Annotated in this window: 39 protein-coding genes and 1 tRNA gene; 13 read left to right on the top strand and 27 right to left on the bottom strand. The window is 37.7% G+C overall.

Going from position 1 to position 43,696, the window contains the following annotated elements:
* Positions 1–236: 236 nt before the first annotated feature.
* The 13 genes from AAKU52_RS13225 to AAKU52_RS13285 all read right to left on the bottom strand — a co-directional run bounded on the left by AAKU52_RS13225 (position 237) and on the right by AAKU52_RS13285 (position 11,791).
* Complete coding sequence (locus AAKU52_RS13225) at positions 237–686, bottom strand: GNAT family N-acetyltransferase (RefSeq protein WP_354334245.1); 450 nt, start codon at positions 684–686, stop codon at positions 237–239.
* A gap of 22 nt (positions 687–708) precedes the next feature.
* Positions 709–996: an antibiotic biosynthesis monooxygenase family protein gene (locus AAKU52_RS13230; protein ID WP_354334247.1), complete on the bottom strand. Its 288-nt coding sequence runs from the start codon at positions 994–996 to the stop codon at positions 709–711.
* A 418-nt stretch (positions 997–1,414) separates the two neighbouring features.
* Entirely contained in the window at positions 1,415–2,866 is a 1,452-nt protein-coding gene (locus AAKU52_RS13235; protein WP_354334250.1) for a trypsin-like peptidase domain-containing protein, read from the bottom strand.
* Between the two features lie 45 nt (positions 2,867–2,911).
* Positions 2,912–3,667: a PRC-barrel domain-containing protein gene (locus AAKU52_RS13240; protein ID WP_354334252.1), complete on the bottom strand. Its 756-nt coding sequence runs from the start codon at positions 3,665–3,667 to the stop codon at positions 2,912–2,914.
* A gap of 1,122 nt (positions 3,668–4,789) precedes the next feature.
* On the bottom strand, positions 4,790–5,119 hold the full coding sequence (locus tag AAKU52_RS13245; RefSeq protein WP_354334254.1) for an iron-sulfur cluster assembly protein: 330 nt from the start codon (positions 5,117–5,119) through the stop codon (positions 4,790–4,792).
* Positions 5,120–5,123: 4 nt separating this feature from the next.
* Positions 5,124–5,570 carry a SufE family protein gene (locus tag AAKU52_RS13250; RefSeq protein WP_354334256.1) on the bottom strand — a complete coding sequence of 149 codons (447 nt, stop codon included), beginning with the start codon at positions 5,568–5,570 and terminating at the stop codon, positions 5,124–5,126.
* Positions 5,567–6,808: an aminotransferase class V-fold PLP-dependent enzyme gene (locus tag AAKU52_RS13255; protein ID WP_354334258.1), complete on the bottom strand. Its 1,242-nt coding sequence runs from the start codon at positions 6,806–6,808 to the stop codon at positions 5,567–5,569. Before AAKU52_RS13255 ends, AAKU52_RS13250 begins: the two co-directional genes overlap by 4 nt.
* Positions 6,809–6,813: 5 nt before the next feature.
* A complete protein-coding gene (sufD, locus tag AAKU52_RS13260) occupies positions 6,814–8,115 on the bottom strand; it encodes a Fe-S cluster assembly protein SufD (protein WP_354334260.1) in 1,302 nt (433 codons plus the stop codon).
* Between the two features lie 113 nt (positions 8,116–8,228).
* The gene (sufC, locus tag AAKU52_RS13265; RefSeq protein WP_354334262.1) at positions 8,229–8,981 is read right to left on the bottom strand and encodes a Fe-S cluster assembly ATPase SufC; all 753 of its coding nucleotides are present in this window, start codon (positions 8,979–8,981) and stop codon (positions 8,229–8,231) included.
* A gap of 31 nt (positions 8,982–9,012) precedes the next feature.
* Positions 9,013–10,461 (bottom strand): Fe-S cluster assembly protein SufB, encoded by a 1,449-nt coding sequence (gene sufB / locus AAKU52_RS13270; RefSeq protein ID WP_354334264.1) that lies wholly within the window; start codon positions 10,459–10,461, stop codon positions 9,013–9,015.
* A 45-nt stretch (positions 10,462–10,506) separates the two neighbouring features.
* Positions 10,507–10,866, bottom strand: a complete 360-nt coding sequence (locus AAKU52_RS13275) for a 4Fe-4S dicluster domain-containing protein (RefSeq protein WP_354334266.1) — start codon at positions 10,864–10,866, stop codon at positions 10,507–10,509.
* A 90-nt stretch (positions 10,867–10,956) separates the two neighbouring features.
* Positions 10,957–11,283: a HesB/IscA family protein gene (locus tag AAKU52_RS13280; RefSeq protein ID WP_354334268.1), complete on the bottom strand. Its 327-nt coding sequence runs from the start codon at positions 11,281–11,283 to the stop codon at positions 10,957–10,959.
* A 25-nt stretch (positions 11,284–11,308) separates the two neighbouring features.
* Positions 11,309–11,791 carry an RrF2 family transcriptional regulator gene (locus tag AAKU52_RS13285; protein WP_354334270.1) on the bottom strand — a complete coding sequence of 161 codons (483 nt, stop codon included), beginning with the start codon at positions 11,789–11,791 and terminating at the stop codon, positions 11,309–11,311.
* Between the two features lie 332 nt (positions 11,792–12,123).
* On the opposite strand from AAKU52_RS13285, the gene AAKU52_RS13290 reads away from it, so the two are divergent.
* Together AAKU52_RS13290 and AAKU52_RS13295 are read left to right on the top strand one after the other, a co-directional pair.
* Entirely contained in the window at positions 12,124–12,363 is a 240-nt protein-coding gene (locus tag AAKU52_RS13290) for a hypothetical protein (RefSeq protein ID WP_354334272.1), read from the top strand.
* Positions 12,364–12,513: 150 nt separating this feature from the next.
* On the top strand, positions 12,514–12,696 hold the full coding sequence (locus tag AAKU52_RS13295) for an IS3 family transposase (protein ID WP_354334275.1): 183 nt from the start codon (positions 12,514–12,516) through the stop codon (positions 12,694–12,696).
* A gap of 140 nt (positions 12,697–12,836) precedes the next feature.
* Here AAKU52_RS13295 and AAKU52_RS13300 read toward each other — a convergent pair whose 3' ends face one another.
* Both AAKU52_RS13300 and AAKU52_RS13305 read right to left on the bottom strand, forming a co-directional pair.
* Positions 12,837–13,259, bottom strand: coding sequence for a DoxX family protein (locus AAKU52_RS13300; protein ID WP_354334277.1), 423 nt, complete (start codon positions 13,257–13,259; stop codon positions 12,837–12,839).
* Complete coding sequence (locus AAKU52_RS13305; protein WP_354334279.1) at positions 13,181–13,525, bottom strand: DoxX family protein; 345 nt, start codon at positions 13,523–13,525, stop codon at positions 13,181–13,183. Before AAKU52_RS13305 ends, AAKU52_RS13300 begins: the two co-directional genes overlap by 79 nt.
* Before the next feature lie 813 nt (positions 13,526–14,338).
* On the opposite strand from AAKU52_RS13305, the gene AAKU52_RS13310 reads away from it, so the two are divergent.
* Positions 14,339–15,259, top strand: coding sequence for a sugar phosphate isomerase/epimerase family protein (locus AAKU52_RS13310; protein ID WP_354334281.1), 921 nt, complete (start codon positions 14,339–14,341; stop codon positions 15,257–15,259).
* 5 nt (positions 15,260–15,264) lie between these two features.
* On the opposite strand, the gene AAKU52_RS13315 is transcribed toward AAKU52_RS13310, so the two are convergent.
* The 9 genes from AAKU52_RS13315 to AAKU52_RS13355 form a co-directional block, all read right to left on the bottom strand.
* Positions 15,265–17,577, bottom strand: a complete 2,313-nt coding sequence (locus tag AAKU52_RS13315) for a DUF7133 domain-containing protein (RefSeq protein WP_354334283.1) — start codon at positions 17,575–17,577, stop codon at positions 15,265–15,267.
* A 521-nt stretch (positions 17,578–18,098) separates the two neighbouring features.
* On the bottom strand, positions 18,099–19,553 hold the full coding sequence (gnd, locus tag AAKU52_RS13320; protein ID WP_354334286.1) for a decarboxylating NADP(+)-dependent phosphogluconate dehydrogenase: 1,455 nt from the start codon (positions 19,551–19,553) through the stop codon (positions 18,099–18,101).
* Positions 19,554–19,716: 163 nt separating this feature from the next.
* Complete coding sequence (locus AAKU52_RS13325) at positions 19,717–20,274, bottom strand: DUF3347 domain-containing protein (RefSeq protein WP_354334288.1); 558 nt, start codon at positions 20,272–20,274, stop codon at positions 19,717–19,719.
* Positions 20,275–20,305: 31 nt separating this feature from the next.
* Positions 20,306–21,514: an efflux RND transporter periplasmic adaptor subunit gene (locus AAKU52_RS13330; protein WP_354334290.1), complete on the bottom strand. Its 1,209-nt coding sequence runs from the start codon at positions 21,512–21,514 to the stop codon at positions 20,306–20,308.
* Positions 21,515–21,527: 13 nt separating this feature from the next.
* Complete coding sequence (locus AAKU52_RS13335; protein WP_354334293.1) at positions 21,528–22,736, bottom strand: efflux RND transporter periplasmic adaptor subunit; 1,209 nt, start codon at positions 22,734–22,736, stop codon at positions 21,528–21,530.
* Positions 22,714–23,943, bottom strand: a complete 1,230-nt coding sequence (locus tag AAKU52_RS13340) for a TolC family protein (RefSeq protein WP_354334295.1) — start codon at positions 23,941–23,943, stop codon at positions 22,714–22,716. Before AAKU52_RS13340 ends, AAKU52_RS13335 begins: the two co-directional genes overlap by 23 nt.
* 4 nt (positions 23,944–23,947) lie before the next feature.
* The gene (locus tag AAKU52_RS13345) at positions 23,948–25,885 is read right to left on the bottom strand and encodes an efflux RND transporter permease subunit (protein WP_354334297.1); all 1,938 of its coding nucleotides are present in this window, start codon (positions 25,883–25,885) and stop codon (positions 23,948–23,950) included.
* The gene (locus AAKU52_RS13350) at positions 25,882–27,180 is read right to left on the bottom strand and encodes an efflux RND transporter permease subunit (RefSeq protein WP_354334300.1); all 1,299 of its coding nucleotides are present in this window, start codon (positions 27,178–27,180) and stop codon (positions 25,882–25,884) included. Before AAKU52_RS13350 ends, AAKU52_RS13345 begins: the two co-directional genes overlap by 4 nt.
* A gap of 123 nt (positions 27,181–27,303) precedes the next feature.
* Positions 27,304–27,702 carry an HYC_CC_PP family protein gene (locus AAKU52_RS13355; protein ID WP_354334302.1) on the bottom strand — a complete coding sequence of 133 codons (399 nt, stop codon included), beginning with the start codon at positions 27,700–27,702 and terminating at the stop codon, positions 27,304–27,306.
* 217 nt (positions 27,703–27,919) lie between these two features.
* On the opposite strand from AAKU52_RS13355, the gene AAKU52_RS13360 reads away from it, so the two are divergent.
* Both AAKU52_RS13360 and AAKU52_RS13365 read left to right on the top strand, forming a co-directional pair.
* Positions 27,920–28,990, top strand: coding sequence for a class I fructose-bisphosphate aldolase (locus AAKU52_RS13360; RefSeq protein ID WP_354334304.1), 1,071 nt, complete (start codon positions 27,920–27,922; stop codon positions 28,988–28,990).
* Positions 28,991–29,425: 435 nt separating this feature from the next.
* Complete coding sequence (locus AAKU52_RS13365; RefSeq protein WP_354334306.1) at positions 29,426–29,992, top strand: DUF1543 domain-containing protein; 567 nt, start codon at positions 29,426–29,428, stop codon at positions 29,990–29,992.
* Between the two features lie 213 nt (positions 29,993–30,205).
* Here AAKU52_RS13365 and AAKU52_RS13370 read toward each other — a convergent pair whose 3' ends face one another.
* Positions 30,206–31,153, bottom strand: coding sequence for a fasciclin domain-containing protein (locus tag AAKU52_RS13370; protein ID WP_354334308.1), 948 nt, complete (start codon positions 31,151–31,153; stop codon positions 30,206–30,208).
* A gap of 194 nt (positions 31,154–31,347) precedes the next feature.
* Here AAKU52_RS13370 and AAKU52_RS13375 point away from each other — a divergent pair, with 194 nt between their 5' ends.
* The 4 genes from AAKU52_RS13375 to AAKU52_RS13390 all read left to right on the top strand — a co-directional run bounded on the left by AAKU52_RS13375 (position 31,348) and on the right by AAKU52_RS13390 (position 37,624).
* Positions 31,348–31,962, top strand: a complete 615-nt coding sequence (locus AAKU52_RS13375) for a MarR family winged helix-turn-helix transcriptional regulator (RefSeq protein WP_354334310.1) — start codon at positions 31,348–31,350, stop codon at positions 31,960–31,962.
* A gap of 533 nt (positions 31,963–32,495) precedes the next feature.
* Positions 32,496–32,585, top strand: a complete 90-nt coding sequence (locus AAKU52_RS13380) for a hypothetical protein (RefSeq protein ID WP_354334312.1) — start codon at positions 32,496–32,498, stop codon at positions 32,583–32,585.
* 351 nt (positions 32,586–32,936) lie between these two features.
* On the top strand, positions 32,937–35,966 hold the full coding sequence (locus AAKU52_RS13385) for a SusC/RagA family TonB-linked outer membrane protein (protein WP_354334314.1): 3,030 nt from the start codon (positions 32,937–32,939) through the stop codon (positions 35,964–35,966).
* 11 nt (positions 35,967–35,977) lie between these two features.
* A complete protein-coding gene (locus AAKU52_RS13390) occupies positions 35,978–37,624 on the top strand; it encodes a RagB/SusD family nutrient uptake outer membrane protein (RefSeq protein ID WP_354334316.1) in 1,647 nt (548 codons plus the stop codon).
* A gap of 413 nt (positions 37,625–38,037) precedes the next feature.
* Here AAKU52_RS13390 and AAKU52_RS13395 read toward each other — a convergent pair whose 3' ends face one another.
* Positions 38,038–38,397, bottom strand: a complete 360-nt coding sequence (locus AAKU52_RS13395) for a nuclear transport factor 2 family protein (RefSeq protein ID WP_354334318.1) — start codon at positions 38,395–38,397, stop codon at positions 38,038–38,040.
* A gap of 563 nt (positions 38,398–38,960) precedes the next feature.
* Between AAKU52_RS13395 and AAKU52_RS13400 the strand changes: the two genes are divergently transcribed.
* From AAKU52_RS13400 to AAKU52_RS13415, 4 genes are all read left to right on the top strand, one after another.
* A complete protein-coding gene (locus tag AAKU52_RS13400) occupies positions 38,961–40,532 on the top strand; it encodes a BCCT family transporter (RefSeq protein WP_354334321.1) in 1,572 nt (523 codons plus the stop codon).
* Between the two features lie 27 nt (positions 40,533–40,559).
* Entirely contained in the window at positions 40,560–41,441 is an 882-nt protein-coding gene (locus AAKU52_RS13405; protein ID WP_354334322.1) for a universal stress protein, read from the top strand.
* Positions 41,442–41,616: 175 nt separating this feature from the next.
* A complete protein-coding gene (locus tag AAKU52_RS13410) occupies positions 41,617–42,813 on the top strand; it encodes a multidrug effflux MFS transporter (RefSeq protein WP_354334324.1) in 1,197 nt (398 codons plus the stop codon).
* Positions 42,814–42,991: 178 nt separating this feature from the next.
* Positions 42,992–43,067, top strand: a tRNA-Lys gene (locus AAKU52_RS13415).
* Between the two features lie 145 nt (positions 43,068–43,212).
* Here AAKU52_RS13415 and AAKU52_RS13420 read toward each other — a convergent pair.
* A partial coding sequence (locus AAKU52_RS13420; protein WP_354334326.1) for a transposase occupies positions 43,213–43,696 on the bottom strand: 484 nt, incomplete at its 5' end.

A 43,696-nucleotide genomic window follows, 5' to 3' on the forward strand; every position in this document is an offset into this window, starting at 1 on the left:
GCCTTCTGGTGGGACTAAGTCTGGATGTCACCGGGGCTGAACTTGCCGCACGCCGTCAGGTCGTTGATATTCCTGTGATCAAACCCAGTTATACCAAACAACCAAAGTACAATGACAGGAAATCAAGGTAAACTCTTCGTAAATGCTATGAGCTAAGGGGTTTCGCAAGCCGCTCCAGAGCATGGGAGATCATAAGATGTGTTCGATCGATTTAGAAACTTTTCGAATAGCCTCCGCTATGCCTCAAATGTAATTTTAACCGCAGAAAGGATATCGCTTTCAATTCTCTCCTTAGTTATAATAAAGCCGTTTTTTTGATAGAATTGCTTTGGCGTACAATAGGTTGAGCCGTCTTGTTTTAGGTCATTATTATGATCGATAACCCAACCGCATAAATTGCTGAAATTTTGCTTTAAACTTTCTATTAGCATTTTTCCATATCCCTTGTTTTGATTTGCTGTAGATATAATGATAGAAAACCAAATCTCGTCATTTCTCAAGTAGGCAACAGCCCAGCCGATTACTTCTTCTGATTCATTAAGCAAAACATGATGCTGATACTCTTTTATACCGTTTAACAGCAATCCAAATCTATTTTTTAATTTGATTGGATATACCTCGTTCCACAATACATCAATTTCTTTCGTCTGATGTTCTGTTAAATTTTTCAATATTTCGATTCTCATAGTCATTACTATACAACTTCCATTACAGATTATTGTAATGTTCCACAACGGGAGATGGATCATAAAAATGATGTAGCAGCGCTTTCCAATCCTGATATTCTGGCGACCCCCTAAAACCAACAGTATGGTCTTGTAATGTTACCCATTTTACCAATAAAAGGTATCGATGATCATTCTCTATGCATTTCTGCAATTCATGACTAATGTATCCCTTCATGTTAGCTATAATAATTTTTGCACGCTTGAAAGCATTTTCGAACTCTAATTGGTTTCCTTCTATTATATCCAATACTGATATTTCTAAAATCATGTGATGAAAGTAACGAAAAAAATAAAATAACAATAGTTATTATTTTTTCGCTTGTTCTTCTCCTATTCATATATAAAGAAAATTTTTCAATAATTTCCGTTATTTCAAATAATCCCACTTTATCAAACTCTGCATTGATTGAATCAATATTTTAAAAAAACATTTTAATACCCCCAAACATTTCCAAACGATCCTTACCACATAATTTTCTGTCCGTTCAAATGTAGCAACTCCATCTCCTATGCCAAATCGCCAATCATTCATCAAGTCAAATGGTTTTTATTTTAAGTATAATGTGTTTAAGAAGTCTATGATTGTTTTTATTTGTCTATTACATTCCTTAAGGTCAATAGAGACAGATGCAACTATGGTGCTTAGTCTGTTAAGTTCAATTATAATAAAAAAATATAAGCCTGTTTTATGTTCCGAGTGAGAGGTTAAATACCACTTTTGAGCCGTCTGGAGCAATAGCAAGTATTTGAATAATACCACTTTGAGCACCCAGCATAGCAATATCAATATCTTCCGGGTTATTAATTGGCTTGCCGTTTATAAATGCGATAATAGTGCCTGGGAGAATGCCGACCTGGCCAAAAAAACCATCTTTGCGTACTTTGGTTACTAAAACACCGGCATTTATATTAAAGTGTTGTTTAATATCAGCAGTAAGTGGGGCGAAAGTTGCTCCAAGCCTATTGTATATTTCCTTAAGTACTCCATTACTTTTAGCTTTAGTTTTTGTTACATCTTCACTGTGGAGTGTAGCAGTCACTTTAACGGTTTTACCTTTACGCAGAAAACTTAGTTCGATAACGTCATTGGGTTTGTGTCTTGCTATCCTTTCAGAAAACTCGGTTGACGAGTTGATTACAATGCCATCTATACTTTGAATAATGTCTCCTTCTTTAAGGCCGGCCGCAGCAGCGGCACTTTCATTTTGCACACCAGTTATGTAAACGCCTTTTACCAAAGCAGGATTGAGACCTTGTTGTTTTAAGTACTCGCCTTCTGCGGAGGGAGATGGAAAGGAAACGCCTAACACACCTCTCTTAACCATCCCAAATGCTTTTAAATCATCCAAAATCTTTTTTGCAAGGTTTGCAGGTATGGCAAAAGAATAACCTGCATAACTGCCGGTTTGCGAAGCTATAGCGGAGTTAATACCTATCAATTCTCCGCTAGTATTAACAAGTGCCCCTCCGCTATTGCCCGGGTTAATGGCAGCATCGGTTTGAATAAAAGATTCAACAGCCATATTACTTTCAGGCGCCATATTATTTTGCGTGGTATTACCGTTTGGACGGTTTATAATTCCAATGCTTCTAGCTTTTGCGCTTACAATGCCTGCAGTTACAGTTGTGTTAAGTGAAAGGGGAAAGCCTACAGCTAATACCCATTCGCCTATCTCCACCTTATCAGAGTTTCCGAATGTAACAACAGGAAGATTCTTTGCCTCTATTTTTATGAGTGCCAAGTCAGTATTGGGATCACGGCCAACCAACTTTGCAGAAAAGGCTCGTTTATCAGGAAGTATTACGTCAATAGCGGATGAATTTTCAACCACATGATTATTTGTGGCTATAAATCCATCAGAACTTATAATTACTCCTGATCCTGATGCCCCATACTCTGACGAGCCATTGAAATGAATTTTAATATGCACTACTGCCGGCATTGTAATCTTTGCCGCCGTTACAAAATTTACATCCCTAGTTGAAGTTTTTGTGTCAACAACATTTTTTGTTGGTGCTGCTAAACTGTCTTCCGTACTGCCACTATTATTTTCCCTTTGCTTTTCATTACAACTAATGGCTGCAACTTGCATTATTATAAACAAAACCGAAAGTAGGGTGGTATGCGACTTATTCATATTAGAAGATTTTTATTAAATTAAAAAAGCACTCAATATTACGAACTACACGTTCGCATAATAGTTTTTAAGAACTGACTCGTACTCGGAATTTAGCTCTTTTGAACCATCATATTCCGGACTGTTTTTAACCTGCTCAACCGAGGCATTTATAGTGACTTCTGAAGTTTCCCAATTTATATCCTTAATCAAATCAGGCGATATAATTACTTTCTTGCCGGGAAACCAATTGCCTGTATCAATTATCATATAATGTATTGTCCAGTTGCTGTCATCAATTATAAAATCTTCCACATCACCAATTGTATCATCTGATGCATCAATAGTATAATCCTGCACTATTTTAACGCTTCGTAAGTGAGGGTCGCCGTGTGCTTTAACATCATCTAGACTTTTTTTTACTGCTTCCTCCATAGGCATGGATGACATGGGCATTATCATTCCAGTAGTGCCCATACCACCTGCCCAAATGCCACCACTCCAGTAATTTGTCCAATAATAATGTGCACGCAGTTCCATTTCATGTTGCCGCGATACTGGTTGTTCTGTATCTACAACAGGGCTTTTTTCAACTTGTTCTTTTGTGAGGTTAACAGGGAATGTTTCATTTGTCCAATCACACTGTAAAAGCGCTTCTGGTGAAATAAGTACCTTACGGTTTAAAAGCCAATTGCCTGTTTCCACAACAATATAGCGTATGGTCCACGTTACGTCGTCAAAATAAAAATCTTTTACTTTTCCTATCTCGCCATCGGTGGCGCCCATTGTAAAACCCATCAGATTTTTGATAATTCGCTTCATATTTTTATTTTTTTTGTGGTAGATAATGTAGTCCAGTTAAATTCTTTGTGATTATAAGACTGGATGTTTAACCCCACCCCCTTCTTCATCAAAATGATTATCCTATAAATGTCTAGCAGATATTTGGTTAATCACTTTTGGTAACGGGGCGGCATTAGTAAACCCAGAGGCGCCACATGTGGGCACTAAACATCTAAATAACATTTATGAAGAAAATAAGTTTTTATTTTTCATGATTTGAATATTTTGTGTTACTATTTTTGAACTCACTATGCGTTTATAAAGATAGTTTGGGTGACGCCTATGTTTCTTGCACAATCCGTGAAATAAGTTGCATAAATCATACTTTGAAGAGTTAGGCTTAGCAAATTGATTACTTGAATTATCACGTTCTTGATTGCCCTGGATAACCGTTGAAATCATTTTGAAAATTGGGCTTAAAGGGATATTAAACACGGCAATAGATGAGAATTCATTCATTTAACTTCGACTTCTATTCATTATGATCAATGGTACTTCAGAAGCATTGTCAATGATTTGCACACAATTATGCGTATATTCAACTTATAAATGATAAGCTGTAACCTCCCCAGTATTTCCGACCATTCTAAAGTTGGTCTTAAATATCTAGTGAGCCCTTTCAAGAAAATTAGCCGGTTTGACTTGTTTCATTTAAAGAAAAGAATCTCAGATAGATTATCATTAATCTTTGATTAACCGGCAGGGCTGCGGTAGAGAGGGAACCGAAGAATGCCTGAAAAACTTTAAAGGATATTTTCAGGCTGATGGGTAAAAGGTCTATAAAACTTTGAAAAACGTAGCGACCTCACCGATATGGGATGTACGGAGCATGCACATAAATTCTCTGAGGCAAAAGACAATGATGCCCCACGGGCTGAGTATGTATTGGCTGAACCGCAGAAGGTATATGGTATAGAGTGCAGGTAATTCTACGGAATTGTTGGCACACAGAAAAGAACAGGACGAACCAATCCTGGTAAAGCTAAAAGAATGGATGCTGGAAAATTTTACAATACAGGGTAGACTTGATGGTAAGACTCTTCAAAGTTGATGGTGATGATGCCACTTAATGCTACTTTATTTATTATTTCGTTTTCCATTTTACATAAACCCCAACTCCAGTTGTGCCACTTCGCTCATCATCTCTCTTCCCCAAGATGGTTCAAAAGTCATTATTATTTTTGCGGATTTAATTCCTTCAATTTCACGCAATTTTTGTTCTGTTTCAGGTGGCAATGTTTCTGCTACCGGACAAGATGGTGAAGTTAAAGTCATTTGCATCTCGAGGTTGTTCTCTTTATCAATAATGATTTCGTAAATCAAGCCCAACTCCCAAATGTCAACAGGTATTTCCGGATCATAGCATGTTTTAAGTGTATCAATAACCCTTTGTGTAAGCTCGGTATTTTGTGAGATTATTATTGCTGCCATTTTTTTAATTTAATTTGTAATTAGTCTTTATGGAAATATTTTTATAGGCGATAGCATCCAATTTCATTTGTTTTATCATACTTAATAAACCATTGCTACGGGTAGGCGAAAGGTGTTCTATTAATCCTATTTTATTTATAAATTCAAATTGTGCATTTATAATTTCATCTGCTGTATGGCCTGATATAACTCTTATCATTAATGCTACAATCCCTTTCGTAATAATTGCATCGCTATCGGCTGTAAAAACAATTTTCTCGTCTTTCAATTCTGAATGCAACCATACTTTGCTCTGACAGCCCTTTATCAATCTGTCATCAGTTTTGTATTGCTTGTCAATCAATGGCAAATGCTTCCCCAAATCAATCAGATGCTCGTACTTGCCTTCCCAGTCGTCACCGAATAACTCAAACTCTTCTACTATTTCATTTTCTATTTCTGCTATTCTCATTTCAACATTTTAATTGCTTTCTGTATTCCATTCACTAGCACATCAATTTCTTCCTTGGTATTGTAAAAGACCAAGGAAGCACGTATGGTGCCTGGTATACCAAAATGTTCCATTAGCGGTTGTGTACAATGGTGTCCTGTGCGTACAGCAATGCCCTGTTTATCTAATATAGTTCCAATATCCAAGGGATGAACTTCTTCAATTACAAATGAAATAACACTTGCTTTTTCTTTTGCAGTGCCTATAATTCTCAATCCTTCAATAGCTGAAAGTTTTGCGGTGGCGTATTCCAACAGTTCACATTCATAAGCTCCAATGTTTTCTAAGCCAATTTCATTTACATAATCAATTGCTGCTGCTAATCCAATACCACCTTCAATATTAGGAGTTCCTGCTTCAAATTTTAAAGGCAGATCAGCATACTCAGTTTTTCCAAACGTAACCGTTTTTATGGTACCGCCACCCACTTTGTATGGAGGCATTTCGTTCAACCACTTTTCTTTCCCATAAAGTATTCCTACACCTGTTGGCCCAAATAATTTATGACCGCTAAAGCAATAAAAATCTGCATCTAAGGCTTGTAGATCTACTTTTGTATGAGGCACTGCCTGAGCGCCATCAATTAATACCGGAATATTTTTTTCGTGTGCAAGCGCAATAATTTCCTTTACAGGATTAATGGTTCCCAGTGTATTTGAAATATGTGTAACAGCTACAATTTTTGTTCTGTCGCACAGTAGCTTTTTGTATTCATCAATAAGTAATTCACCCTTTTCATTTATCGGAATTACTTTTAATACAGCGCCTTTTTCCTCACAAAGTATCTGCCAGGGTAGTATATTGCTATGATGCTCCATCTCGCTAATAATAATTTCATCACCTGCTTTTATATATTTTTTTCCAAACGAATTTGCTACCAGGTTTATACTTTCAGTTGTGCCACTGGTGAAAATAATTTCTTGCGACAAGGCAGCATTTAAATGTTTTTGAACAGTAGTGCGGGCATTCTCATAAGCAACTGTTATCTCTATACTTAATTGATGTACACCCCTGTGTATATTGGCATTTTGTGTTTGATAATAATTACTAATGGCATCAATTACCTGTTTAGGCTTTTGTGCCGTTGCCCCATTATCCAAATATACCAGGGGTTTGCCATGTACCTTTTTGGAAAGGATAGGAAAATCCTGGCGGAGATTTTGAATATTGAGAGCACTGTTTTTTGTGATTGTTTCCATTTTAATTATTCAAATGTTTTAAAAATTTTTCCTTCAATGTATTCACGCAAAGGCTCAATTTTTACAGTATCTACAACTTCGGAAGCAAATGCATGCATCAATAATTTTTTAGCACTTTCTGTACTCAAACCCCTGGCACGCAGGTAAAATATTTTGTCTTTATCCAACTTCCCTGTTGATGTACCGTGGGAACATTTTACATCATCCGCATAAATTTCTAATTGCGGTTTTGTATTGATTGTTCCGGTTTCGCTAAGTAAAATATTTTTATTTGATTGAAACGCATTTGTCTTTTGAGCATCTTTTCTTACAAAGATTTTTCCATTGAAAGTAGCTATTGACTTCCCATCAATAATACCTTTGTATAGCTCGTTACTATTGCAATTTGGCTTGCGGTGATCTACCACAGTATGGTTGTCTACAACTTGATTTCCAGCAGTTAAATACAATCCATTCAAATGCGATTCAATGTGTTCATCATCCAACACTAAAGTTAAATTATTACGAACTAACGAACCACTTAGCATAAATGTATGGGTAGAAAATACGCTTTGTTTCTTTTGAATTATTTGTGTGGTATTCACTAAATAACCCAAGTCGTTTTCATCTTGAATTTTATAATGATCAACAATAGCGCTTTTATTGATTACAATTTCTGTTAAGGCATTACTGAATGTTCTTGCGGTAGAATCAAGTGTTTCAAACGATTCAATAATTTTTGCTTGCGCATTTTCATCAATCACTATTAAATTGCGTGGATTAATAAATGTGTTTTCGAATGCCGTTGAAATGTGTATGATGTGTATGGGTTTTTCAATTATCGCATTTTTTGTAATATGAATAAACACGCCATCTTTCGCCATTGCAGTGTTTAATGCAATAAACGCGTCGGCATATACATCAGCGTTTTTTGCATAATATTTTTCAAAAACAGTCAAATTTTCTTTTGCTGCAACTGCTAAACTGCATATCGTTAAACCTTTTGGAAGGTTCTGCAAGTTTGATGATCCGTCAATAAAAACACCGTTCTCAATAATTGCAACATAAGCACCTTTTAAAAATTTAAGATGTTCAATTTGCTCATCACTGCAGTTTTTATTTGCAGAGAAATAAAATTCTTCTTTCAGCATCAAATCTACATGAGTATATTTATATTCTTCGTGCTTTCGTGTTGGAATACCTTGTTTGCAAAAGCTTTCCATAGCCTGATCACGAAGCTGTGCATTGCCGAATAAGATTTTCTTTGACGCCTCAAATTCAGAAATCAATTTGTCTTTTATCCTACTTGTTCTAATAGCTGTTTCCATTTTTTTTCTTTCGTCATTGAGAGGGAGGTTTTACAACCGAAACAATCTCATTCCCCCACAAACCTGGGATTGCCTCAAACACTGCGTTTCGTTCGCAATGGCGTTATAATAAATTAAGCTTCTACTTCTTCTTTAATAAAATCATATCCTTTTTCTTCCAATTCTAAAGCCAATTCTTTTGATCCTGATTTTACAATTTTCCCATTGTATAATACGTGAACAAAATCAGGTATAATATAATCCAATAAGCGTTGATAGTGTGTGATAATAATGGTTGCGTTATCTTTCGATTTCAATTTATTTACTCCGTTGGCAACAATGCGCAATGCATCAATATCAAGCCCACTATCGGTTTCATCAAGTATGGCAAGTTTCGGATCAAGCATTGCCATCTGAAATATCTCATTACGTTTTTTTTCACCACCGCTAAAACCTTCATTCACCGAGCGATTGGCAAGTTTACCATCCAACTCAACTAACTTTTGTTTTTCTTTCAGCATCATTAAAAAATCTTTTGCTTCCATTGGTTCCAAACCTTTGTAAGCACGAATTTCATTAACAGCGGTTTTCAAAAAATTAACATTGCTTACTCCCGGAATTTCAATCGGATACTGAAATGCAAGAAACACACCTTCTCTTGCTCTATTTTCAGGTGAAAGTTCTAATAAATCTATACCATTATAGGTTACTTTACCTTCTGTAACTTCATATTCCGAACGCCCTGCAAGCACCGCAGCTAACGTGCTTTTCCCGGAACCATTAGGTCCCATAATAGCGTGTACTTCTCCAACTTTTATTTCTAAATTAATTCCTTTAAGAATTTCTTTGCCGTCAATTGACGCATGTAGATTTTTTATTGATAACATTTTTTGAATTATAAATTATAATTATTTATTTTTATCCAACTGATCCTTCCAACGAAACTGCTAACAATTTTTGTGCTTCTACAGCGAACTCCATTGGCAATTGATTTAATACATCTTTGCAATAGCCGTTTACAATTAAACCAATTGCTTTTTCATTATCAATACCACGTTGTTTGCAATAAAATAATTGGTCTTCCCCAATTTTTGAAGTTGTTGCTTCATGCTCTACAATAGCTGATTGATCTTTGATTTCGATGTATGGAAATGTATGTGCCCCACATTTATCACTCATCAATAAACTATCGCATTGCGAAAAATTACGTGCGTTGGTAGCTCCTTTTGAAATACGCACCAAACCTCTGTAACTATTGTTGCTAAATCCTGCCGAAATACCTTTTGATATAATCGTACTTTTAGTATTTTTTCCGATGTGGATCATTTTTGTTCCTGTATCGGCTTGCTGATAGTTATTTGTAAGCGCTACGGAATAAAATTCACCAACCGAATTATCGCCTTTTAAAATTACCGATGGATATTTCCAGGTTATTGCAGAACCTGTTTCTACCTGTGTCCAGGAGATTTTAGAATTTTCTTCCAAACAGATACCTCGTTTGGTAACAAAATTAAAAATGCCGCCTTTACCATCTTTATCGCCTGGATACCAATTTTGCACCGTGCTGTATTTTATTTCCGCATTTTTGTGCGCAACAAGTTCCACAACTGCTGCGTGCAATTGATTTTCATCACGCATTGGAGCAGTGCAGCCTTCGAGATAACTCACATACGCACCTTCATCGGCAATAATTAAGGTGCGTTCAAACTGACCTGTACCAGCAGAATTTATTCTGAAATACGTTGAAAGCTCCATCGGACAACGAACGCCTTTTGGTATATAACAAAACGAGCCATCTGTAAAAACAGCGGAGTTCAGTGCAGCATAGAAATTATCGGTATATGGAACTACTGAACTCATATATTTTTTTACAAGTTCAGGATGCTCTTGAATAGCTTCACCAAACGAGCAGAAAATGATCCCTTTTTCAGCTAAGGTTTCTTTAAAAGTTGTTTTTACCGAAACGCTGTCCATAATAATATCCACAGCTATTCTACTTTCCACTCCTGTAAGTCGTTCTTGTTCTAAAATTGAAAGGCCGAGCTTTTGAAATGTTTCCAATAATTCAGGATCCACTTCATCTAAACTATTCAATGCGACTTTTGGCTTTGGAGCCGAGTAATAAATAATATCCTGAAAGTTTGGTTTTTGGTAAGAAACGTGAGCCCAGTTCGGTTCGTCCATTGTCAACCAATAACGCAGTGCTTTTAACCGGTATGCTAACATCCATTCGGGTTCGTTTTTCTTTGCAGAAATAAAACGAATGATATCTTCATTCAAACCTTTAGGTGCGTTGTCGGCTTCAATATTGGTAACAAAACCGTATTTGTATTCTGTGCTGATTTTTTCTTCTAAAATCTCGTTCATGCTATTTAAGTGTTACTATTATTAAATTGATAAACTCTTCATTGGTCAATCCTGAATTATTAAATGCAACGTGTCTTTTTTTGTTATTAAATCTTCATCGCTTTCACGCCAGTTTTCATCATCCACACAACAGTCTACAGGGCAAACAGCAGCACATTGCGGCTCATCATGGAAACCAACACACTCTGTACATTTATCTGATACTATATAATAAACTTCGTCTGATATAGCTGAGTGTGGTGCATCTGCATCAGCAGTCAATCCGCTTTTCGAGGTAAACATTCCTTTTATAGATGTTCCCTCAGAAAAACGCCATTCAACTCCTGCATCGTAGATGGCATTATTAGGGCATTCCGGTTCGCAAGCTCCACAATTAATGCACTCTTCTGTAATTTTGATAGCCATTTTTTACTATTGTTATATTTTTGGAAAGTTCAAATTTTAAAGTTTTTATAAAACAAGCAAACTCTTTTAACCTTCGAACTTTGAACTATTTTACACGCCAAATGACTCTCCACAACCACAAGTTCTACTTGCGTTCGGATTGACAAATACAAAGCCTTTTCCATTTATACCTCCAGAATAATCCAGCTCTGTACCCATTAAATACAAAAAGCTTTTTTTGTCAACGGCAATCTTTATTCCTTTGTCTTCAAAAACCTGATCGTTTTCTGTAATAACATTATCTAATGCAAGTTTATAGGTAAGACCTGAACAACCACCGCCATCAACACCTACGCGAATAAATGTTCCTTCAGGGCTATTTTCGTTTTTTATTAAACTTAACGCATGTTGTTTTGCATTTTCTGAAACTGTTATCATATTGTTAGGTATTTAGTTATAATAATTAGTTTTTATTCACCATGTTCATTGGTGTTTTCTCAAATAAACTTTGGAAAGTACATGTGGCTTCCTTTTCACTATTTGATAAATCTGCCAGTGTTATCTTATCCAGTAGCTTGTCAATAGTAGATTGCACCATTGTCCAAAGTGAACGAATAGAACAATCAACAGAATTAGTGCACAGTTTTATTACTCCCACATGAGTGGTACAAAATTCTTCGTCAAACAAACGTCCGCCTAAAGCTTTCAAAACATCATTCACCGTTATATCGGTAGCAGGTCTGGCAAGTATATATCCCCCAACATGTCCTTTGGTACTATTAATTAAGCCCTCCATACGAAGTGTTCGTGTTAATTTGGCAACATGAGGCTGTGATAGGCCTTCCGCATCACTAAGCTGAGGAATGCTTAAGCCAGTCTTATCCTTACACTTTGCAATTCGCACCAATATTCTTAAACCATACTCATCCTGTGCTGTTATTTTCATGATTCTTTAATCAATTTTATAGCGATTAAGATAAAACTTCGAAACAAATGTACACATTAGTTTTAAATTATACTAAAAAGTATATAATAATTTATACTAAAAAGTATATAATAAATTATACTAAAAAGCTGTACACTCCAAATTGGTTTTTCGTCACTTTTGGTGAATTGGGCTGATTTTGCTAGCACCATTTTCCTCAATAACTGAAAACCTGCCCTGCCATACATTTTTCTTTTGATATTTTTTATTCGGTTCACCTGCCCTTCAACCTGTACTTCCGATTGAACCCCATCTGCTTTATAGTAATATCACGCTTTTATGTTGCCAGGTTAATGGAAAAATTGAATCTGCTTAGTGAAATCCGCAAGAAGTTTAAGGTAAGAACAGACTCAAATCATACTTATGAAGTAGCTAAAAATCTCCTCCAAAGAGATTTTTCAGCGGATAATCTATCACAAAAATGGGTCAGCGATATTACCTACATAAATACTGACTCAGGCTGGTTATACTTTACCTTTGTTATAGATCTTGCTGATAGAAAAGTCATAGCTGGTCCTTCAGTAATAAAATGAAAGTACAAAAAACGACCATATAGGCTTTAAAAATGGCTATTGGAAACAGGGAAGTAAAACAGGGCTTGCTTTTTCATTCGGATAGGGGCTCACAGTATGTATGCAATGAGTTAAAATCATTGCTAAAGAAAAGTTAATATGATACAAAGTATGAGTCGCAAAGGTAATTGCTGGGATAGTGCAGTGGCAGAAAGTTTCTTCAAGACGCTAAATTGTGCATTGATTTACCACAGAAAATTTGCCAACAGAGAAATTGCTAAACTAGAAATTTTTATTTATATCGAAGGATTTTACAACGCGAAAAGAATACATACTAATATAATAGAAATTTGAATTCGACGGTTTTCAGGATTACCAAATATCAGCAGTTAAATCAGTTATAGATATATTTGAAGATCAACCATTAGTTCAGGGACAATTTGAAAGTTCTCTCGAAATGCAAGGGACGTCTTTAAGGTACGCGCAAAAATATCTTAAAGAGATAGCGCAACAAAAAAAATATAGAAGTTTAGAAGCGTAAAAATAAAAGATGGCAATGATTGTAAAAGTCCATCTTTCATTTTAACCCGTACTCCGAATCCTATTAGCATCAATAAAGCAAGACCCCCTGAAGCGATAATAAGAATCAGCGGCCAAATCAATCCTACAAAAAGTCCCGCCCCGCCCAGCAATTGCAAACCACCTATCAGTTTCCTGAATTTACTTAGATCGTAACGATGGAACTCTTCCTCCATACCAGAGTTTGTAAAAAAAGTAATTCCATAATAAAGAAATGAAATAGCGGAAACTATAATTAATATAATTAGCAGCATTAATGTTAAATCAATCCGGAATGAACTCCAGCTACAAATAAAGACAGAAAAAGTAATAGGGCTGACGGAACAAACTTTGGCCATGGATGTTTCACTTTAAAATGTGCAGCCTGTGCACACCCCATGAGTCCAGTCATCATTAGAGCGGGAACCAATATCAAAGCGGGGTACCATATACCGGCAATCAAAAGCGTTGATAAAGCTATTTTGAGCGCACCAACAAAATTTCGCAAAAGGTCTGGAATTTCGTATTCTTTAAACTCTTTTACAATATTATCATAACGGAAGATCCATACATACGAGACAGATAACGCGATAATGATCTGGGCGCATTTTGAAAACGTGTTCATAAGTAATTGTTTAAAATGTGAATGACAATTTACATCGGGGTTTTATGCTTAGGATCCTGTTGTTTTCTTTGCGCAAAAAATAGCCCCCAAGCAAAACCAATATACAATATAATTATGATTATCGTAAGTATAATTAGATCTAAATTTTCCATGTCAGCTTTTCTTTTTTAGATTAAAGTAGATCAGCAAACCAACCATTGTAGGCGGCCAAAGACCAATAAATATCGCACGGTCATGATCTTTTAAAACAAGATAGTAATACTCCGAGATGAATATGATAATTATGGTCATAGTCAGTATCGCGAATTCGATTTTAGAAATTTTATTCATAGGGTTTTTATGATTAGAATATGATAAAAGCTTATTGATATTTAAGAATAGAGGAACCTGCTGACTAAACACGGAAACTTAAGATGATTATAGAATCTTATTCTGATCAGAACCAACAGTTAAAGAGAGATTAAGTAATTACTTATAACTGTTTATAGTAAAAAAATATACTTTGCCGAGGAGAATTAAATAAAATTGTATTCCTTGAAGTTATGTATAAGATCTATAATAATCAAGGAATATTAGTAAAATAGTTATTTATTAAATCCCCACATCCATAAAGCAAATATATTGTCTATTTTTACGCTAATCGTGATACAATTAGTTTATTTTAGTGAATTAATATTAAGGTATTAAGGTCAAAATTAATTAGATTTAAATTCTTAATGGAAAAAAGAAAGTATCGAAATATGTACTTGTCCTATAGTGTTGTTTAAGGCTTCATTTTACGGCATGATTTTAAACCCTTTTTCAAAGAACTATATGAAATCAGAATTATCTCGAAGAACATTTTTATCACACCTTGGTTTAGCAACTATTTCTTTACCATTTTTTTCTTACAGTACTGCCAGTGAACTAACCTTGGGAGGAGTTCCTGGGCTGAAAGTTGGTTACTCTGCTATAACCTGGGGCGGAAATGACGTTCAGGCTATTAAAGATATAGCAGCCTTAGGCTTTAAAGGCATTCAGCTACGATCTAATATTCTTAAAGAGTATGGTGCCAAACCGGAAGCTATTAAGGAGCTTTTGAAACAGTATAACCTAGCGTTCCCCATGTTCTCCAGTGGCAGCGCCAACATCAATACGGGGAATGATGAGGCGGTAATTCAAATGCATCTGGATAATGCAAAGTTTGTAAAAGCAGTTGGGGGCGAATTTATTCAAGTAACAAATTCATCTCGCCCAAAAAAAGGTATTCCCAGTCAGGCTGATTTGCAAAAATATGGTCGGCTTTTAAATGAAATCGGCAAAAGGACCGGTGACATAGGCATTCAGACTACTTATCATAACCACATGCACCAACTGGGTGAAACCCCACAGGAAGTAGAGGTTATTCTGGAGAATTGCGACAGGGATCATGTGAAATTACTACTTGATATTGCGCATTATCACCAGGGTGGAGGTGATCCGGTAAAGGCGATCAAGCATTATCAGAAGCGTATCATAGCATTGCACCTTAAAGATGTAAGGCCTAAGGGCGCACCAGAATCCAAAGCCTACACCTTTGTAGAACTGGGACAGGGTAAAGTAGATTTGCCAGGTGTATTTAAAACACTCGAAGAAATAAAGTTTAAAGGTTGGGGAATTGTGGAACTGGATGCAGTACCGGAAAAAGAAAAATCACCGCGCCAATGCGCTGAAATCACCCGGGCTTACCTGCAAACAGTTGGTATCAAAATTTAAAGCGATTAATTAGTTATATTCTTGCTATTCAGCTCTTCCACTGTAAATACCTTTTCACGGCCTTTAAGTTTTGTCCGCACATCCATAACTTCCTTTGCCGTTATGGCACTGGCTTTATTCTGCCATGATTTCCGGATATAACTTAAAAGTTGCGCAATATCCGGATCAGAAAACTCCTTGCTGTTCCCTATTCCCGGCATATCAGCGGTTATTTCCGGCGCCTTATATAAGTGCCCATTAACCTCTATTGGACCTGTTAATCCCAACAATACAATGGAAATCAACTTTTCTTTATTTCCAGTAACCCATTCAGATTTATTTTGAGGCGGAGCCAATGATTTTATACCATTACCATCTGCACCGTGACAAGTCTGACAGGTTGATCTAAAGATCGCAGCACCTCTTGGATAGGTTCTTTCTGCAAGCAATGGATCGTTATTTTTACGTTTATCCTGTATTTCCTTTACAATCAAATTCATGCGCTTGTTGATAGCGAGTGCAGTATCAGGAATTTGCTTCAAGATTTTCTTTTGAAAGGCCTCTTCCCTACCCTGAAGATTGCTAATTACGGCATCAGCTACATACGTATCCAATGCATAAATATTTACCAGATTTTTGAGCAAATTAGCTGCAGAAGCCTCGTCATAAGGTCGAATATAATTGCATAAATAGGCAATATAGGGAGCAGCCTGATTATCATTAATCAAATTTGGCTGATTTAGGATAGAAAGATATTGTTTATAATTATTCTGGCTGATTACAGAGGGGATTACACTTAAAGCCTGCATTCTTACCGGCCATAAAGTATGCTTTAACGCAGCTAAAATCTCTTCTGTATGGAGTGCATGCAGCCCCTCAAGTGTCCACAAGGCATGCATTACTTTAAAGGTATTGTTTGTTTTAAGCGCATTCCTTAATGCCGGAATCACATCATTCCCCTTGCGGTCGATCAGCATTTGCTGTGCTTTATCCCTTACCCAACCATTCGGATCGCCCAAAAGATTGACCAGCATCTGTGGATCCTGAGGCATAGTAGTGCTTTTTAACTTTTTCCCTTTAGGAACAATCTTATAAATACGGCCGCAGGCCAGCGGCTGTGTTAGCTTACGTTTATTTATCTCCTTTTTAAGATAAGAGGTAAGGTAAGTTTTATGCTGTATAATTCCCCTGTACATATCTACAATGTATAGAGCCCCGTCAGGACCGTTAAGTAAATTTACTGGCCGAAAACGCTCATCCACGCTTGACAAAAATTCCCGCCCTTTATAGGCCTGCACTCCTTTTACAAGATTTCCCTTGTTGTTCAATATATTGCGTTTAATAAGATTTGCCGCAGGCTCGGCCACAAAAGCATTTTGCTCATAAGCACTCCCCAAAAGACCACCACGATAGATTAAAGGCCCACAGGCCGCAGTGAAATTCACCAAACGCAGGCTGTCATCCAATATGCCTGGAAGATACCCGCGGTTCACCCCTGGTGTAGGGTGCGCAGGATAAATACGGTTATCCAGAACTACTTTCTTTTGGTATCCCGTCACTTCCCGCTGATTTTTATTTGTCGACCCTAAACCAGGTGTAAAATAATCGCCCAGCAGATTAGTAGAATTATCATTATAGAACAACCTTCCATAATTGTCCTGACTAATACCCCACTGGCCTCTTAAATGCGTTTTCTCAATGATCCAGCGGTCGCCATCTTTGCGGTAACGCTTAGTGGATTTCGCATTGTAGATCCAATTATCCAAAGCCCTCAACAAGCCATTTGGCTGATGTTCCACATTACCTTCATTGGCGTAAAGGCTGTCAACCAGTACTTTTTTTCCTGGCTTATCGTTTTTAATTTCATAATACCACAAATAGGGAGGCTCGGCAACCAGTATCCCATTTTCAATGAGGCACAAAGCTCTTGGCAAGCGCAGGGAATCCACAAAGACTTTTCGGCTATCCGCCAAGCCATCTTTATTTTTATCTTCAAGGATCACCACTTTTCCGCTTGGAATATCTTCCCCGGTACCCAGTGTATCAGGCATAAAGCCATTCATCTCCACTACCCACATCCTGCCCTTGCCATCAAATGTCATGGCAATTGGTGCGCTGATTAAGGGTTCTGTGGCTACTATTTTCACCTCAAAATCCTCCTCTAACCGCATATTTTCGACAGACTCTTCCGGAGTCATCACTGCTGAGCCTTTCTCAGTCCGCTGGCACTGAGTTAAAGTAACACAGAACAGCAGCAAAAACACATATAGATAACTTTTAGTAGGATATAATATAGACTTCACTAAGCGAGCTTCATGCCGGCTAGGGTATTTTTTCATATAGATTGCATTTTTTTTAACGCAGATTATTAATCTGGGCAAAATCTACGGCATTTTAATTGATTATTGAACTTTTGAGCGATTGTATATTCAATTATATAAAAATAGTTGTCGCTCAATAACCGGGGTTTTGTTTTAATGTCACTTTGTGATCTTTGAAAATGTTTTCCAATGCTTGTTGGGGAATCGGTATAACAGTATCTGGATTTCTTGTTTAAGTTGCTCGTGATGCAAGTTATTCAATTCCACGGCGGCGTAATAGGAAATAGGAACATTAAGATGGAAGGCAGGATGTTAGATATGCTATTCGGGTCGATTGTGTTCGTGATTGTGACTGGATTACTCACTTGCGAACCTATGCCTGGAATATCGTCATAGCTTTATTTATGCTACGCTAGGCCTATAAGCACATGGAAATAGGCGTTGAATTTGCCGGTAAAATATTCTATTGTTAAAATATAAGTTTTACAAAAGGCGCACTTCAACAGGTGCGCCTTTTTATGTTGTTACAATTGTAAAATTTATACGCCGTAGGTAGTAGAAGAAGTCTCTCCTCCACGACCAGTCCAGTTGGTATGAAAAAATTTACCACGAGGCTCATCTAACCTTTCGTACGTATGTGCGCCGAAATAATCACGTTGTGCCTGTAAAAGATTAGCGGGTAAACGTTCACACCTATACCCATCATAATAGTTGATACCTGCACTTATACAAGGAAGAGGTATCCCACTTAGTACAGATGCAGCAACTACACGTCTCCATCCAGCTTGCGCATTATGAATTTTTTCCTTAAAGAAATCATCCAGAATCAGATTTTGTAACTTCGGATTTTTATCAAAGGCTTCTTTGATTTTTCCTAAGAAAGAAGATCTGATAATACACCCTTCGCGCCACATCATTGCAATACTTCCATAATCAAGTTTCCATCCATACTCTACTTCAGCAGCCTGAATCATTTGGTAACCCTGAGCGTATGAAATAACTTTAGCCGCATAAAGTGCATCACGCAAATCATTTATAAATGCTGCTTTATCACCATCAAATAAAGGATTTGGACCCTTTAATACTTTCGAGGCTGCTACACGTTCCTCTTTTAATGCCGAAAGACACCTGGAGAACACCGATTCTGCAATTAACGTTAATGGAACACCCAAATCTAATGCTACTTTACCCGTCCATTTGCCAGTACCTTTTTGTCCGGCAGTATCTAATATCTGATCAATTAAAGGATTTCCGTTCTCGTCTTTAAAAGCCAGGATATCACTGGTAATTTCGATGAGGTAACTATTCAGCTCTCCGTTATTCCATTCGTGAAATACTTTCTGCATTTCATCAGCAGACATCCCTAGCATCTCCTTCATCACATGATAGGTTTCATTGATCAGTTGCATGTCTCCGTATTCAATGCCATTGTGTACCATCTTTACAAAATGGCCTGAACCCCCATCGCCAATCCAGTCACAACAAGGTGAACCATCTTCAACTTTTGCCGCTATAGATTGAAAAATTGGTTTTACCGATTCCCAGGCTGCCTTACTGCCACCTGGCATAATAGAGGGACCGAGTAAAGCGCCTTCTTCTCCACCCGAAACACCCGTTCCAATATACAGCAAACCTTTACTCTCTACATATTTTACCCTTCTTTCCGTATCGGGAAAATGTGAATTACCACCGTCAATAATAATGTCACCCGGCGCCAATAAAGGAATAAGTGTTTCAATAAAATCGTCAACAGGACGCCCGGCTTTAACCATCAACATCACTTTACGTGGACTTTTTAATGAACCAATAAATTCTTCAATGGTCATCGCTCCAAAGATGTTTTTGCCCTTTGCACGGCCATTTACAAACTTTTCTACCTTATCAACAGTCCGGTTATATGCCGAAACATTGAAACCTTTACTTTCCATATTGAGAATGAGGTTCTCACCCATTACTGCAATACCAATGACGCCTATGTCAGATATCTCTTTCATTTTAATTTATTCAATGATTAATATTTCTGTTAAATTATAAATTAACTTGAATATATCGCAATTTATCAGCTATTAAAGATGTCATTTTAGATTCCATTTAGCCCATTAGCTAATTTATAGCAACATATTGTAGTAAAAAGATCGTTTTGCCATTGAATACCTGTTATTTTATGGTTTCATTTACAGTGCCGCAGGTTAGCATACTTTCCCCGAAATAAGGATTGCGGATCTCCTTGGAATTGCTTACCCAAGTCGCACCTTTATCATTTAAGGCCATCGGACAATGAGCTACGTATAATTCTCCGCTACCTAAACCTGTAATTTTTAAAAGATCAATAAACTCCTTGCTTAAATCGGCATAGGTAGTTCTTTGGGTTTCAAGATCTACCGCGTTGGTAATTTTTGCGGCTGTAAAAGCTAAAGTAGAACCACTTTGAATTTCTTTGGCTCCAGTTTCAATAGCGACAGCAGCAACTTTTGCTTCTGCAACATTTCCTTCAGTTAGCGCATTGGTTAACTTTTGGTAATGCTGAAATACCGCATTCAGGTTATCATCTTTTATACTTACCGTTGTTGCCGTAGATGAAACCGATGCAACTGCTTGCGCTTCTGTGCCATGATTATGGCCTTCATGACTTTCTTCCTTGGGTTGATTATCGCTACATGCTGCTAATAAGGTTACAAAGCTTAATGTTAAAATTGTTTTTAGTGTTGTTTTCATGATTTGATTATTTATATAGTTAATTAATATTTTATAGTTTAGCACTGGTCATGGGGTGCTTCCCTTTTTTAAGGATATACTCACTATAAAGCAGGTAAGCGCCAGATACCACTACCTGATCTCCTGCTTTCAATCCTTCTTTGATTTCTACGCTATCGAAACTTTCTATTCCTGTTTTTACAATTTGTGGCTTAAATTCTCCCTTTTTACTTTCAATCCACACATGTGCTCCCTTGCCATCACGGATCACCGCATCGACAGGAAGGCTAATCACATCTCCTTTACTTTCAGTTGTCACAAAAACATTAGCCTGTAAACCAGGTTGCCATTGGTTGTTCGGATTAGGCATAGTACCCCTTAACTGTCTCAGCTGGGTATTGGCCTGTAGGGCTGGATTCATAAAACTTACAGCTACCAACTGCGGCTGGTCTTCCCATCCTGGTATAACAACTTTTACCTGCTGACCTTCCTTAATACTCCCTGCTTCAGCAGGGTAAATATCTGCTTCAACCCATAATGATTGATAGCTTTCCAGGCGCATTATCGGGCTTCCTTCAGTTACATATTGCCCCTCTGTAACCGATAATTCGGCAATAGTGCCATTTTCAGATGCCATAAAGGTAATGTTTGGACTTGCCTTTTTACTGTTTTCAAGCGCTTTGATCTGAGCTTCTGCTTGCCCGTATAAGCTTAGTTTTTGCCTCGATGATTTTAATAGCCGCTTAAAAGTTTTATCATTGGGATATTGTGAGACCTGTGTCAATGAAAGTAGGTATTCCTGTTGTAAGGAGGCCAGTTGCTCTGAATAAATTTGATACAAGGGTTGTCCTTTTATGATCTTTTCCCCTGTCTGCCTTACATATAAGCGATCTAACCTGCCAGAGACCCTGCTTGAAATATAAGCCGTTTCTTCAGGATTCACGACCAGTCTTCCATTCAACTGCTTATAGCTATTGAAGCCTTTTAATCCTACGGTTATTGTTGTAACATTGGCCAATGCCATTTGACTTTCATTCAAATGAAGAGCGGCATCAGCGGAGTTTTTTTCAAATGACACCAGATCCATCCCACAAATTGGGCAGGTACCCATCCTATTCTTCACCACCTGTGGGTGCATTGGACAAGTAAAGGTTTGCGGTTTTACATTGCTATTCTTTTTATCATCACTACACGCTGCTAAAAACAAAGTAGGTGTTAATATCCCAATCGCTAAATTTTTTATAAATTCTTTTCTTTTCATGATATTACATCCCCTATTTAGCTGTTTTTATAAAACTTTCACTGTCAATTAAGTAATAGGCAGTTTTAGCAACATCCCATTCCGTAATCTCGTCCAAAACCTGGATCTGGTTATTTTCGATAATCCCTGTTTTTACAATTTTAGGGATAAAAACTTTTCCTTCTTTTTTAAAGACTACAGACTGGTTACCTATAGACACAACCGACTCTTTTGGTAACCAAAAGCCCTTTTCTGATAAAAAAGGAATCTGACCAGTGACCAATTCCCCTGGTTGAAATCCACTTTTATGGAGGTAAACCCTTGCCAACACAAAATTTTCACCGGCATTAAAAACTGGTTGAATCAATCCGATTTTACCAGTTAATGTTTCCTGCTTATTTGCGGTTCTTTGAAGGAGTACTTTTGTTTGCTTAGTCAATTTCGAAGCAATTTCAGGAGTTATAGAAAATTCAGCCACCAAGTCACCAGCACGGTAAATGGTGAAAATACTTTGCCCAGCACTGAGGTACTGTCCTTCGCGAAGTAAAACCGCCGAATTTACTGTGCTTGCTGCTGTTTGGTTAATCGGCAGACTGCCGGCATCACCTGCAGCCATATCATTCATTCCTGTGCTAGCAGTTGCGGAAGGCATTGGGACGGGAGCTTGAACAGCACTTGCAGCAGCCTGTTTCTCCAAAATAAAGCCATTAGCATTACTATAGACTGGAATTCTATAGGAAATCTGGCCTGTGCGCAACACTTTATTGATTTGCGCTGAACTCATACCCAGAAGCATTAACCTTTGCTTTGCAGATTCAAGCATTCCATCCTGATTTCCAGAACCTTGAATCAATAATAGTTCCCGCTGGGCTGCTGCAAGATCAGGCGAGTAAATTTCCATAATCAGCTGTCCCTTTTTTACCGGCTGATAATTGTATTTTATGTACAGCTTTTCGATGCGCCCGGAAACACGGCTAGCTAGGTTTACCTGGTTACGTGTATCATAAGCCACACGACCTTGTACCTCACTAATGAAAATTATTGAACTTTTTTGGGCACGAATTAAAGGGATACTTGCAATAACCTGCTCATTAACAGGTTTCAACAAATAATTCAAGCTGGTATCCCTTTTAGTGTCCATTATTTTACTTGAACGGGTTTCCTTTTTTTTATTTTCACAGGCAGTCACAGCTACCCCAATCGTTAAAAACAACAACAGTTTAACGATATAATTCTTTTTCATAATCGACAATCATTTTATACAATTTGTTTTTTTCATCCAGCACATTGATTTGCATCATATTAAATGCTTCCCAGGAATCAATGACTGCCGGCAGTTGTAATTTATTTTCCTGATAATTCACAAAGTCTGCATCCATTGTTCTCTTCAGTGCAGGAATGATCGTCTCCTCCATGGCGGTTATCCTTTTTTGCATTGATAGTATTTCATAATGCATCCCAGTTAACATTCCCTGACTCTCCTGCAACATCCCAGCACGTTCTTTTTCCATTGCCTGAATTTCATAATTCATAGCTATAGCTTCTGATTTATACATTTTCGAAGACCATGGTGCTATGGGGATACTGATCATTCCCATCACACTATAGGCTTTAGGCATCATCTTGTTTAAAGGCGACATATGATCGATCCTGATTTTAAAATCGGGTTTTGCCTGTGCTTTCATGGCAACTATACCTAATTTCATGGAACGGATATTTTGCTCCATCTGAAAGATGTCTTTGCGCTGTGTGGCAATCAGCAGGGTGTCAATTTTAGCTTCCGCTAAATATTGCGGTATATAAGCTAAATCAATCTCCAAATCCTGATTGCCTTGCAAATTCATCAGGCTATTTAACCAGGCTCTAGCCTTTGCAATATCTCCCTGCTGCATCCTGATCATATTCTGGTTTTCTTCGATTTTTGCATTTGCCCTGAAAATCCCTGATAGTTGTGACTGGTTATAAGGATACCTGATTTGCGCTATCTTTTTCATCATTTGCATAATCTTGTCGTTTTCTTTTAGCACTTTAATTCGCTGGTTAGCAACAATCCAAGTGTAATACAGGGTTTTTGCTTGTGATTTGAATTCATTCAAAGCAATAGCACGTCCTGCTAGTTCAACGTCCGCCTTGGATTCTACATAACGTTTCTGTGCGTTGAGCTTTCCGGGGTTTGGAATTTCCTGCTCTAGTTGCAGCATCAGCGAACCTTTTTCACCATTTTCCATCACTTGCTGTCCTGGATATGGGGTCATAAAAGTTCCCACACCTACCATAGGTGCCATCCAGGCAGTAGCTGCTTTGGCCTTGTGTTTAAAGCTTTCTGCTTTTAAAGCATAGGTCTGCAGCAACAGGTTATTGTTCTCTATTCGATTTAAAACAGTATCCAAAGACACGGTATTTTCTTGTGCTAAGAGCTGTAACGGTAAAGCCGCTAACAATAGCACCATTTTTTTAATGCTGTGCATCACTTACCTCCAATTTTCCATATTTTTTTAATTCATATTCCTTGCTCATTAAAAATATTAATGGCGTAACCAGCAAAATGTGAGTCGATGAGGTCAAAACGCCTCCAATCATTGGCAGCACAATCGGCAGCATTACATCTGTACCCACGCCAGTTGCCCATAAAACTGGGATTAACCCAAACAGCGATACACATACAGTCATTAGTTTAGGTCGAAGACGCTTTGCAGCACCTCTAACTACATATTCCCGAAGATCTTCTTTAGTTATCGTATCTATTGAATTTCCTTTGAGTTTAATCAGTTGGCTCATGGCATCATTTAAGTAAATGACCATTACGATTCCCGTTTCTACAGCAATACCAAACAGGGCAATAAAACCCACGGCAACGCCAACAGATAAACTGACACCCCAGAAGTAAATAATATAGGCACCTCCTATCAGTGCAAAAGGTATCGTAATCAGGCTTAAAAAAGCCTCTCTGATGGAGTTAAAAGCAAAATAAAGGGAGAAGAAAATGATGACCAGCACAATTGGGGCAATCCATATTAAGGTTTGCTGACCGCGGATCATATTCTCATATTGCCCGCTCCACTCCAGAAAATAACCTTCCGGCAAAATGCCTTCTGTCTGATTGATTTTTTCTATAGCTTCTTTTACCGTACTCCCCAAATCCCTGTCGCGCACATTAAACATCACCGCACCTCTCAACAATGCATTTTCAGAATTGATCATCGGTGGGCCGTCCTCAAATTTTATATCAGCCACGGCCGATAAGGGGATTTCGCCCATACTAGCCGATTGTAAAGGAATACGTTTAATGCTTTCTACGCTGTTTCTAAATTCCTGTCCAAGCCGCACACTGATTGAAAAACGTTGTCTACCTTCAATAGTATTACCAACAGAGGCACCACCAAGAGCCGATTCTACAGTTTGGTTAATATTATCAACGGTTAAACCATAACGTGCCAGTTCCTCTCGTTTTACATCTACAGACAAATATTTGCCGCCAGTGATGGGATCCACATAAAGATCACTTACGCCAATAGTGCCTTCGAGGGCTTTTTTTACCCTTTCAGAAACCGATGCGATAGTATCCAGGTTCTGGCCGTATATTTTTACGCCTACATCGGTCCGGATTCCGGTCGCTAACATGTTAATCCTATTAATGATTGGCTGTGTCCAACCATTCACCACACCAGGGATCTGTAGTTTTTTATCCAGTTCGTCAATAATACCTTTTTTAGTCATGCCTTCACGCCATTGCGACTTAGGTTTGAGCATAATAATTGTTTCAATCATGCTAATCTGCGAGTTATCCGTCGCTGTACTTGCGCGGCCTGCTTTACCTAAAACCTTATCAACCTCAGGCATAGATTTAATGATCTTATCCTGTATTTGTAAAATGCGTTTTGCTTCATTATTGGACACATCAGGCAAGGTTACCGGCATAAAAAGGATACTTTGTTCATCCAGTGCGGGCATAAATTCAGTACCCATATTTTTTAACAAGGGAACGGTGATCAGCAACGCAATAATATTAATCGCTATTGTTGTTTTTCGCCAATTCAGTATCGTTCTGATCACAGGTTCATAATATTTCTCCAAGAATCTATTAACCGGGTTTTCATGATCAGGCTTAAACTTTCCTTTCATAAAGAAGGAAATTAATACCGGGGCCAGCGTGAGCACAAGCAAAGCATCCACAATCATGATGAAGGTTTTGGTATAGGCAAGCGGATGGAACATTTTTCCTTCTTGTCCAGTCAGCATAAATACAGGAAGAAAAGAAGTAATAATTATCACCGTTGCAAAAAACACGCCTCGAGAAACCTGCTTGCTGGATTTTTCTATCACCTTCAGTCGCTCCTCTTCAGAGATCCAGTCCGGACTTTTTTTGAATAATTTTTTAAACCAGGTTCTCATAACTCATTTGTTTTTTGTTGTTCATTTTGCCACAATTCATATTTTTCGGACAAGTGCTTGTAAGCATTCTCACTCATTACAATTCCATTATCCACTATTACCCCTATAGCCAGTGCTATTCCGGTAAGTGACATGATGTTTGAGGAGATGTCGAATGCATTTAATAAAATAAAGCTGGCTGCAATGGTGATCGGGATCTGGATGATGATACTCAGTGCGCTGCGCCAGTGAAATAAAAAGACGATTACCACCAGGGAAACAACAATCATCTCTTCTATTAAGGTGGTGGTGATAGAATCAACAGATTCCTGTATGAGTTCACCTCTGTCGTATACAATATCAAACTTTACACCTTCAGGTAGACCTTTTGATACTTCTTTCATTTTAGTTTTTACCCTTTCGATCACTTCAGCGGCATTTTCGCCATAACGCATCACCACAATTCCACCAACGCGCTCGCCCTCCCCGTCCTGATCAAAAATTCCAAGCCTGGTTTCGCCAGTCATTTGTACCGAAGCAACATCAGAGACTTTGATAGGCGTTCCTTTTTGATTTTTAATAGGAATATTTCCAATTTCCTCCAGGGATTTCAGGTAACCAGATGTCTTAATGATATAACCAATATCACTCATTTCGAATTTTCGCCCTCCAGATTCATTGTTGTTGGCACGCACCGCCGTAATGATTTCAGGAACAGACAATTTGTAATAAAGTAATTTATTGGGATCTACCGCAATCTGGTATTCCTTCTGAAATCCCCCAAAGGAGGCAATTTCACTCACTCCGGGTACGTTCTGCAAAGCAAATTTCACATACCAGTCCTGAATGGCACGCTGCTCGCCCAGATCAATGCTTGGTGCGTCCAGTGTATACCATAAAACATGGCCTACTCCTGTTCCATCAGGTCCAAGTTGTGGAGAAACGTCGGCAGGTAGCGAGCGGGCAACCGTACTCAAGCGTTCCAGTACTCTTTCTCTTGCCCAGTAAACATCTACATCATCTTCAAAGATCACATAGATAAAACTCATACCGAACATAGAAGAGCCCCTAACGTATTTAATTTTCGGGATACCCTGTAAATTTGTAACCAGAGGATAGGTAATCTGGTCTTCTATTAATTGGGGAGACCTGCCCATCCATTCTGTAAAAACGATGACCTGATTTTCTGAGAGGTCAGGAATCGCATCAATTGGATTATTTTTAACAGAGATGATACCCCATACAAACAGGCTTGTAGCCAGCATGAGGACGATCCATCTGTTTTTAAGCGACCATTCTATAATTTTGTGTACCATGTTTTTTTTCGAACCTATGCTATAGTAGCCGTCGGGAATTATATGAAGAAAATTTATAGAGAATTTAGGCCATAGCAATGCCATAGCCTTTACACGAACGTGTAGGTAATTAAAGAAGGTAAATTAAATTCTGTAAGTACAGTGAAGGATAAAGACGGGAATTTGCATTCCTTTTGGTGGTGCATTGCTCCAGATTACATTCCCTGATTCTTCTGAAACAGCGATATCTCTTGGCTCCAAAACGTCATTTTTTAAAACGGCAAATGAAGTTTGTTGAAATTGAAACTGAGCTAGACCTGTTTTTTTAGAATTGTCTACCTTAGCTTGCTTCACTTCGTCTTTACAGCAGGAGTCTTTTTTTCTCTCCTTTTTGCTCATACCGCAATAATCACAAGAATTTTGCTTTGGGGTATTCAGATCCAATTGAACCAACTCCCCCATACAATAATGAAAATACACCGTTGCCCCCTGGGATATTCCAAGGTGAAAAATGGCAAGGATAGTCAATAGTGTTCTTTTCATTTGTTGACAAAATTAATTATTACTTAGCATTATAGTTTATATAATTCCGTTTATTTTTTATATTTCTTTGTGAAAGTATTTCTATGATCCGAAAATTATTTTATGTTTTCTATCACCACCTTCAATGACAGCCATCATTTTAAAGCTGAGTTATTTGTTTCAAATTTGATAAGTACTATCCCTTATCCACTAACAAATAGTTATCAATTGAAATCATATGACTTACGCTAAAATTGTTGAATTGATCGGAGAAGATGAAAACCTTTTTAATTATCATTGCCAGGCCATTTTAAAGGATACGCTTCACCTGCCAGGACCAGACTACATTGACCGTGTTTGTCTCGACTCCTCCAGAAATATTCAAACATTACGAAATCTTGAATTACTCTATCAATCGGGTAGGCTTGGCGGCACTGGTTACCTTTCCATTTTACCAGTTGATCAAGGTGTAGAACATAGTGCAGGTGCATCTTTTAGTGCGAACACAATTTATTTTGATCCTGAAAACATCATTCGACTGGCAATAGAAGGTGGTTGTAATGCTGTTGCAACTACCATTGGAGGGCTTTCTGCTATAGGCAGAAAATACGCGCATAAAATCCCTTTTATTGCTAAAATAAATCATAATGAGTTATTAACCTACCCCGATAAATACAACCAGATATTATTTACTTCAGTAAAAAATGCTTGGAATACAGGGGCCGTTGGTATTGGTGCTACTATTTACTTTGGATCGGAAGAATCAAATCAACAACTTATCAATGTTTCAAGGGCTTTCGAACAAGCTCATGATTTGGGTATGGTTACTATTTTATGGTGTTACCTTAGAAACGAAAAATTTATCCAAGATAAAGTAGATTACCATACTTCGGCAGATCTAACGGGTCAGGCTAACTATCTTGGGGTGACCATTCAGGCCGATATTATCAAACAAAAACTTCCTAATAATAATGGAGGATATAAAGCATTAAACAGAAATGGAAAAATCTTTGGGAAATACAATGAGGAAATGTATACCAAATTGTGTACACAGCATCCAATTGACTTATGTCGGTACCAATTGCTTAACTGCTACATGGGCAGAGCTGGTTTAATTAATTCGGGTGGTGCTTCCAAAGGTACTGAAGACCTTAAGGCTGCGGTTCGAACCGCAATAATCAATAAACGTGCGGGTGGTATGGGTGTTATTGCAGGCAGAAAAGCTTTTCAACGGCCCTTAAAAGAAGGAGTCGCACTCCTAAATGCCATACAGGATGTGTATTTGGAAAAACAAATTGACATAGCCTAAGGTTGCCGAAATACGGAACTCCCTACGGAAATTCCACTTATTAAGCTGCTTATAAATTGATTTTGATCTTCAATTTTCCCCCCAGAGTGACCATATGATAATTTATTAGTCGTAATTTTTTCCAAAGAAGCTTGATCAGCCTCAATTATACCTTTTCGCAATAGCTCTACTGCGGTGTTAACTTTTTCTTCTTCTTTTTTGGATTGTGCGATAGCGGTGCTAAAATAAGTTATCATGAGCAGTAGAGACAGGAGATATTCTTTTTACATAAATGATTACCTGAGAGCATTTTCTATATACATTTAAAAAATTGTTACCTTTTATTGGTTTTGAATATTAATTTAGCTGAACGCTTGAATAGCTTACTGTTTTTGGCCAACTGGTGTGGCGCCCCGAATTCTGTTCGCTACTAAATAAAGTTAAACCATTTAATTAATGAATAAACAACCTAAACTTTTCATGTTATTATTGGGGTCTAAAGCGCCTAATAGAAATGTTGAACAGCATGATTTTTTCTTCGGGATCGCTAATACTTTAAAAGAACTCGTTCCCCTTATAAAAGAATTCTGGCCTGAAGCGGGATCAAGTATACATATTGATGGCTGGCGCGAAGTAAATGTAATAGATGGTTATCGAATTAACGTGGTGCTGAAAGAGGCCAATGATATCCCATCTCTAAAAAAAATATTTTTCATTAACTTGGGCGGGTATCAATATAATAAGCTGGAAGAGCAGCATTATACAATTTTAACTGTTCAGGAAGACCAAGCCCAGGCAGTTAAAAAAGCTAAGGAAACCGTATTTTTTAATTCAATAAATATAAAGGACACTCATTCGCATATTGATGACAAGTATGGGATTGATGTCGATGATATTTACAAAATTGAAGATATCCTAAGTCCGGGGCAAAAAGAAAAATACCATATTCAAATATTTAAGTCAGCTGGCGACATGCCAGAAGATCAGATTCATTTAGGGTATTTTAAATTAGATAAAATATAATTCACTTGTTGGTTTTAAAATTTATAGGGTACACCAGCACCAAATAGGGATTTTGGTTCTATTATCATAAATAAGTTGAATACCAGCATTTACAGTGACAATATTATTGACTTTCATTTGTAAAATAAATCTTTTTTTAACATTAAACCCCTGAAAAAATGATTTTCACAGGGGGTTCAAGTGCCATTTTGCTATAAATTTAAGTCCTGAAGATTAAGGTAATAATACCTGGTCTATCACATGAATAACACCATTAGTTGTAACCATGTTCGCAGAAGTGATATTGGAAGGTGTTGTATTCGTATTGCCTTTCACTTTTGCTCCGTCAGTTAAAGTAATTGTTAAGGTAGCACTGTTTACAGTAGCAGGTTTACTTCCTTCAACCAGATCACTTGAGAAGATGCGGCCCGCAACTACGTGGTAAGTAAGGATATTAGTAAGTGTTGCAGGATCAGCAGCATTAATAGCTGCAATAGTTGGGAACCCTGCAGTAATAAAAGCTTGGTTTGTTGGTGCAAATACTGTAAATGGACCCGCCCCTGATAATACCTGTGCAACATTGGTAGTACCCTCACTAGCTCTTAAAATGGCTTCTACTAAGTAGGTGAAATTAGTGTTTCCTTGTGCTGCTTCGACAATATTTCCTGCAGGCGGCATTAAAACATTATTGATGGTATGTATAATACCGTTGCTGGCCATCATATCAGCCTGAGTTACTTTCGCACCATTTACATATACACCAGATGCGTTTTTTGTGACAAAAACATTTAGGTCTGCTGCAGATTTTACAGGTGTATTAGCCGCTGTCGCAATAGCTGTTGATTTAATTTCTTGTCCCACAACATGGTACATTAAGATTTTAACCATGGTTTCTGCGGGTACTGCTTTTATTTTTGCATCTGTGTCGAAGCCTGCTTGAATAAATGCGTCATTATCTGGTGCAAAAACAGTGAATTTGCCTTTTCCAGATAGTACCTTTGTAAGGTTCGCATGTACAACTGCTGTTTTTAATAAGGAGAAATTAGGAGTACTACTAATAATTTCTACAATGTTTTTGCTTTGTATTGGCGGGTTTTTGTGTTTTTTCCAGGAAACCAATGTTCCGACTGTAGTAATTGCGATTACCAAAAGGGCTGTTTTAAATAAATTTAAATTTTTCATATCATTAGTATTATTTTATACTAATCTGATCAAAATATATGCCAATTAGATGATATTTGTCGCTTTAGTGTTTAATATCAGTAGATTTTGACGTGTTTGAAGTGTTCTTTAACTATTTATTATTTAAAATAAAGTTGATAATTGGTGCATTATAATACTATATAAGCTTTATCTTAGCTTAAAATTTTAAAGAAATGTTTTATAATTTATTACGTGAACTAATTACTTTGGTTAAGGAATATGAAGAAAACTATGAGCATGAAGATCAAAGCGTAGTTTTATTTGGTCAGTGGCTTCAGGAGCGAAACCAGCATTCAGAACAATTGACTTTAACTGAACCAGAATGGGACGGTAAATCAAAAGGGCGATCTACGGATAGTGTCATTAACACTTCTCTGGTTCATTTATATAGATATGCTAAGTTACATGCAAAAACGGCTATTGTAGGAGCTCCTTTTGCTACTCCAGATGAGTTTATTTATTTAATCAATTTAATTTCTCTGGGCAGTATGACCAAAACAGCCTTAATTCGCCACAATGTGCACGAAAAGTCTGCAGGTATGCAAATTATTAACAGGTTAATTAAGTTGGGTTTTGTGGAACAACAACCTTTTGAAAAAGATAAACGGAACAGGATTATTAGTATTACTGCTGCGGGAACTCAAGCTTTAAACCAAAGTATGGAAAATATTAGAATGGCTAGTTTGAAAGTTACCGGAAATCTAACTCACCCGGAAAAATTGACACTAGTAACCCTATTATCAAAACTTGAAACCCACCACGAGATTGAGTCTAAAGAATTATTATAGTAACAGGTGTGAACTTTATTGATAAATTGCCTATTTTCTTTAACGGTATTTTGCCGTTATATTCTGCTAATAGCTTACATTATCATTATTCCCTCGTGGCTGTTGCACAACTGGCATAAACATTCATTTTGCTTTTATAAATATGCAGAAATGTTTAAATTAAAGGCATGCAAGGTAGAAAGGATTATACCGAAAACGTTTAACCCATTTACAAACCAGGCACACTTAATTTTTGGAGGAATGGTCAGCTTCCTTCAAGAACACCATATTGAGATACCAACCTATCAAGTTGTTTTTTGCAGCCATAATTGGTTATGGATGCAATATTGGTATCCGGAAGCTTTCGTTTATGTCTAAAGGTATTCGAACAAGTTCGCTGGAGACTATAGCACTTCTCTGGGTTCTTTAGTTGCCTCCCCTTCTTTCAAATATTTTGGAAATGGAAGAGGTGTAACTTTATATTCTTTCTTATATGAATCAGGCTAGTTATTTTATTTAACTGTATTTAGTGCTACTGAACAGAATCACATTATGTGTTAGATGAATTGACCAACAACGAAGTAATTGGGCCTAATGCACATTCCACCGATACACATGGATTTAGTGAACTTGTTTTGCGGTAACTGGTCTTTTAGGAATTGAATTTCGTCCAAGTTTGCCCGATTTAACCTTCAGCAATTATATTTCATTGATGACGTGTGCACCTACAAGAACCGAGGTCTAAAGATTGTTCCAGATTTCAAGATTGATTTAGAACATTTGGAAAATCATTGGGATGACATATTAAGGTTAGACTGTACTATCAAGCCGAGCGCTGATGGAACTAAACTTAAAATATCCACTTCATGTCTCAATATCTATTTATTTACGTAAACGTTTCCGTAAATAAATAGAAGACAATCAACCACATGTGGGATTAATTTACTCACATTGCCAATGCTAGCAATACCGATCTACCTAACCAAATCTAAACCATGTTAAGAATCATCCCCTTTCTTATATTACTATTTGCTGCATTTTTCTGGCTCACATCCAGCGCACAAACATCCAAAAAAATTACCGGAACTGTTACCTCTGCAGAAGATAACCTGGTTTTACCAGGGGTATCTGTACGCATAAAAGGTGCAGCAAATGGGACGTTAACAGACGCCAATGGAAAATTCACGCTAAATGCCACTACTGGTGATGTACTGGTTTTCAGCTACATTAGCTTTCAGAAAAAAGAGATTACCGTAAATACAGAAGTCCAGCTGAATATCCAGCTAAAAAGTGCAAACAATGAACTGGATGAAATAGTCGTAGTGGGTTATGGAAGTCAGAAAAAAGAAGACGTTACAGGCTCCATCTCCTCCATCTCCTCAAAAGCCTTAAGAGAAGTCCCTGTCACCAGTGCTCCTCAAATGCTTCAGGGAAGATCAGCAGGAGTATATGTATTAAGTTCAGGAAATAAACCTGGATCAGGATCTAAAGTTCAAATACGAGGCAGAAGGTCTTTTAATGCTGGAAATGACCCTTTGTATGTGATCGACGGAATTCCGATTTCCGGTGGGTTAAATGACATCAACCCCAATGACATCGAGTCTATAGATGTTTTGAAAGATGCTTCTGCAACAGCAATATATGGTTCAAGAGGTGCTAATGGAGTAATTATTGTCACTACAAAAAGAGGCAAGTCGGGTAGAACAAGCGTAAGTTATGATAATTATTTTGGTGTGTCAACCATCATGAAATACGCAGATATTATGAATGGTGCACAGTTTGCAGAATACAAGCGGGAATCCAGAAGAGCGGCTATCGTTACCGCAACGGGCAAACCACAGTACGATGACACCGATCCTTTGGCAGACTCAAAGCTTTTTGAAACAGTTGAACTTAAGTCAATAGCCGAAGGCCGATCCACAGATTACCAAAGATTAATGGTGAAAAATGGCTACAACCAAAACCATGAGTTGAGTGTGATGGGTGGCTCTGAGCAAACAAGATTTAACATCTCCTTAGGCTATTTCAATGATAAGGGAATTATTCCCGGCCAGGATTTCAAAAGATACACAAGCCGTTTTAACATTGACCAAACGATTGGACGTTTTAAAGTCGGCATGTCCTCCCTGGGTTCTTATAGTCTCCGAAATGGAGAGGACACCAACCCCTATGGTGGTACTGTAATCGAAAATCCATTAGGCGTCCCCTATGATGACCAGGGAAATCTTATCTTTCTTCCGACCAGTGATGGGCTTCGCAGCAATCCACTATCTGAACTTGTTCCTGGCGCAGTGATTAATCAAGGGAAACGTTTCCGCCTATTGAGTAACATCTACGGAGAGGCAGAAATTTTAGATGGTCTTAAATTAAAAATGAACTTTGGCCCTGACCTGATTCAAAACAGAAAAGGAAACTTTAATGGCCGACTGACTAATTCTCGCCGGAATGGAGATCCTTCGGCAAGTGATAGCGAAGATTTTGTGCTTGCCTATACCTGGGAAAACATATTGACTTACCAGAAATTAATAGCAAATAAGCATAGCTTTAATTTCACAGGTCTCTATGGCGTTCAAACCCGACAGTTGGAAAGGTCAAATATCAATGTTATTGGGTTACCGGTAGAATCGCTGGAAAATTACAATCTGGGTGCAGCGACCACTATTAGTGGCGTTGGTTCAGGATTTGAGAAATGGTCCATCCTATCTTACATGGCAAGGTTAAATTACACCTTTGATGATCGCCTTCTGGTTACCCTAACCGGACGTGCGGATGGATCTTCCAAATTTGCGCCAGGTCAACAATGGGGATATTTTCCTTCTGTCGCATTAGGATGGAATGTTAACAATGAAAATTTCCTGAAAGACAGCAAAACCATATCCAAGCTTAAACTCAGACTAAGCTATGGCCAAACAGGAAATGAAGGCATTAGTCCCTATCAAACCAATGGCTTACTTGGCAGAACGGTCTATGATTTTGATGGTGCACCCGCTTATGGATACCGTCCCAATACCATTAGAAACCAAAATCTAAAATGGGAAACTACCGCTTCCTTTAACGCAGGGGTTGATTTTGGGCTTTTAAACAACCGCATTTCAGGTACGCTGGAGGTTTATCAATCTAAAACTACAGACCTGTTATTGCCACGTTTACTGCCAATCACCAGTGGTTTTGCTTCTATCCTTTCTAATGTGGGCTCAAAACGCAATAGAGGAATTGAGTTTTCATTATCCACCCTTAACATTGTCCCTAAAACCCCTGGCGGCTTCGAATGGAGTACAGATTTAAACTTCTTCACAAATAAAGAAGAAATTTTAGAACTCTCCCAAGGAAAAGTAGATGATATCGGAAATGCTCGCTTCATTGGTCAACCAGCCCTAGTCTACTATGACTTTGTAAAAACTGGTATCTGGCAAACTGGTCAAGAAGAACTGGCCAAGCAATTTGGCTCACGCGTTGGTCAAATTAAAGTGGAAGATGTGAACGGCAATGGAGTGATTGACCCTGGCGACAGAAAAATTCTAGGTTCTGATGTCCCTAAATTAGTTGGAGGAATGACCCATCGGTTTGGATACAAAGGTTTTGATCTTTCTATACTTGCATTTGCCCGTTGGGGAAGCTTGTTGCGAAGTCCGGTACATCAAGGATCTCTTACCTCCCTGTTTGGTAGATACAATTCTTTTAATTTAGATTACTGGACCAAAACAAACCCTACCAATGCTTATCCTCAGCCGAATGTAAATCAGGAAAGTCCGTTATTTGGTTCTACCTTACAATACTTTGATGGATCATTTGTTAAAATCAGGAACATTAATTTGGGTTATAATTTCTCACCAAAATTGGCGGAAAAAATTAAAACTCAATCCTTAAGAATTTACATTAGTGCACAAAACCCTTTTGTATTTTCAGCATATACCAATAAATACAATGGGGTTGATCCGGAAATTGAATTAGATGGAAATAACAATCCAGTGATTAATACACCTGCTTTCAGAACATTTCTTGTGGGCTTAAATGTTAAATTTTAATTAACCTAATCATGAAAAAAGGAATAGTACATAGCATTATGGTTTTTGCAATCCTTGTTAGCTCCTGCAAGAAATTGTTGAATGAAGATGTAAAGTCACAGATTACCGATAATTATATCAATACACCAGCAGGATTTCAAGATGGCGTAAAAGCGACCTATAGTTTTCTTAAAACATTTTATGGCGGTGATGAATTTGGCTCTGCAATAACCGTTTTCGGTACAGATGAATTTACCAATGGGTCAGACGGCGGCAACAAAAGTCTAAACCAATATACAAGTGATTTAAACCCGCGTCAAAATACTTTTAGGACCATTTGGAATAATTTATACCTGGCCATAAATGCCTGTAATACGGTTATTACAAGGGCACCAAATTTAACGAGCCTGGCAGATGCTGAAAAAAGCACACGTGTTGCAGAAGTGAAGTTTTTAAGGGCACAATATTATTTTCTACTGGTACAACTCTTTGGTCCAGTACATTTATCACTCACCGAAACCGAATCTGTGGTAACAACTGCAACACGTGCACCTCTAAAAGACATTTACGATGCCATTATTTCAGATCTGAATGTGGCGATTCTAGCCCTTCCTATAAAGGCAAGTGATTATGGCAGAGCTACAAAGCCCGCCGCAGAAAATCTACTTGCAAAAGTTTATCTAACACGGGCAAGTTCTGAGGCAAAGCAATCTGGAGATTATGCCAAAGCAGCAGAACTTTCAAAAAATGTGATCAATAACTATGGCTTTAAATTGACAGATGATTTTGAAAAAGTTTTTGAACAGGGAGCTGGCGAAAAGAATTCCGAAGTCATCTGGTCCGTTCAAAACAATAAAGATTTACTAACCATCGGAACAGGCAATACCTTGCATTTATACTTTTTAATGGAATATGATGTGCTGCCCGGGATGAAACGTGACGTTACGAACGGTAAACCTTTCAAACGTTTTAAACCCACTGATTTTACCCTGCAAACACTATTTAACCGCCAGTTTGATGGCCGTTATGAAAAAACCTTTAAGCGGGTTTTCTTTTGTAACAATCCGGGTACCTATGCCATTAATGGACGGCAGGTTAACCTTAAACTAGGAGACACTGCGGTTTATGTACCCGATAGAGAATTAACCGCTGGGGAACTTGCAAAAATAAATTATAATGTTTACCCCCCAAGTAAGCAAGATGAACGACGGTATCCAACACTGACCAAGTTTCTTGATCCTCAGCGCCCTAACCTGGGTGATGGTGCAGGTTCCAGAGATGTACTTGTTTACAGGCTTGCGGAAACTTACCTTGTAGCTGCTGAAGCCTTAATGATGAGTGGAAATAGTGAAGAAGCCGCTATTTTTGTCAATATTGTAAGAAGCAGAGCTGCAAAAATAGGCGCTTCAAATGTAGAGACCACTGCAAACAGACTGGCCATGCAGGTAACTCCAGCTCAATTAGATATTGATTTTATATTGGATGAACGCTCACGAGAGCTTTTAGGAGAAAATATGCGCTGGTTAGATTTGGTTCGTACGGGCAAGTTAGTGGAGCGGGTAAAAAAGTACAACCCTGCTGGTGCTGCTGGCATAAAGCCTTTCCACGTACTCCGCCCGATCCCTCAAGAGCAGATAGACCGGACCTCCTCTGAATTTAAACAAAACCCAGGCTATTGATTGAGAAATTATTTATACTTGATCATTGTTGTCCGGGAAAAAAGAAGCCAATTTTAATGGCTTCTTTTTTCCCGGACAACAATGTTTTTTAGACGGCTGCAATCAGCTGTATCTACCGCCATGCTGCACTGATAATTCAGTTTGCCGGGCTTTACGGATATACGGGCATCCTAATCATGAAGTGTATTTCGTTTTATTGTTAAATGTAATGCGCCTGGTAAACAACTGGACTATCACGCAAGCTTTGATGATGTTTTCAACATGTTTTTACTCGTGCTCCGGTGCACTAGTGTACACTGCAAATGTAGGTGAATCATTCTCTTTTTAACTTCCTGATTTTCTTCATCCACACTTTTCAAGTGGTTGTTTATTGGTTATCAAATTCCTTTTTCAATTCCAGTTCCATTATTTTATTATGTGTTTTTTTCTGGAATACAATATGAAGATATTTTTTGAATTTCATTTTTCTCATTAAATTCATAAACATCACATGCAGAAATAAAATCTATTCTTTTTCCCCCTCGTTTAAATTCCGCTGTTCCGATCACTATCACTTTATTTTCCGAAATTAGAATGTCATTTATTTTAAAATATGTTTCTACCGTTTTAAAATACTCTGCAGTCTGTTCGCAATTTTTTTTAACAGCATTCTTTCCTTCGAAAATGTTTTCACCAATAACATTCCAAACTATTCCGTCACTTAAATAGTCCATTATATTTTCGAATTTTCCGTTAGAGAAAAGTTCCGCTATTTCTTTTTTTGAATGTTTCATTTTTCTATGAAGTTTGTTTTTATTAAAATGTCTTACAACATCTGGATTAACGAAACAATGCTTCGCCAAGCTAACTATAAATGTATTTCGTTTTCTATATATGCAAATATATTAATTTATTGATATGCAGTTGCCTATTGTTATTCAGACTATAAATAGCGAATAAATTTGGATAGTTGTTTTGTTGAAAAGTTATAAATAGCGAAACCCATTCACTTTATCTGTGAAAAGAATGTACAATCAATAGTAGGGAAATTATATGTTCCTTTCTATTGGCAAACCTGCAATCATAATTATGGCATGAATCAATTGCTAATTTTTTCAGCATCCTGAATACCTTCAATCAATCGTTCAAAACAGGTAGTGAGTCAACAGTGAGTCCACAGTGAGTCAACAGTGAGTCAAGGGTTTCTTCGAGAAAAGGTTGACTCACCCTTGACTCACTCTGGATTCATGCTAGTGGCATAATAATTGAAGACCTATATTTTAAGAAGAAGAAACTAAATAGTTGTTAACCTATTCTTCTAAATAAGTTTAATCATTTAATTAAATCTCACTGAATTTTGACTAGTAAATTAAAGTTTACCATCAATAAACCTGTCTTTTTCACTTCCATCCTATTTATATTTATTAGTTTAACGCTATGCCTGGTATATCAAAAATCCGTCGATGAGTGGTTTGATCAAACTAAATTATTAATCACCGAAAATTTAGGTTGGTTTTTAATCTTGACAGTAAATTTCATATTATTCTTTTGTTTTTACCTGGCTTTTGGAAAGTACGGAAAGATCAGGTTGGGAGGCGATGATGCAGAACCAGAGTTTAGTAATATCTCTTGGTTTGCGATGCTTTTTAGTGCCGGTATGGGCATAGGGATTATGTTTTTTAGCATTGCAGAGCCTGTTTCTCACTTTTCTAGCCCTCCCCGTGCCACAGCATCAGATGCGCAGTCAGCCATTCAGGCGATGAATTTTACAGCCCTGCACTGGGGTTTGCATGCCTGGGCAATTTATGCTGTTGTAGGTTTGGCACTCGCTTTTTTTTCCTATAATAAAAAGCTTCCACTCACTTTCAGGTCACTTTTTTATCCTTTTTTAGGCGAAAGAATTCATGGCTGGTGGGGCCATTCAATTGATATTTTATCCGTAATAGCAACCCTATTTGGTTTATCCACTTCTTTAGGTTTAGGAGTACAGCAAATGAATGCCGGACTTCACTTCCTATTCGGCTGGGATATTTCTACTACCATTCAATCATTGATTATCATAGTGGTTACTTCAATTGCAACTATTTCCGTTGTATCAGGATTAGATAAAGGTGTAAAGTTATTGAGTCAGGGTAATATGATTATGGCCCTGGTATTGATGCTGCTAGTGTTTGCTTTCGGTCCATCCATTTTTCTGTTAAAAAGTTTTATTCAGAACACGGGTTCTTATCTGGCTAATTTTATCGAGATTAGCACATGGAACGATAGTTATAGGGAATCGGGATGGCAAAATTCCTGGACAATTTTCTATTGGGCATGGTGGATCGCATGGTCGCCCTTTGTAGGTAGTTTCATTGCCCGGATTTCAAAAGGCAGAACTATAAAGGAATTTATTTTGGGGGTGCTCATTATACCAGCCGTTATTACTTTACTGTGGATGACTATTTTTGGTGGTACAGCGCTACACTTTATTTTACAGGGAGATAACAGCTTGGTTACGGCGGTAAATTCAGATATTTCTACTGCTTTATTTGTTTTTCTACAGAAAATACCCTTTACATCTATACTGTCTGTAATTGCCATTCTGCTCGTTGCCTTTTTCTTTATTACCTCTTCTGACTCAGGATCTTTGGTGATTGATAACATCACCTCTGGAAATGCCCCTTACACACCACCATTACAAAGGGTTTTTTGGGCTTTTTTGCAAGCAATAGTTGCCATTGTTTTATTGTGGGGAGGAGGATTGGAAGCTTTACAAACGGCTGTGATTATTGCCGGTATTCCTTTTGCATTTATCATTTTAATAATGTGCTACAGCCTAACAAAAGGGCTGCAGGAAGAGTTAAATAAGAATAAAAAGAAATTGCGCAATAAGCAAGAGAAAAGTTACAGGGATACCATCGCTGACCTTTTGGAGGAGCAGAATTAATATAACCCAAATTATACAGCAATTGCTATGATTTTAAAAAACAAATTAAACGTACTTATTGGTTTGGACCTTTCAGAAATGGACGATTCCCTTATTAGCTATATAAAGGTATTGCATCAATTACTTCCGCTGGGCCAAATTACTTTTATACACAATATAAAGCAAAGCGAATTACCGGAATCACTTAGGAGCCCAGAAAAATTAAAGGTTATAGCCAATACCATCAAGCATAAATTAACAACATCAATTCCCAAAAACATTGATTTCCCCTGTAGTTATAGTACTGAGGTAACGCTGGCTGATTATACCGAATTAGCGTTCATTAAAGCATCAAAGCAGTTTGATACAGACCTTATTGTACTTGGCAATAAGCAGCACCTGGAAGGAAACGGAGGATTAAGTCATAAATTGATAAGGGTACTTCCTATGGCAACATTGCTGGTTCCTGAAACTTTTAATCCAAATCCTAAGTTATTTGTTGAGGCAGTCGATTTTTCTAAATATACGCCTATAGTAGTCAAATGGGGCAATCATATTGAAAAGTTGAGCAGCTCTTCTACATTGGTGTTTCAACCGCTTTATGTTTCTAAAGTGAGCTGGACATTTTTCCCCGGACTATCACTTGCTGAAATTCGGGAGAACACGATGCTAGACACAAAAAAAAGTGCATTAAAGTGGCTTAAACTTTATCCTGATGCTGCTCCGTTGAATGTTAAAGCCGCAGAGGATAAAAATATAGCCTCTACATTGAAACAATATGTAAGGCAGCAAAAGGTTGATTTTGTAATTTTAGGTGTGCAAGGGGTAACTTCATTAACTACCCTGTTTATGGGTAGTGTTGCCAATGAATTTATACAGATGGAAACCGATGCTTGTTTACTTTTGGTTAAGCATACTGTTTTGAATTAATGACAACTAGCGCATAAAAGGTCTTTTACGGGGCCTATGTTTTTTTAATACACTGTTTTGAATTAATAGCGTTTTTTTAAGTAAGAATATGTTAATACCTGTACAATAACTATTTTTTAGGTTAGGATTTAGAGAATAAATCATCAATCTTTGCGCCTTCTAAAAAACAGTTTCCATGGCAAAATCGAAAAACTTTTATCTGATCTTAATTTTAGGTTCTTTAGCTGCCTTAGGTCCTTTCTCTATAGACATGTACTTGCCTGGCTTTGATGCTATTGCCAAAGACCTCCATACAACTGTGCCTAAAGTATCGCTGTCTCTATCGGGGTTCTTTATCGGGATCTCTTTAGGGCAATTACTTTATGGGCCATTACTGGATAAATTCGGACGAAAAAAGCCATTGTATATAGGGTTAATCATTTATATTCTGGCCTCCTTGGGCTGTTTGGCTGTTAAAGACATCAACCAGTTAATTGTATTAAGGTTTGTGCAAGCCATTGGCAGTTGTGCCACTGCGGTGGCTTCGGTGGCCATGGTGCGCGATTTATTTGCCGTAAAGGAAAGTCCGAAGGTTTTCGCATCCCTATTGCTTGTGATTGCCGTATCCCCTATGCTGGCCCCTACAGCTGGAGGATATTTAATTGCTGGCTTTGGCTGGCAGTATGTATTTGTGTTTTTAGCACTAATGGGAGTGCTTTTACTGGCTGCTGCTTACTTTTTCTTGCCGGAAAGTTTTAAGCCTGATCCTCATTATTCCTTAAAACCTGCCCCTATGGCTAAGAAGTTTTTAAGTGTACTTGTTGAGCCTCAGTTTTATACTTATGCACTGATTACCTCTTTGTCCTTTGCTGGTTTATTTACTTATGTTTCTGCCTCCCCCATGATTTTTATGACCTTGTATGGTGTCAGTAAAACTGGCTATGGATGGATATTTGCACTTTTATCGGTTTCATTTATTGGTGCGAGCCAGGTAAACAGCCTCATTTTGCGCTGGCACAGCAGTAAAAAGGTCATTAACTGGGCTTTAATGGCTCAAGGTTTTTTTAGTTTTTTATTCTTGATTGCGGCACTCAACAACCTCCTTAATTTGTACAGCACCATTGCCTTTATCGCTTTATTCTTAGCCTGTTTAGGACTTATCAATCCAAATGCTGCGGCGCTTTCCCTGGCACCTTTCACTAAAAATGCGGGTAGTGCATCTGCATTAATGGGAGCGCTTCAAATGGGTTTAGGTGCTTTAGCTTCAGTTGCAGTCAGCTTTTTTCCTGAAGATTCGGTATTGCCGATGCCGCTGATTATGTCGGTTGCTGTGTTTCTGGCCTTGCTAATCCTCCTGAATGGTAGGAAAATTGTATTAGCGAGAACAATTTAATTGCTTATGGTTAATGTGTATTGGAATTAATGGTTGTTTAACTAATTATATTGCTAATTTTTAAGCTTAGTAGTCAGTTGGTTAAGTGGTTTATATTATCTTTTCCCTATTTTTGATGTTTTTTATTAAAAAATTTGATGATTAATTCTATCTTTGCAACCTCATCAAAAAGAAAGATGATTCCGTAGCTCAGCTGGTAGAGCATTACACTTTTAATGTAGTGGTCCTGGGTTCGAATCCCAGCGGGATCACCAGAAGCAATTTCAAAGAGAACTAAAACCCTGCAAATCAAATGATTGCAGGGTTTTTTCTTTTACGGGAAATGTCAAAACATGCACCAGATCGCAAATTAAATGGATCAATGCCAAATGTTGTGGGCTGATGGAGTTTTTTCTGAATTTAAGCATATAACTGAGTGAGCCTGTAAAGAAAGAATTCTATGTTCTTCACGCCTGTGAATTGGGTTCTAAAAGCCTTTATTTTAGCATTAAAAGATTCAGCGGAAGCATTGGTAGATCTGTTATCAAAGTAGTTCAGGATTGTTGTGTAATGATTTTGTATAGATCTAGCAATTGTATTGAAGGCTTTGAATCCCGTTTGTCTTACTTTTTCATGCCACCTGGCCAGATTAGCAAGGGCAAACACCTTATCCTTCGTGTTTTCAAAGATCTGGCTAAGGCCCATACTCAACCCGTGTGCGGTTTTGAGATCCGGATATCTTTCAAATAGCAGTTTAGCACGATCTTTCTGGCTCTGTGTCCAGTTAGAAGCTTTTTTATACAACACATACCTGCCCCTGGCCAGTAATTGCTTTACGGAGTCACCATTGGCAAGTACTTCTGGCTGAAATTTGCTCCCTGCACTTTTAGAGCGCTCTATAGCT

The organism is Pedobacter sp. CG_S7, assembly GCF_040544395.1.
Classification (GTDB): Bacteria; Bacteroidota; Bacteroidia; order Sphingobacteriales; family Sphingobacteriaceae; genus Pedobacter.

Excerpts from the sequence above, each read along its gene's own strand:
- AAKU52_RS13225 (WP_354334245.1), bottom strand. The coding sequence starts at position 686 with ATGAGAATCGAAATATTGAAAAATTTAACAGAACATCAGACGAAAGAA.
- AAKU52_RS13230 (WP_354334247.1), bottom strand. The coding sequence starts at position 996 with ATGATTTTAGAAATATCAGTATTGGATATAATAGAAGGAAACCAATTA.
- AAKU52_RS13235 (WP_354334250.1), bottom strand. The coding sequence starts at position 2,866 with ATGAATAAGTCGCATACCACCCTACTTTCGGTTTTGTTTATAATAATG.
- AAKU52_RS13240 (WP_354334252.1), bottom strand. The coding sequence starts at position 3,667 with ATGAAGCGAATTATCAAAAATCTGATGGGTTTTACAATGGGCGCCACC.
- AAKU52_RS13245 (WP_354334254.1), bottom strand. The coding sequence starts at position 5,119 with ATGGCAGCAATAATAATCTCACAAAATACCGAGCTTACACAAAGGGTT.
- AAKU52_RS13250 (WP_354334256.1), bottom strand. The coding sequence starts at position 5,570 with ATGAGAATAGCAGAAATAGAAAATGAAATAGTAGAAGAGTTTGAGTTA.
- AAKU52_RS13255 (WP_354334258.1), bottom strand. The coding sequence starts at position 6,808 with ATGGAAACAATCACAAAAAACAGTGCTCTCAATATTCAAAATCTCCGC.
- sufD (WP_354334260.1), bottom strand. The coding sequence starts at position 8,115 with ATGGAAACAGCTATTAGAACAAGTAGGATAAAAGACAAATTGATTTCT.
- sufC (WP_354334262.1), bottom strand. The coding sequence starts at position 8,981 with ATGTTATCAATAAAAAATCTACATGCGTCAATTGACGGCAAAGAAATT.
- sufB (WP_354334264.1), bottom strand. The coding sequence starts at position 10,461 with ATGAACGAGATTTTAGAAGAAAAAATCAGCACAGAATACAAATACGGT.
- AAKU52_RS13275 (WP_354334266.1), bottom strand. The coding sequence starts at position 10,866 with ATGGCTATCAAAATTACAGAAGAGTGCATTAATTGTGGAGCTTGCGAA.
- AAKU52_RS13280 (WP_354334268.1), bottom strand. The coding sequence starts at position 11,283 with ATGATAACAGTTTCAGAAAATGCAAAACAACATGCGTTAAGTTTAATA.
- AAKU52_RS13285 (WP_354334270.1), bottom strand. The coding sequence starts at position 11,791 with ATGAAAATAACAGCACAGGATGAGTATGGTTTAAGAATATTGGTGCGA.
- AAKU52_RS13290 (WP_354334272.1), top strand. The coding sequence starts at position 12,124 with ATGGAAAAATTGAATCTGCTTAGTGAAATCCGCAAGAAGTTTAAGGTA.
- AAKU52_RS13295 (WP_354334275.1), top strand. The coding sequence starts at position 12,514 with ATGAGTCGCAAAGGTAATTGCTGGGATAGTGCAGTGGCAGAAAGTTTC.
- AAKU52_RS13300 (WP_354334277.1), bottom strand. The coding sequence starts at position 13,259 with ATGGCCAAAGTTTGTTCCGTCAGCCCTATTACTTTTTCTGTCTTTATT.
- AAKU52_RS13305 (WP_354334279.1), bottom strand. The coding sequence starts at position 13,525 with ATGAACACGTTTTCAAAATGCGCCCAGATCATTATCGCGTTATCTGTC.
- AAKU52_RS13310 (WP_354334281.1), top strand. The coding sequence starts at position 14,339 with ATGAAATCAGAATTATCTCGAAGAACATTTTTATCACACCTTGGTTTA.
- AAKU52_RS13315 (WP_354334283.1), bottom strand. The coding sequence starts at position 17,577 with ATGAAAAAATACCCTAGCCGGCATGAAGCTCGCTTAGTGAAGTCTATA.
- gnd (WP_354334286.1), bottom strand. The coding sequence starts at position 19,553 with ATGAAAGAGATATCTGACATAGGCGTCATTGGTATTGCAGTAATGGGT.
- AAKU52_RS13325 (WP_354334288.1), bottom strand. The coding sequence starts at position 20,274 with ATGAAAACAACACTAAAAACAATTTTAACATTAAGCTTTGTAACCTTA.
- AAKU52_RS13330 (WP_354334290.1), bottom strand. The coding sequence starts at position 21,514 with ATGAAAAGAAAAGAATTTATAAAAAATTTAGCGATTGGGATATTAACA.
- AAKU52_RS13335 (WP_354334293.1), bottom strand. The coding sequence starts at position 22,736 with ATGAAAAAGAATTATATCGTTAAACTGTTGTTGTTTTTAACGATTGGG.
- AAKU52_RS13340 (WP_354334295.1), bottom strand. The coding sequence starts at position 23,943 with ATGGTGCTATTGTTAGCGGCTTTACCGTTACAGCTCTTAGCACAAGAA.
- AAKU52_RS13345 (WP_354334297.1), bottom strand. The coding sequence starts at position 25,885 with ATGAGAACCTGGTTTAAAAAATTATTCAAAAAAAGTCCGGACTGGATC.
- AAKU52_RS13350 (WP_354334300.1), bottom strand. The coding sequence starts at position 27,180 with ATGGTACACAAAATTATAGAATGGTCGCTTAAAAACAGATGGATCGTC.
- AAKU52_RS13355 (WP_354334302.1), bottom strand. The coding sequence starts at position 27,702 with ATGAAAAGAACACTATTGACTATCCTTGCCATTTTTCACCTTGGAATA.
- AAKU52_RS13360 (WP_354334304.1), top strand. The coding sequence starts at position 27,920 with ATGACTTACGCTAAAATTGTTGAATTGATCGGAGAAGATGAAAACCTT.
- AAKU52_RS13365 (WP_354334306.1), top strand. The coding sequence starts at position 29,426 with ATGAATAAACAACCTAAACTTTTCATGTTATTATTGGGGTCTAAAGCG.
- AAKU52_RS13370 (WP_354334308.1), bottom strand. The coding sequence starts at position 31,153 with ATGAAAAATTTAAATTTATTTAAAACAGCCCTTTTGGTAATCGCAATT.
- AAKU52_RS13375 (WP_354334310.1), top strand. The coding sequence starts at position 31,348 with ATGTTTTATAATTTATTACGTGAACTAATTACTTTGGTTAAGGAATAT.
- AAKU52_RS13385 (WP_354334314.1), top strand. The coding sequence starts at position 32,937 with ATGTTAAGAATCATCCCCTTTCTTATATTACTATTTGCTGCATTTTTC.
- AAKU52_RS13390 (WP_354334316.1), top strand. The coding sequence starts at position 35,978 with ATGAAAAAAGGAATAGTACATAGCATTATGGTTTTTGCAATCCTTGTT.
- AAKU52_RS13395 (WP_354334318.1), bottom strand. The coding sequence starts at position 38,397 with ATGAAACATTCAAAAAAAGAAATAGCGGAACTTTTCTCTAACGGAAAA.
- AAKU52_RS13405 (WP_354334322.1), top strand. The coding sequence starts at position 40,560 with ATGATTTTAAAAAACAAATTAAACGTACTTATTGGTTTGGACCTTTCA.
- AAKU52_RS13410 (WP_354334324.1), top strand. The coding sequence starts at position 41,617 with ATGGCAAAATCGAAAAACTTTTATCTGATCTTAATTTTAGGTTCTTTA.